Below are 57,671 nucleotides of genomic sequence, written 5' to 3'. Positions count from 1 at the left end.
CACAAATGGATGCCCTAGCCAAGCTTAAAACAATCGTTAACCTGAGTCTCATTAAGTACGAAAAAGTTGAATTTAAGCATAGCTGCCTAATCGCGACCATATCGGCTGACATTGACGAAGGGAATGACCTTTGCAAACAAGCACTAAATCTTTCTGTCGATGAATGCTTAAGGATTTTCACCACCTTGCTAGAGATAGCTCAAGCAGAGGGGAGTATTCGTACAGATATCAGAGCTGCGAAAATGGCAAAGCTTTATTGGTCTACTTGGCAAGGGGTGTTACTGAGGATGCGAGTCACTCGGGATAAGCAAGAAGCCCAAGAAAATATGTTTCTATTACTAGAGACGTTATTAATAAAATAAACAAAAGCCCGCGGGGCTTTTTATTTGCATAGTTAAAAGACGACCGGTCTAATAATATTGGAGAAGTAAATGCAAAACACACAAACGAAAGAGCAAGGGCTAAATGGACTTGGCGACAGCTTCACCTTAGCAGGCGGTCAGACAATCAAAAATCGTTTTTTCAAGTCAGCCATGAGTGAACAACTTGGTGATAAACACCATAACCCTATCCCAGGCTTAGCCAAACTTTATAGCCGTTGGGCACAAGGGGGCATTGGCTTATCTATGACAGGCAATATCATGATAGATAGAAATGCCCTAGGTGAGCCTAAAAACGTTGTCTTAGATGAAAAATCAGATCTTGTTCAGTTCAAAGCCTGGGCGAAAGCCGGAAGAGAAAATGACTCTCACCTTTGGGTTCAACTTAATCACCCAGGTAAACAGATTCCTAAATTTATCTGTGAAGAGCCGGTGGCACCTTCTGCAATTGCCTTAGAAGGGGGTTTAGAAAAAGGGTTTAACAAACCCCGTGAACTAAGTGAAATTGAAATAGAAGGCATTATCAAAAAGTTTGCGAGCAGTGCAGAGCTTGCTAAAAACGCAGGTTTTAGTGGTGTACAAATTCACGGTGCGCACGGTTATCTGGTGAGCCAATTCTTGTCCCCAAGACACAATCAAAGACAAGATCAATGGGGTGGCAGTATCGAAAACCGTATGCGTTTTGTTTTGGCTGTTTATCATGCCATTAGACGTAAAGTTGGCATTAACTTCCCAATTGGTATCAAGCTAAACTCTGCCGATTTTATGAAAGGTGGCTTTACTGAAGAAGACTCAATGCAAGTGGTTAAAACCTTAGCCCAAGCGGGTATCGACTTGATCGAAGTGTCAGGTGGTACCTATGAAAGTCCGTCAATGATGGGACATAAAGCCAAAGAATCAACTGTAAAGCGTGAAGCGTACTTCTTAGATTATATCGAAAAAGTCCGTGAGCTGGTGGATACACCGCTTGTGCTAACGGGTGGCTTTCGTTCTGCTCAAGGTATGCAAGCAGCGCTAGATACAGGTGCGACAGACTTTATTGGTATTGCTCGTACAACAGCAGTAGACCCAGATTTTCCTAACAAGCTATTAGCCGATGTTAACCATAAGCAAGAACTTAAAGCGCTAACAACGGGTGTCAGGTCGCTCGATAAAATGGCCATGTTAGACATAACTTGGTACGAACAGCAGCTTGCCAGAATGGCGAAAGGTAAAGCACCAAAGCCCAACTTGAGTGAGGTGAAAACCTTTATCAAGGTGTTTATGGGAGCAGGCTTTTACGCTTTTAAGAAGAGACGAGCTTAAAAAGAGACAGGCTTAGTTGTTTTAACAGAATACAAGAATTTCAAGCCTTTTGAACATAGTAGGCTTAGGGCGTCTTTTTATGAAGACGCTTTTTTTTGCCTGTTATTTTTACTTACTTTCCTCTTTCTACTATTTATAAAGGTCGTGCATCTTAATCGCGAAGCGACTGGTTTTTAAACCATACAACTTTTCAAGCTCTATGAGATAACCGCTAGCATGCCAATCAATAACAATGTCTTTTAAGTAGGCTTTAAACTCGTCTTCACCTCGTTTAACGGTAAGACCCCAAGGAGTATTTTTAATCGAGTCTAAAGGCATTTCAAAACGATTTTGCCAGCGTTCATCATGGAGTTGGTGGTTAATAAAAGAATCATCATATACAAAGGCAAGACATCTGCCTTTTCTTAGGGCTAACAAAGCATCATCAGTCTTATCAAAAGCGATAATAATCGCCCCATAATCCATCTTGGTTGTATGATTATAAAAAGCGCCTCGAATACCACATACTTTTTGTCTATGTAATTGCTCCCAAGAGTGTAATTTGGCGTTTTTCCAAGCTAAAACATTCGTGCCTGAAGAGTAATAGGCGGGCTCCACAAAGCTTACAACTCTATGTCTTTCAAAATGGTTGCTGACAGTTGCGATAAGCAAATCGGCCTGATCTTCAATTAGATACCGCATTCTATTGCTGCTTTTTACCGTAACAAGCTTAAGCTCAACCCCAAGTTTTTGTGCAACGTCTTTTGCTAAATCCACTTCAATGCCCGTCAGGGTACCGTCTGCTAATTTAAAGCCATAGGGTTGATAGTCTGCTTTGACACCAACCGTGATATAGCCTTTTTCTTTAATGTTCTCTAAGGCTTGAGCATGGGAGAATTGCGAAGAGAAAAACAACAAAATCAAGGCGCTGACAAGTGAAGTATGCCAAGTAAATTGGATAAAGGCTTTATAAATACACGTGCAGAAACAAGACAAAGCATTCATCTGTTTGTCCCCTTAATTCAATATTTAATGATGAGAAAATCACTCATCCATATGCAACAATATCGCTACCTAGCTCTCAGCATGAGGCATTGCAGAAAGGTTAATAGTCACTTATTAAAGTTAGTAACTCGATCACTCTTGTCAAATTTAAGGGCATTCTTATGATAATAAATTTTTATATGGCAAGTGATAAAATGCATATTTATGTTTCAATTTTTAAGAAAATGAACTTTGTGTGGAGATAGTGTGTTTTGGCCTTCGAAAAGTGGCATTGTATTAATCCCGTGCCTTATGATTGGGTTTTGATAAATCGCATTCTTCGACATCTCATTTTTTATTCAATAGGTAAGTTTTATGGGACATGAGCACCATCACGATCAAGGTTCAAATAGCCAGTTAATTATGGCCGTGGCGGTTAACGTACTTCTTACCATTGCTCAGGTGGTAGGTGGTGTTTTATCAGGAAGCTTATCCCTTATTGCCGATGCGCTGCATAATTTAAGTGATGCCGGAGCCATTCTAGTGGCGCTGATTGCCAGAAATATAGGCCAACGGTCAGCCACATCCAGCATGACATACGGCTATAAAAGAGCCGAGATTATCGGTGTTCTTATCAATAGTACCAGCTTGATCCTAGTGGGTATTTATCTAATATTTGAAGCCATAGACACCTACTTTAATCCAACGCCAATCAATGGTTGGATCGTATTTTGGGTAGCAGGCATCGCGCTTGTTATCGATATCATCACTGCACTGCTTACTTACAGTGCTGGCGCGAAAGACAACATGAATATCAAAGCGGCATTTATTCATAATGTGTCAGATGCACTGGCCTCAATTGTGGTCATTATTGCTGCCATACTCATCATAAATTACGAACTTTATATTTTTGATGTGATCGCTACTATTGGCATTTCAGCTTATGTCATTTTCCATGGCATTCTTTTATTGAAAAAGAGCGTGCTGATTATCATGCAAGCCGTACCAGATAATATCGACCTTTCAGAGCTTAAACTCACCATTAACACCATAGAGGGTGTGGCGAATATCGAGCATGTACATGTATGGCAACTAGACGATAAAAAAGTCTTCTTAGAAGGGCATCTTGTTTTAGACGAAGGTAATGCCGAACAGATTAAACAGCGTGTACGTAATGTTCTTGAAAGCCAATTTAGTATTGGTCATAGCACCTTAGAAACCAGTTACGATATTAAGCGTGCTATCTTGGATGATCCTATCTAGGGAGCCTGCGAATAAGTCCTCCCGCCTTAGCGAATTCTTTGAAGCGAGTTTGATAAAACCCACTATGATAAGAACCTAAGGTCATTCATTTTATTTAAACAAAAAGAGCGGGAGTTTTTTTATGTTAGGCGAAAACCATTTACTTACAACAGACTTTCCTGAATTCACAGATACGATCAAAACTTTGTGTGAGCAGGACAGTCAATTTCAACAAGAGAACAGCCGTTACACCTTGTTAGATAAAGAAATACGTGAGCTTGAGCTAAGCAATACACCGATTAGCGATGACGAAATGCACAAACTAAAGCATGATAGAAGCACACTTAAAGATGCCCTCTATGCACGCCTTAAACAGATGCCTGCTTAATAAACCGATATTTAAATCAGAGCATGTTTGAAAAGCGTAAAAAGCAAAAAGAAGAGCATTGGCTCTTCTTTTTGTTTAAGCACTTTAAAGATAGAAAACTTACGGTTTAGGAATAAAGCCAGCATCCTGTAGATGTTTGGTCATTTTATCGAACATAAGCTGTAGGCCATTCATAGGGCGCAGCATGACTTCAAAGTGAACGATCTGACCTTGTTCATTCCAACGGATTAAATCTATGCCTTTAATCTTCTTATCATCAACTCGAGCGCTAAACTCAAGTGCAAGGTTTTGATCATCTACCCATTGTCTTTGATATTCGAAATCTTCAAAGATATCCATCACCATTTTCAGAATGTACTGAGTAATATCTCGGCCTTTTTTAGGCGCCCAAAGGGTAGGGGAATGGAACTCAACATCCTCGGCTAATAGTTCTCTTAATAGAGCCATATCCTTGTTATAAACAACCTGATGCCAACGTTCTAAATTTTCCTGACTCATGTTTTATCCTTATTATTTTTATCGTTTAAAACTTATATTTTTAGTCTATGCTAGGGTTTTCTTTACACCGTATTCTTTATGCCTTCTTTTTTAAGAAAGTAGCCTTATTCTAATGGGGCTTTAACTGGGCAAAGTTCGGCAAAATTCGTATCACGCTTTTGGGTTTTGGCCATAAAGGCTTCCATCATGTCGGTTTCAGGTTGGAACATACCCGCCTGCCAAAGTGCCATTTGTTTAAGGCTTTCATCCACACTGTGATCACGGCTAAAGTTGATCATCTCTTTACAGCCAGTTACCGCAAGAGGAGAACGTTGGGCAATCTCTGCGGCAATCTCTAATACGCCTGCCACCATGCTTTCTTGATCATCAAAGACACGGTTTACCAAACCTGCTTCTTTGGCTTCATCCCCATACATACGACGGCCGGTAAAGGCTAATTCTCGTACTAATCCTAATGGCATCAGACTAGGTAATCTTTGTAGGCTACCCACATCGGCTGTCATACCCAATTTGGTTTCTTCAATGCTAAAGAAAGCATCTTTGGTGCTATAACGACAATCTGCCGCTGCGGCTAAATCGAGTGCACCGCCAATACAGCCACCTTGTACCGCAACCAATACGGGTAAACGAATTTCTTCTAAGACACTTAAGCAAGCTTGAAGCTGTTGCACAGTACGTCGCAGGTTTTCGTGCTTTCGACCAAGTTCCATCTTTTTACGCTTCATACCGGTAAAGACAGAGAGGTCCATACCCGCGCTAAAGTGTTTACCAGTAGAGGAGATGACAACAACACGGGCTAATACTTCGTCATTTATCTTGTGCATTAGCTCAGGTAGCTCACGCCAGAAATCAAGATTCATGGTGTTTAACTCATCAGGTCGAGTAAATTGCACATGGGCAACTTGGTTCTGAATCTCAACCTTCATTGTTTTATAAATAAGGGTGTTATCGTCTTGATCACTCATGGTAATTCCTTAAGGCAAATGGCTCTGGCCAGAAAAATGGATAACAAAAGAGCCAGAATCTAAGGCTCATTTTGTTTAGCTTGCTTTAAACTATAGATGTATTTTGACACTGTCAAGATTCAAAATACAAATGTGATTTACCAAGAGTTATAAACAGTGGTGATTTCTTGTGAGAGAAAAATTAGCCTTATTAGACGCTATTTCAGCTTGTTTCAGCCCAATTTTAAACTTTTCTTAGCCAAAGCCGTTGCATTTTTACAGGCCATACCATAAATCGATAATTGCGGGTTCGCGCCAATACTGGTGGGGAATACAGAGCCATCAAACACATAAAGATTATCTAAATAATGGTATTTACCTTGGCTATCAACCAAGCATTTTTCTTTGTCTTCTCCCATAGCCAATCCACCCATAACATGGGCGCTGCCCACAAGAGGTCGACAAGAAATATAAGCGAAGTTTTCGATCGCGGTTTTGCAATCAGACCAAGAGGTGTACCACTCACTATCAATATGGGCCAGCTTGACGGCCTTAGCGCCAGCGGCAAATTGTAGCTCTGCCATTTTAAAATGAGCATCTTGTATGCCTTGCCAAAGATAATCATTGATAGGGTAATCAATAATCGGGCTGCCATCCTCAGCAAGCTCAATAGAACCACCGATACTATCTTCATTAAAACCATCACGCATTAGGGCTATCATGGCATTGAGATGCGGCAGTGACTGCATATCTTTCACATGTTCTGGTCCATGGCCTAACAAAAGGGCCGAGGTTAAACTGGGGTGAAGTGGCGGCACTTCAAGTTTATAGCCCACTTTGCCTGTCACACTTTGCCATTGGTAATGGTCCGAATAAACCGATTGTGGTGCGCCATAATAAGGGGCAATTTCCTCATCAAACTTAGCAAACGAAAAGGCCACAGGGTGTAAAAAAGTACGTTTGCCAATCAGGTTTTCTGGGTCTGGCGCATCAGATCTCAGCATCAAAGCTGGGCTATTAATGCCGCCTGCTGCCATCACAAAAGTATCAGCCTTTATTTCAAGTTCGCCTGCTTTTGTTTTGATTTTAACGCCAAGCACTTTCTGCTTTTTATCATCAAATATAAGTTGCTCAGCAGGGGCGTTATAAATGAGTTGCGTATCTTTTTCTAACGCCGCAGGAATCGTTGTTACCAACATGGATTGCTTCGCATTCGTCGGACAACCCGTACCGCAATAACCAAGGTTCCAACAACCTAAGACATTACGCGGAATCGTCTTCCAAGGGATGCCAAGTGCTTCTGCTCCTCGGCTCAATACCGCATTGTTTTCGTTAGGAGGAACAGGCCAAGGGCTGATATTTAATCGTGTCTCCATTTTCTCAAACCAAGGTGCCATCTCGCTTTCAGAGCAGTTTTTTAGCTGGAACTCATCCTGCCAATGTTGCAAGGTTTGTTTGGGCGTACGAAAACTAGAAGTCCAGTTGATCACTGTCGAACCACCGACACAGCGACCTTGTAAAATCGACATACTGCCGTCTTTGTTCATACGGCCAGCATGCTCTTGGTAGAGGTTTTTATAGGCGCGGGTTTCGTCCATATCAAAGTCATTGGTGGTTTTAAGTGGGCCCGCTTCTAATATGATGACCTTCAACCCAGCTTGCGCCAATATCTCGGCACTGGTGCCACCGCCAGCCCCAGAACCTATGATGACAACATCGGCTTTGAGTGTTTGGCTTTGGCTAATTTGGCTGCCATCTAAGGTGCGCCAACCTTGGTTAATACCCTTTAAAACGGGGTCTGGAATACCACGGATTTCTGCCAAGTTACGTTCTGCCATAGTGCTAACCTAATCTAAAAAGGGTTATAAAGAATTGGAAACCGAAGTGGGGATTTTGACAGGTGGCCCTGGATAGCCTGTTTGAGCAAAGCTCTCTTTTCTGGCGTACCAACACAAATTAATCAGCTTACATACTGAGAGATAACCCATACGTTTTAATTCGAAGCGGCTATCACGCCAACCCACCAAAAAAGACTCAATATCTTCATGGCTGGCTTCTGGCCAATTTGCCCAAGGTGCCCCCGCTACAAAGCGTACAGGTGCATAAGCCATCACATCAAAAAGCTGCTGCATCTGTTTTTGGTTAAAGGCATTAAAATGGAAAATCATCTTATCTAGTGCCATCAGTAAGGCGTTATTCTCATCCTGATTGAGGGAGGTTTTCGCTAGCACAACCGGGAAGAGGGCCGCTAAAAACTCAGCAGAGCTGGGGGTTAAAAAACGGTATTCAAGCTTTTCAGTACTACTACTCTCACTCGCCTCAGCCTTCACGGGAACAAGAGCAGGCACAAGACCTGACGCCAAGCTTAAGCCGATTGAAGAGGTGAGACTCAATTGCAAAAAGCCACGACGGCTCGTGCTTAATCGCGTTTGAGGCTTGTCTGCATTTGCCTGTGTATGCTCAGAATGAGGCATGAATTCACCTTTATTATTTTTGTGGTGATGCACTGGCAAATACAGCCAGTGCGAATGATATATGGAAATTAGGTTTTGAAAGGCAATAACGCTAACGAATAAAAAACTTATAAATGAGCTTATGAATAGGGCTTTTATATGGTGCGTAGGCAAACTTCGCGCTGTTGAAATGCCCTTTGGTATGTACCGCTTTCGCTTTAGAAAAGGTTAAAAAGCCTTCATAACCATGGTATTGGCCCATGCCAGAGTCACCTATGCCACCAAATGGCATATCTTCTTGAGCAAGGTGTACCAGTGTGTCATTCACACATACACCGCCAGCATGGCTATGTTGCAACACATGTTCACGCTCTTGTTTGTTGTAACCAAAATAATAAAGGGCAAGAGGGCGCGCTCTATCATTCACATAATCAAGGGCTTCATCTATGTTTTGGTAACTAATAATCGGCATGATAGGCCCGAATATCTCATCTTGCATGAGAGTGGATTCTGCATTCGCATCTTCTACAATAACAGGTGCCATTTTACGGCCTGAGCTTAAATCTTCGTTTTTAGGGTTAATCTCATGGAGAATCGCACCTTGCTCTTTGGCTTCATCTAACCAGCTATTTAGCCTTTGGTGTTGCGCCTCGTTAATGATGGCACTGTAATCATCATTGTCTTTAATGCTTGGGTACATCTTGGTAAAGACTTGCTGATAAGTTTGGATAAACTCTTGTTCGCAGCCTTTAGGCAATAAAATATAGTCAGGGGCTACACAAGTTTGCCCTGAGTTAAGCGACTTACCAAAGCACAAACGCTCGCAAGCTTCTACCATGGGTGCATCTTGGCTAATAATCGCAGGGGATTTACCACCCAATTCTAGAGTCACTGGCGTTAAGTTTTTCGCCGCTGCAGCCATCACATGGCGTCCAACCGAGGTAGAGCCAGTAAATAAAAGGTGGTCAAAGGCTTGTTCTGTAAAGGCAATCGCGGTTGGTGCATCCCCTTCGATAATCGCTACCTTATCTAGCTTATAAATACTGGCTAGTAATTTAGTCAGTACTTTATTTAGGTTGGGGGTAAATTCCGACATCTTGATCATGGCACGGTTACCCGCGCTTAATGCGCCAACCAAAGGGCCTAGCGCCAAAAAGATAGGGTAATTCCAAGGCACGATAATACCCACAACCCCAACAGGCTGAAAATGCACCTTATTGCTTGCTGGCATAAAGAGTAAACCCACTTTGCGTTTGCTGGGCTTCATCCATTGTTTGAGATGTTTAATCGCATAGTTAATAGACTCTATCGTCGGCATAAACTCAGCTAGCAAGGTTTCATCACGAGAGCGCACACTAAAGTCTTGGTTAATCGCCTCAATCAGTGGCTCTTTAAATTCAAGCAAAGCTTGTTTTAACTGCTTAAGCTGGTGGATACGTTCTTGATAAGTCGGAAGCGGGTTTTTACGATAGGCCGTTTTTTGAGAAGCGAGCAAGTTACTAATATGCAAACTTGGATTAAGTTCGGTGAGTTTCGAGCATGATTCTACGATTCTAGGTTGCATGTAACGCTCCACATAAAACTGGCGATTATTATTGTTGATAATTTATACACTGAAAGTCAGTTTAGAGTAAATACTCTAATTTGCAATACGTATGACTTGATAATGTGATATAACTTAAACTGATTTTGTTTCGATGGCTTTTGTGATTAATCGCTTTTACGCTTATGGTTGTTTCGGTAAAAACCATTTCTTTCAATAGTGAATCAGACTAATGCCTAAATAGATTTATAAAGAGCAAATACTATTTATGAAAACCCGTGACCGTATTTTAAATGCCGCCTTAACCTTGTTTAACGAGCAGGGCGAACGCAAGGTGAGCACCAATCATCTGGCTGCCCATTTAGGTATGTCGCCGGGGAATCTCTATTATCATTTCAAAAACAAACAAGACATCATCTACGACTTGTTCTTACAGCACGAAGCCCAGATAGAATCAGCTCTAAGCCTGCCTAAAGGTGCTCAAAGCATGATGACATTAGAAGACAAATTCAACGTCATGTTAGGCGTATTCGAAAGCCTTTGGCAGTATCGATTCATTCACCTCAATTTAAGCCAATTACTGAGTGATAACCCAAAACTCAAGCAGCGTTATCGTGAGTTTTATCAGGCTTGTTTAGGCAAGTTAGATGCGGTGTATCTCGGGCTGAATGAGGCGGGCATTATCAGCATCAGCCAAGAACAAAGAAAAGGCCTAGTCACCAATACTTGGATAAACGTCACAGGCTGGTTCGCCTTTTTACAATCTTGCGTATTAGAAGAAGGGCAAAGCATCAGTAAAAACATGGTAGAAGGGGGTATGTATCAAGTGTTACAACTGGAAAGCCCCTATATCAACCCAGACTACCTGGCTGATATAGATGCTCTCAAACAGGCTTATCAATTAGCCTTGGTTTAAGATTCTTTATTCAATATCCCTTTTACATCACCTTTGTTAAATAGCTAGCATTAAACTGCTCTCGTTAAAAAGCTACCAAGAAACCTGCACATTCATTTGTTGATCCGTTTTAGACACATCCAACGTCCAATTCTGCTTCTTCGTCACTTTATTCACCAGATGCAAGCCCAAGCCAAAGCCTTGATGCTGCTCATGAGTGGGTTTTTGTTTATAAATAGGGTTAGAGATAGAAATACCAGTACTCGTGTGATGCAAGATGATTTTACCGCCAGAACTGTTCTCAAAGGCGTTACGAATCAAATTGCTAATTACCACATCGACCAAAGCACGGGCTTGATCCACCTGAATATTCTCACGATTAAACACCACCTCAATCGCCTTATTTGAAATGAGATGATCAAGCTGATGTAGGTGTAATTCAATCAATTCAGACAAATTAAACTCACAGGTTTTAAAGGTTTTCTCCTCTTTAGAAAGCCACAACAGGGCTTGCGTGAGTTGTGTCATCTGGTGATAGCAGCGTTTAATTTGCAACAACTTATCATCAAAGCCTAAACCCTTTGTTTGGCGTAGATTAATCACATGTAGAGCACTGCCAATGGTCGCAAGTGGGCTGCGTAACTCATGGCTAGCATTTTGAAGGAATTGCTTTTCTCTGTCTTGTTGTTGGCGAATATTATGTAAAGAGTGATTCAGCGCTCTGGCAACATCGCCAATTTCGTCTTCTCTTTCTGCCAAAGTACTGGGGATCTCAATCGCAGCCGTTTCATTTTTCTTCGCGAACTCAGCCAACAAATTGAGTGGCTGCATAATATTCTTAGCCAGCAAATACGCCATTAAAAACATCAGAAAAATCGTGGCAAGAATATAAAGCAAAATGCCCGTATTAACGCCATTCATGTGCTCAGGGAGGTCATTTTTATCAAGCTCTAATAAGTAATAGATCACCTTATTATCACTGTTACGGTAAGGCAAAATAGCGTTAACCTTATTGCCAAACTGTTCAAGGCTGAGTCTATTTTCCGTTAATTTATTAACATTAAATTGAGCCCGAATCCCACTGGGAGTCGCAGACCAATTTTTATAATGAGTTAAACGGCCTAAATACGCTTCTTGAATAACACCACCTGTTTCCTTGTCTTGTTTTTCAGCTAACGACCTAAGGCTTATCTCTAACGTATTGATCACAGAGTTTTTCTGTACCGAATCATGTACCAAGGCGCCAAACACTAGAATGATAATAAAAGAAGATAAGAGGTAGATGGTGCACAGAGATCGTAACTTAAACATTGGCTTCAACATGACGTTTCCCTAATACCACTCCCCGGCCACGCACCGTATGTAAAAGTGGTTTATCAAAAGATTTATCAATCGCTTGGCGCAGGCGATAGAGGTGAACCTTGGTGACATCCGTTTCAGGGGTCGCATTATGCTTCCATAAGTGTTGCTCGATTTGTTCCTTACTGACAAGGCTAGGGCTCTTACGCATTAAAAAGACCAACAGTTCCCAGCAAATAGGCGATAAAAATATCGGCTTACCTGCACGGGTAACACTGTAGGTTTTAAGGTCTACTTGAAGGTCCTCAACAACTAAGCGCGAAGGGTTGATCCGTTTCTTTTCCGAGAGAGAGCGAATTCTGGCAATCAGCTCCAACATCTCAAAAGGTTTTACCAGATAGTCATCCGCGCCCACACTAAAACCTGTGACCTTATCCTCAATATGATCGAGTGCTGTTAACAGAAGAATGGGCGTAGTGATATCTAAAGCGCGTAACTTTTTGCAAATGGTAATGCCATCCATAGCCGGCATTAAGATATCAGATACGATGACATCAAAATGGTATAGCTGAGCGAGACTAAGGGCTTGAACGCCATTTTTTGCATAGTCACACTCAATGTTAAATTCCTTTAAACTTTCAATAATATTGGCAGCTAAAGCAGTGTTGTCTTCAACAATTAAGACGAGTAACGGCGTTTGTTTGAATTGTTCTAACATTTATCATCATATCCATATCGAGTTACCTGGGAAGGCGAAATAGCTCACCGCTTCTCAGTCTTATTAGTGAAAAACTCAAACAAGGCGCATTTCGACGCAATGTAGGTACCTTACGAGAAGAGGCAAGACCAGCTGAGGTTCTCTCTTAAAGACCCGAAAGGCATGCTCTAAAGCGCGTTTAAATCGATTCAAAGTCACCGTCACACACCTGTGATTAGGTTTCACTTCACATCTGTTACTCAAGACGCTTTAGCCCCATGCAGAGGCGGGAAGACTTGTTTACGCCTTCCTTCGCACTCTATCAATATGAAAGTAAATGCTAGGTAAACGTGGGTTTGGGAAGTAGTCTAATTAATTAATCTTAAAAGATAAAAACCGTTTGTAGATCAATAAGTAACCAGCAATAGGGTGTGTATAGAAAAGGGCGGGTAAAAGTAAGGTTAACGAGAACAATTCCTATTAATATTTTAGAAAAAGCGCATATATAAGTGAAAAAAATAAGATTTAACTTAATGCTTTAAGTTAAACAAAAGTTAGCTAAAACAACAAAATACGAGCTAAAATCACTAAAAATGAAGACTAATTCACTTATTAAGATGAATCGCTCTTAATGAAACGGAAAGTGAAAAACTTTGAAGAGATTTGAGAAAAAATGAATATTTTTTATTACAAATAATTACAATAACGGGTTTATTTATTGATCAAAATCATGACAAAAGTGAGCCTACCTATAAAAACTGCAATAAAAAATTAATTTTAAAATAAAGTTTCTTGAATGAACTCGACTTCTTCCTTAGGGTTTTCCAAATCAAGCAAACGCTTCTTTAACGGTAAACCGCCTGCATAACCCGTTAATTCACCGTTCGAACCGATAATACGATGGCAAGGTACAATGATAGAAATCGCATTAGCGCCATTGGCACTGGCGACCGCACGAATGGCTTTCTCATTATTTAACCGTTTGGATAAATCCAAGTAACTCGCCGTCTCCCCGTAGGGTACTTCTAACAAAGCACGCCACACACCTTGCTGGAATTCACTACCAACCAATAGCAGCGGTATATCAAACTCAGAACGCTCACCTAAAAAATACTCATCAAGCTGAGCCTTAGTTTGCTCAAACACTGGCACCTCAGTCGAGCCTTCTTCAACTACAAGATAGTCCGCCTTTAACAAACGCTGCAATCTCGCATCCACCGCATCGCGAGATTTACGATAGCGATAATCCAACATACACAACTCACCCTCATAAGCCCCCAAGATAAACTCAGCATATTTGGTTTTGTAATATTGGATGAGAATAGAAGGGTTGGATTGAGACATTGAACGTCCTTTAGTTGGCGTTATCTAAAAACGAGAAATTGGGGTGTTGGTAAAGTAACAAATAAAAGACTGTTTGAACATACAGTGGTTTGTTAAGGGAAATGCCTGTGAAATTCAAAAAGGTTAAAAATGTAGCTGAATCAACACATGTCAATTAGCTAAAAAAGGAAGGATTGAGGCTTATTGTTAGCTTATCTGTCTCTTTTTTTACAATGCACTCAGCAAACAAAAGCGACAAATGAAGCCTCTTATTATTTCGTTAAATAAATCTTTTAAGACAGCAACTTAGTGTAATTGAAATGTGGAGAAGAGGGGCGTATAAAGAGAGGTTCACTTAAAAAGTACGAAAAACTGAAGCTGGTTTGGTACTAGCAAACCAGATGTTCAAGGATAGATAGTATGGATAAGCTAGAAGAGCTTAAATCAAAACTGCAAGATTTTGCAGATGCGCGAGATTGGGATCAATTCCATTCTCCCAAAAACCTTTCTATTGCATTGAGTGTCGAAGCATCAGAGTTGGTTGAATGTTTTCAATGGCTCACTGAAGAGCAATCTCAAAACCTTAGCCCAGAACAAAAGCAAGCCGTTGTTGATGAAATCGCTGATGTTCAAGTGTATCTATTACGCCTTGCCACCAAACTCGATGTGAATATCCTTGACGCTGTTGAACAGAAGATGCTTAAAAATGAAGCTAAGTATCCGGCTGAGTTAGTGAAAGGCAGTGCTAAGAAATACACTGCCTATCAAGGTAATAACAGCGCTCAAAACAAAGAATCAGAGTAAAGAGTAAAAATCGCAAGAATGCGAGTAGCAGGAAGACGAACAAAAAGCTCAAGCTGAGCGATTAAGGATAAAGTAGTAGCAGTATGATTGTTTATTCAGCAACGAAACAGCAATTTGTAGATGATGTTAGAGCAAATGCCATTGCCGATATTATTGAAAGTGAAGTAGCGAGAAAGCTAAATCGTAACTCCCCAAAAAATGAATTCATCTCGTGGCAGAACTCACTGCAATACATGTTTAATGTATTACACGATGATGAGATTCCTGCCTCAGCGGGTGTTTCCATTGAATACAACATTCCGCTAACTAATCGTCGAGCCCCCCCAAATCTTACTGGCAAAGATGCCATCGTAAAAAATCGTGACAGCATGGTGGAAAAGAAACCAGTTTCTCATCGTATTTCGAAAAATTAGCATGATAGGTAATTTAAATATGAACCATAATCGACAAGATATTGTTGAGTACTTGAATCGCCAGCTTGTTGGCCCATCAACTGAAAATGAACTGATAAATGACAAGCCCCATAAGCGTTATCTTATGGGAATACTCTTTCCAATAGAGGCCGTTGAAGATGAGGTTGATGAAGAAACTCCTGAAGAACTTGATAACTCAGTTTCTTTAGCATCAGAGTTTAAACCGTCTTCTATGGCACTCTCATTTTCTGTTTCAGCTGGAGCTAAAGTAAAAATATCTTTATCGTCAGGTGTATATTCTTGTGGCCAAGACAAGCAGTGGAGAAGGGAAGGATTAAAGGAAGTAATAGTATTTAATTGTTCTGAGGAAAGCCCTAAGCCCAAAAAAATCTTTGATAAAAGAGGCAAGGTCACCATTATTAAAAGACCATGGAAAAATGGTTATATCGTTACCGTAGCACTAACTAATGACAAATCTAGTGGTGCACGATTAGATCCTTCGGATTGCCTATATCAAGCAAAAATACACTGCCAATCAGATGGAGGTTGCTTTAAAGAATACCCTGGCTCCGAGCGTTTTAAATTTGATAATGAACAGCAGGAATTAGCACTACTTTATAGCAAACGGATTAATTGGTCCGTTGGCCACGGTTGCGCTAGCATTTGGGATGATGAAGGAGATGAGCCTACTTGGATTAGTAGCTCTTCAATACCAGAGAAGGAAGTGTTTGGATTTAGTACAACTATTGATTTTGACGAATATCCAGACGTCCCTAAAAATATATTAAATTTACAGGATATAGCCGCTCTTAATAGTGATAAAGATCTAGTAGTCGGCCTAAAACTATTCGTGGCGGCATATAAAGCCTGGATTACGTCAGTTGAAATGACACAAGTAGCAGAGCAGCATGGAGAAGCTAGAGGTCGAATAATTGAAAGGCTACACGTAACAGCAAAGAGAATGGTTGACGGTATTAATTCATTAGGGCGTTCAAAGAATGCAATGAAATCTTTCCGTCTTGCTAACCAAGCCATGTTAATTCAAATGGTCCATAGTGATAATAAATATGGTGGTGAATCTCGTGCGAAAAATGAGAAATCTTTTGTCCAGCCAGATTATTTTAGTAGTACATATGAAAAATATGAGTGGCGTCCGTTCCAGTTAGCATTTCAACTTTTAGTTATAGAATCATTGGTTCATGATGAAGCTGGTGATTTCGCAGAAAGTAGAGATGTTGTCGACCTTTTGTGGTTCCCAACAGGTGGTGGTAAGACTGAAGCATATTTGGCTGTTGCTGCTTGGGAGATCTTCTATCGCAGATTAGAAGATGGCCTCAAAGGTGCCGGTACGGCTGTTATTAAAAGATACACACTTCGTTTACTGACCTCACAACAGTTTCAACGAGCAGGCACGCTTATTTGCGCTATGGAAAATATGCGTCGTGAATTACATATAGAAATGGGGGATCAGCCTTTTACTTTAGGTTTATGGGTCGGTCAGGATAGTGCTCCAAATAAATTTACTTCAGGTGATAGGGATAAGCCTGCAGCCCTAGAGAAATACCTAAATCTAAGAGACGAGGATAAGCCAGAAAATCCTTTCCAGTTGCAACGCTGCCCTTGGTGCGGAACTTCTATTGTACCGAAAGAAATAACTAATGATAAAAGTGATTATGGTATTAGGGCTTCTGAAACAAAATTTTCATTTTACTGCCCTACAGATAGCTGCAGTTTCAATCATCACTTACCCATTCAGGTGGTTGATGAAGGGCTTTACCAGTCACCACCTAGCATGTTAATCGGTACGGTAGATAAATTTGCACGTTTAGCGTGGATGGACAAAACAAAAGCTTTTTTTGGTGAAGGTAAATTTAATCCACCAAGCTTAATTATTCAAGATGAACTGCATCTGATTTCAGGGCCTTTAGGTACTGTTGCTGGTATTTATGAAGCTGGTATAGATGCACTAATTTGGCAGTTAGGGGGACGAGCAAAAGTAATTGCAGCAACAGCAACAATTCGAGCCGCAGAGCAACAGAGTAGACGCTTATTTGGAAGAGAGGTAAAAATCTTTCCACCAACGGGTATAGACGAAAGTGATTCGTTCTTCTCGAAAGAAGATAAGAGTGCACCTGGACGACTGTATTTGGGGATTATGCCCACTGGACATACGGGACAAACATCTTTGGTGCAAACTGCAGCTGCAATGTTACAAGCACCAGTAGAGACTAAGCAGACAGATGCTGAGTTAGATACTTGGTGGACGTTACCTATTTATCACAATAGTCGGCGTGAACTGGGTAAAACAATGACGCTTGCACGAGATGATATTCCTTCACGTATTGCAGTAATAGCTGAAAAAACGGGTAATAAACGAGAATGTAATATTGTCGAAGAGCTTTCTGCAAACGTTAAAGGTGCTCGTATACCTGAAATATTAGATAAGCTAGATATTGATGCTGCTAACCATGGCGTTATTGATGTATTACCTTGCACGAATATGATTTCTGTTGGTGTTGATATTAGCCGTTTAGGTATTATGTTAGTCAATGGTCAACCCAAGACAACTGCTGAATACATCCAAGCATCTAGCCGAGTGGGGCGTGATAAGAAAAGACCGCCAGCAGTGGTTGTAACACTTTATTCGCCATCAAAACCTCGTGACCGTTCGCACTACGAAACTTTTTCAAGCTATCACCAAGCACTGTATCGCCATGTAGAGCCTACAAGCATTACCCCATGGGCAAAGCCTGCGAGAGAAAGAGCCTTGCATGCTGCATTAATCACTTTAGTTCGATTAAGTGGATACCTGCCTGGAAATGATATGGCCAGTAGCTTTGATAAAGATAATAAACAATTTCTGGCATTATATTCAGGGTTTAAACAGCGAATCAGAGAGTCAGCATCAGATCTCGACGATGCCGAAGTAGAAAAAATATTATCACACCTAGATGCACTCGTTTCCGAATGGCATTACTCAGCAAAAGATGGAAATGTTAATCGATATGACTCTAGTAAACAATTTAAACCGCTTATGAAAACTTTTGGTCAAACCAAAAAAGCTGGCGTTTGGCCAACGCTAAACTCCATGCGTAACGTAGATACAGAAACAACGATATTTGTGAAGGGTGAAGACCAATGAGTAATGATAGAAGCGTAAGAAGTTCTCAGTTAATAACCCCATTTGGTCCTGGCGCAATTATTGATATTGGTGATGAGTCTTTATTATTAACAGACTTAAATGATTGGCCTAAAAATTTACCACCGATTGAAATGAAACGTCTTACTAATGAACTTGGTGTAAGGATGCTGAAAGCGCCGCCTACAAATCCTGATTTTGGTAAAGCAGATGGGCGGCATGCAATTAAAACTATTCGCTTTCCGCGCTGGATGTTTTGCCCTAGCTGCAGAAAAATGGGTGAATGGAAAAATGATGTCGGTGACTCTGAAAATGGAAAGCCAGTTTGTAAAAAACATAGCTGCAATAAAAGACAGTTAGTTCCTATGCGATTTGTAGCCGCTTGTGAAAGCGGTCATCTAAGTGATGTGGCTTGGAGTTTTTGGGCTCATTCTGGTCCGGGTAGAAAAGAATGTGGTGAAAGAGGTAGTCGGTTATATTTCCATAATGATAGCAGTAAAGGAAGTGGTCTAGATGCACTATTTGTAGCGTGCGATGAGTGTGGAAGTAAAAGAAACCTAGGTGATATTACCTCTCCAGGTGCTTTAGATTCACTAAAGCTTAAATGCACAGGAAGCCAGCCGTGGGAGAAGTGGAATCGAGATTCATGTGAAAGCTCGCTAGTGGTGCTGCAACGTGGAGCTAGTAACTTATATTATCCAACAGTACGTTCAGCATTAGATATACCAAATGAAGAGCAAGTTGTAAATTTAGATGATTTAAGAGAACAGGCTAAAAGTCATGGCTACTATAGTGCAATAAGTGACTTAATCGATGGGGGGAATATTGATAATGCTCAACCCTTATTGTCAATGATGGCAATTGATTTTGATGTTGAAGTTGAAGTTATTACGGAATTATTCAGCGATGAAGGTGATCAGCCAAAGCAAGAAAAAATAGAAATCCCTAAAGCTGAAGAATTACAGTTAGCTGAATGGCGAGTACTTTCTTCACCACAAGTGACAGAATTAGAAAGTAATAACTTTGTAGCTAGGATTGAACCTAAAGTAGGCAGCAATAGAACTTGGGGGCTTGATAAGTTACTAGAGCGCGTTGTGCTGCTAGATAAGTTACGTGAAGTTCGGGCTTTTTGTGGTTTTGAACGAGTAAAACCTGGTGTTGCAGTCATACCTCCTGCAGGAAGGCATGAAAATATTAATTGGTTGCCTGCAATGGAAGTATTTGGCGAGGGGATCTTCATACAGTTTGATCAGAAAGCACTGATGGAGTGGGAAAGAAAGTCGGGTCCCTTTATTCAGACGCGCATCAAAAATATGCAAGAGAAGTATGAAGAAGGAAAAGTAACTTACTTACCAGAGCCCACACCAAGATTAGTTGCAATGCATACGTTCGCCCATCTACTTATTAGACAACTAAGTTTTGAATGTGGTTACTCTAGCGGATCAATTCGTGAAAGGATTTATGCAGAAACAGACCAAGCAGGTATTCTATTATATACCGCAGATTCAGATTCTGAAGGAAGCTTAGGTGGCTTAGTGCAACAAGGTGAAGCTAATAGACTTTATCCTATGATTGCGGCTGCATTAGAGCAAGCTGGCTGGTGTTCTAATGATCCAGTATGTAGCGAAATGGAAACACAAGGTGTTATGGGGTTAAACAAGGCCGCTTGTCATTCATGCACTCTAGTCTCTGAAACAAGTTGTACTATGAATAACTTATTACTTGATCGAAAATTATTGCTTGGTAATGATGTTGGTGATGGTTTCTTTACTGCTGTCGTAGAAAATATTAAGCAAGAGTTTTGAGAATTAACTTATGAGAATGCCAAACTCACGCCAAATTAGTGATGAACAAGAAGAAATCTATACAGAAGCACCAATGAACGGAAGCGTAATGATTATTGGGCCACCGGGCACCGGTAAGACTGTGATTGCGTTTTTAAGAGCACAGACACTTCAGCGTAGAAACAAGTTGGCTCAAGTGCTGATGTACAATAATGTTCTCCGGAAGTACACCGAAAATGTAGCTGATACCGAAGAAAACTCCGTTAAACCTGCGACTTTAGTGAGCTGGGTAAATAATTGGTGGCGCAGTAATAAGATAACAACAGCAAGTGAAGCCAAAGACAGTAGATATTTAGATTGTCCTTACGCAGAAAAAGACCAAGCTAAAGCTCTTGGTGCGCGATGGGATAGGAAAAAAAGTAAGTGGTATGTCACAGCAGAAGTGCTTAAAGAGGCAAATGGAGGTTTTGATCAGTGGCTCTGTGAAGTCGAGACGAGTAAGCAGGACTTTGCCCCACCAAAGATAAAAGATTTTCATTATGATTGGAACGCAATGTTAGTTGCTGCGGTTATGAAACCAAACTTAAATGACTGGGGGCATTTGATCATCGATGAAGCGCAAGATTTCCCTGAGGAAATGTTCAGCTTTCTAAGACTTGCATCGGATAAGGTTGAAGATGGCTCCTTAACAATAATGGCTGATGAAAATCAACGCTTAAGTGAAGATGAAAACTCAACAATTGATCAAATACAAAAAGCATTAGCAATTCCTAATAACCGCTTTTATTCCTTAAAAGAGAATTTTCGTAACACACTCCAAATTGCTAAAGTTGCAAGCTCATTCTATGTTGGCCTAGCCTCAGGCAAGCCCGGGCTTCCAAAAAAGCAGGGCGATGTACCGCAACTCATTAAGGCATCAGACTTAGATCAGCAAATAGAGTATATCGTTCGGATTCTTTCGGCGAGAGCACCAGGGGAAGTCGGTGTCTTTGTGCAGAATGATTATATGCGAAAGCTAGTATTTGAAAAGCTACAGCATAAGCTCAGAGAGCAATATCGTGTGCAAACCTGGGGCTCAAAAGATAAAAGAAATAACCCAGTTGACGATCTTGTATTCGATACTTCTGGCACTTTAACAGTTTTGAATCGCCATAGCTGCAAGGGCCTAGAGTTTGATTTTGTGTTTATTCCAGAGCTCCAGTCAATCAATATTGATGGAAGTAGCTTAGATACCTTCAAAATGAATATGTACGTAATGTGCTCTAGAGCGAGAGAGGCACTATTTATGCTATATTCTTCTTCGGGTGAAGACGTAGAAGTTGTTCAATATTTACCCAGCAAAGACAGTAATCTTTTGGAATATAAAAATGTCTGAACCGATGAATAACGAATTATTTGCAAGTCAAAATGAGCCATCAAGTATCAATTATGTCTTAACAAGTAAAAGATATTTGTTAAGAATTTTAGATATTGGCTTGATAACACCAGAGCTAGTTGTTTGTAATGAAAATGGTGAGATTCAAGTTGTAAAATCTGAAGAACTACCTGGAATACTGACAATAGAAGAGGGTCCTATGGTACCCGTTTTATTGGAGCTTAAGACTAGTGGTAATATGCATGGAGCTGTTATACCTGCTGCTGCAATAGCAGTGATTCACTTTCCTAGTAACGATGATTGTGAAGATTACTTATCGCGCGCATTCGAAAATGTTCCAAATGAGTTGTTTAAACTAGAAGCAACTCCTGAGTTGTTTTTACCAGGCAGTTGCTTATCTTCTAATCTGATATTCCCTAAATTAGATAAACAGGCCCTAAGTGAAAAATATCGTAAAGCTGATGTGTTCGCTGGAGTATTGTTGCATTACCTTGCTCAGGGCAAGAATGCTGATAGCTTAAAGTCTAATATTGAGAAATTAGCGGGAAAACCCACAACTAATTTGTTTTCTGCTGACACAATTCAGTTATTAATGACACAGTCATTAGATATAACTATTGAAGAAAGTATAAGTACTGTTTTAGAACATTATCTTAAAGTGCTTTCCAGTCACCCGGTTGATACTGGATGGAATGCAAAAGAAGTACTGCAAGCATTAGATAGTTTACAGGGTAAGAAATCACCAGAAGATTTATTCAAAAAATGGATAGATTTTTCATATGAGATCATTAGCAATGATCGTGATTTGATTCCATTGACAGATGAAAAACAGATTGTATTACGAGCTATTCTTTTACACTTACTAAATCCAGATCAAGATTCGATTAACCGAATGGCTGTCAGAGAGCCGTTACTGGGTGGAAAGGTTATTTCAATAGCTCGATATTTGGCGACTGCTCGCGAAGGTTTTTCTACCATTTCTTCTGAGAAGAAACGGGAAGTGTCTGGGGTATATTTTTTAATATCTAGTTTGATTTCTGCTGGAATAAATAATCCACAGCTTTCGCTTGAAGAATTGAAAGTAGTGGACGAAAGTGAGACCGAATTATTGCTGTCATGGGGGAATGAGATAGCAGATAGAAATACTGAAAATAAAGCAGTAAATAATAAAACTAACATAGAAGAATCTAGTGCGCCAGAATATGGGGCTGATTCCAAGCAGGATGATGCACAGTTTATAGAAACGAATATAGAAGAGTCTATTAACGATATCGATAGTGAAAATGTAATTGATCGTGAAAAACTTTCAGATTTATCTAATGAAATTAAAACCGTAATCGGTGTTACTGTCGAAGATGAAGTTCTAGCACTAGATTTAGATAAAAAGCTACTTAAGCTTAAAACAATTTCTATACCTAAACATGCAAACTTTACCTTACAGATTGAAGGTGACAACCTAATATTTGAAACTCGTTTATTAGATCTAACGATAGTTTCACATACTAAAAAACTAACCGGGCCAAAAATGAGAGCCATGTTGGAATATCAGACTGAAATGGGCAGAGACTTTAATTTTAACTTAGTGCCTGATGAAAGCTTAAGAGCCACAATTCGCTTTTCTAGTACAAATTTGGACAGTCTGCGAGTAGAAAAAATATTAAACCAGTTAATAGATGTACAGATCTGGATGAAGTCTTAGCTGTAGTCGTAAATAATGACAATCTTTACCATAGATAAATCAATAAAGTGAGTACATTACTATTAGATTACATGGTGCGTAGGAATAGAAGAATATTTCTATTTCTTAAATAAAGCCTGTACAGTTTTAATCTACATTCTGGAATCGATTTATTAGTATGTTGTCTTAAGCATAAGGAGAATAATTTGTGGCTGATTTAATGCTACACCAGGATGTATTTGATCGCTTTTCAAGACTTCCTTCAAAGGTTCAAAAGAAACTCACGGAGCTTTTCAAGAAATTCAGAATAGATAGCAAGCAGACTAGTATCAATTTAGAACAGTTACAGCCAATGGTACGTGATAAGAAAGTTAGAAGTGCGCGCCTAGGCGATGATTATAGGGCAATTATTATTGCACCCGAGAAAGGAGACACTTTTGTTTTAATACATGTTGATCACCATGATAAAGCGTATCGCTGGTGTGAGAATAAATTATTTGAAGCTCATCAAGAACTAGGTTCATTTCAAATAATTAATGTTGAAGAAGTCGAACGTATTGCTGAAGAAGTTAAAGCAGAGATTAATCATGTTCAGGTACCTGAATATAGATTGAATCAGTTATCAGATGATGACTTATTTCATGCTGGTACACCTTGGGCGTTAATACCGTCAGTGCGAGCGGTACAGAATGATGACGATTTTGGAAAAATGGCTGAATATTTACCACCAGAAGCCAAACAAGTTTTGTATGGTTTTGTATGCGGCTTAGATCTAGATCAAGCTATCGAAGAGATGCTGGGTAATGAAGACGCCGCTAAACCTATTGGTCCAGGTGATTTCTCTCACCTTGCAGAACGTGCCAATATCAACCTTGTACTTGTAGAAGGTGAAGAGCATTTACAAGAAATTCTATCAGAAGATATTGAAGCATGGCGCATCTTTTTACACCCCTATCAACGTAAATTAGTTGAATGGGATGTAAAAGGGCCAATGAAAATAAATGGGGCTGCAGGAACCGGAAAGACTGTTGCTTTGATGCATAGGGCCATTTGGCTAGCTTCTCAAATGAGCGGCAATGAAAAAGCCATTATTACCACTTATACAACTAATCTAGCAGTAACCATCAAGTCATTAATTGAGGATATGTCACCTGAACTAAGTAAAAAAATAGATGTGATCAATTTGCACAAATTAGCTAGGACTATTTGTTTAAATAGTGGATGGAAAGGAAGCATAGCGGAAGTTAAAGATTTTGAAACTGTTTGGTCTTTAGTTTTTGATGCTTTAGGTAATGATACAGCGTTTTCTCAAAATGATATTCAAGAAGAATATAATCAGATCATTGATAAAATGGGCGTTGTAAACGAAGAAAATTATTTAATGGCATTACGTACAGGTCGTCCTCGTATGATGCGTAAACAAAGAAAATTGTTGTGGCCTTATTTTTCAGCATTTCTGTGTGAATTAGAAAAACGTAATCTGACTACATTTGAAGGACTTATTCACCAAGCAAGATTGTTTACCGAAAAAGGGGAGGGGGATAAGTACCGTCATGTCTTAGTTGACGAACTTCAGGATTTTGGTTTGGAAGCTCTTAAGCTGGTAAAAGCTATTAGCCCTGTTGATGAGGAGCGTAGTAACCCATTATGTGTAGTAGGAGATGGTCACCAACGTTTATATAGTCGCGTTGCAATGCCATTGAGCCGTGCTGGTATTAATGTACGTGGTCGCTCAAGAAGATTAAAAATTAACTATAGAACCACAGAGCAAATACGAGTGTGGGCACAAAGTTTATTAAATGGCGTAAATGTTGATGATCTAGATGGTGAAGCTGTAAAAACTGTGGGTGATCGATCTGTAATGTCAGGTAATGAACCACAAGTGATAACAGTTGCATCTATGGTCAAGGCGGCAGACGCTATTGCGGCATGGTGTCAAGGTTTATTAAATGGTGGACAATATAAGTCTCATGAAATTTGCATTACACCAGTGTCTCAAGTTGTAATGGGAAAACTAAAAGCCGGTGGTACACGTACGGTAGAGCTAATTGCTAAGAAGCGTGATCTTGGGCAAGATCACGCTGGTATTCGATTTGGAACAAAGCGCCGTATTAAAGGACTGGAGTTCAAAGCTGTGGCCGTTATTTTGAATGATGAAGGATCTACAGATAATGTGGATCGTTTTGAAGATTATGTAGCAGTCACAAGAGCCCGAGAGCAATTGTTAATTGTTAAAATTAAAACTAGTTAAATAATATTCAGCACTTTACTTGCTATTTGTATTGCTAGATAAGGAGGGACAGCGTTTCCTACTTGGACGTACTGTTCGGTTCTATTACCTACAAAAAAATAGTTATCAGGAAATGTTTGAATTCGAGCAGCCTCTCTTACTGTGAGGCTGCGGCATTGTTTTGGATCTGGATGAATGTAATAGTGCCCATCTTTTGATATATGGCTTGTGATTGTAGTGGCAGGGATGCTATTAGCCTGAACTCTAAATCTATCTGCAAATTTACCAGATTTGAAATTTGTATGATTAGGAACTAATTCATCGATGTAATCTTTTGACTTGGGTGTTTTAGTTTCCCAGTTTTCTTTTTCTGCGCATGCAGCCCAAGCACTGCAGAACAAATACCTATTTAGATCTTTCTCAATATGCCCACGCGTTTCATGATTGGTTATGAATCCTTCAAGTTTCTTATCATGAAACCATTCATTTAAGGGGGTTGAGGGTGTGTTTACTTTGGTTGATTGTTGACCAAAAATACTACCTTGACCATTTGTTGGGACTTTAAAATTTGTAATTGTTTTATTAATTTCCACTGCAATTGAGCGGTGTTTTATTTCATTAGACTTTTCTAGCGCTGGTACCACATCATTTTTAATGCTTGCTACTGCATTGACCCAATCTTTATCTGTGTGTTTTTTTACTTTAGATAATCCACTACGTAATTTTGGCATACCGTTAAGTACATCGCTGACGGTTGTTTTATCTTCTACTACCTTCAGTAGCATTGAGTTGTCCCACTTATGAGCAAGATCTTCTCTAATACCCAATATGATAACTCTATGACGATTCTGGGGTACGGAATAGTTTTCAGCTTTTATTATAAAATCTCTTGGATCACGAACTAAATCGTCTTCATATAAATTAGGCGTCACTAATGAAAATAGTTTGTAACTATTTTCATATTTACCAGTTGAAGGTGCTGTTGATGAAGCTGTGCATGGACTTTTTAAGTCACGATAAATGCTATCGAAAATTGGTTTTCCATCAATTTTAGCTGAGAGCATACCTTTTACATTTTCCATAACAAAAAGCTGAGGTTGGAAACGAGCAATCACTTTTAAGTATTCTAAATATAAGAAATTACGATGATCATCTTTAGCATCATATCCTTCAATACCCATGTTTCTAGAGCGTCCTGCAAGTGAATATGCTTGACAAGGTGGGCCGCCAATCAGAATGCAATCGTCATCCTGAATCGCATCAGAAATTGCTTTATTAATTTTATCGTTATCTTTACCAAGCTCTAAACACAAAGCTTCTTTTTGGGCTGCTTCATATATTTCCGGATACATAGAGTAAAGTTTATCGCTTGGCTTATTACCTAACTTTCCTTTCATGAAGTCAAAGTAAGCAGCTTTTTGGTCTTCGTTTAAAAGTCGATAAAATGCTCTTAATAAAAGAGTAGAGTGCGCACTTTTCTCTTTTTCTATAGAAACTGCAATTTCAAAAGCCTTTGATCCATCAGCATTTTTACAAGCTGAAAAACCTTCACCTAAGCCACCAGGGCCGGAGAATAGATCGATAATTTTAACTGGCTTATTCATATTACATACTACTTTCGAAAAGTGAGAATAATACAATGATTTTTAAGCTATTCCAGGTTTCTTGAGGGAAATTGATAAAAAAAACTTATTGAGTGTTTATTGAACAGTTTTTTGTGGGTTTTAGGAGGTTTGAGTTAAGTATTGCTATAGACACCCACGAAATTTTACTTACAAGTCTTAATGCTCGTGATACCTATTCGCTCTCTCATCCCTGCTTTTACAAATAGGATTTTCTAGAAAAACGTGTTTATGGAGTCAGTACCCAGTTAACTCCATATAGCCCGTTCCAGAGTGTGTCCCTTCTATTAGGATTGGCCCTTCCCAATACGGAACTGACAGTGGCATTTTGGCCTTTGGATTCAATGCCGTGACGGTCACTTCGATTTGCTGAGTTGGAATGGATACTTGCCACGCTATTGGGTAATCACGTCCGTCGATTTCTGTTTGTTTGACGGCAGTTAGGCTGATGTCTTGTTGTGAAATGGCAATGCCTAAACCCTCTTGCTGCATTAACCTTGCGTGAGAGTAACTGGCTTTACCTGTTGTTGCGTTTCGAAGTTGGAACACGACTAAGCTGGTTTCATTATCGAGTCTGAGTGCAAACCAATCCCAGCCTTGTTGCGAGTCGAGTAAAAACTGAGAACTCCACTCTCTGTCTATCCAACCTTTGCCAGAAACCTGATGCGTCACGCCATCAATCGTTATTTTGCCTGAGACATCGATAAATGGTTGGCTGTAGTAATAAGAAGCCACTTTGCCGTCGCTGCTTTTAGTGCTGTAGCCTTGCTCACCTTGTTTTTGATAGGGTGCGTCGCTCGTGAGTGTTAATGAGTAGCCAAACTGATCTGAATTGGCATTCAATGTGGCAGGGAATAGGTCATCGGTGGAAGATGTCCATTGCCAATCATCTAGATAAACACGAAATGGTGAAGCGCTTATGCCTGCCAGTTCTGCTTGTTCACGGGACCACTTTTCATCGGCGTAGTGTTTGTCTTTGGTGGTGATGGCACTGTGTGCCATGTAGATCTGCTGGCTTTGCCACGGGGTTTGCTTAGGCTGTTTGGCTTGCTTGTCGGTTTTTTGAGGGGCAGCCGCGAAACGAAATTGTGTCCATTGCACGCCCAGTGCATTGCCATTTTCATCCATGAGGTTGGCGGTTAAATACCACCATTCATGGCGAAAGCTTGGGTGAGCTTGGTGGTCTGTCGGGAAGGTGATTTCTACGCCTTTAGTAACTGGCGTAAATTGTTCATGCTGCTCTTTCTTGTTAATAGCACCGAGAATTGATCCCATGTTTTGAGCTGATTTTTGCTCGGTTTTCTCACAACCCCATAAAAATAACAGACTAAGCAAGACGGCGGACATTTTGATTCGCTTACTCTTCAAACCAAGCTCCATTACAACACCTCACTTTGCAAGCTAGATACCACGGGCTTACTGATTAAGCGCCATAGGGGGATGAGCGTCGCAATCACAGCCACAAGAATCGTGATGGTGGAAATGCTGAGGGCATCGCTCCAATTCCATTGGTAGTTTAAGCTCCAACCAAAGGCGCGTAGGGTGACGATGTCGGTTAGCACATAACCCACCATAGCCCCAAGTGGAATGGCAATAACCAAAGTGAAAGCCACCAAAACGACAATTTGCCCGAGTACCATCGCCATTAACTTGTTACGGCTTACGCCAAGCGCATACAGCCTTGCAATTGCGGCTTTTCGTGCATCAAGCAACATGAAACACGCACAGAACAAGCCAATGACGGCAACCATTAAGGTGACGCCATTCAGTGCACGAGTGATGGCAAAGGTTTGTGAAAAGATATCCAACGCGATGGATTTGATATGCGCTTGATCGTAAAGCTGGCTTGGGTGCAAATTCAGTTTTTGGCGTAGCTGTTCGTAGATTCGTTGTTGGTCGCCAGACACTTTAATCCCTAGGCTAGTGGGTAAGTCGGTAAAGCCACTTTCACGCCATAAATTAGGGGCAAGCAGCACTTCGCCATTGGGGGAGCCGTAATCATGGAAGATCGCGCCAACCACCAGTAATTTGTCGGGAATGGAATCGAGCTTAAATTCACTATTCAGTGATAGTCCTAGTTTCACCGCGGTAGGTTCACTGATGGCAACCAATCCACCTTGGTAGAAGCGCTGCCAAAAGTTATCCAGCTTTGATTGGAACACCATGGTTTGCTCTAAGCTATCTTTGTCTTTGGTGCCGAGTAACGTGGGTAGGCCTTGCAGGTTATCGTCGACATAATATTGCTTATAAACGGTCTCAACCTTCTCAAAATGTTCTAATACGCGCTCGACATTAGCGATTTCACCTTGAGCAGGGCTAACGTAAATGTCGGCATGCAGCCGCTGCTCTAACCATTGTTTTAGGGTGGATTCAAAGCTGCCGACTAACGTATTCATTCCCATATTGGCAGTTACCGCAAGCAGCAGTGCCATCATCGCAAGGGAGAGGGGAGATATCAGCTCTCGCAATTCTGCAAATAGATACTGTATCAACCCAGATTGAGTGCGTTGTTCGCTCCAATTGGCTAACGCGCTGAGTGTTTTGGGAAGATACAAAGGAATTGACACCACCAACACTCCAAGCCACGCCATGGTGAATCTATGATGCTCGCTGAGCCATAACCCTGCTAATGCGATACAGGTTAAGGTTAAACTAATGATGAACAACTGGTTTTCGTTTGAAGTCTCTGGTGCTTGATAAAATCCGCCATGTGAAGAGAGGGGTTGTCGAACCCTTTGTTTAAAGTGCTGCCAGCATGCAACAAGCGTGGCTGCTAGTGTCAGCAATAGGGCTTGGGCTAACCATGACCACTGCCATGTACCGGGAAGCAGCGTCGCACCATAAAGTTGTTCCAGTGTTATCGCAACAGTCGGATGGAGCCAGTGGCTTAATTGAATCCCCAAAATGAAACCGAGTGATGCCCCTAGTGTGACTAAAACAGTCAGCTCGATTAACAGCGCAGAGAACACGATGCTCGATGAAACGCCGGCTTGCTGAATTTGTACTAATAGCCGATTACGTTTGAGCAAGCTGTACTTCACGCCGTTGTAAGCGATGAACAAACCAACCAAGAACGCCAGTAAGCTCATGGCCGTCAGGTTGAGGTGAAAGCTATCGGTAATAGAGCCAAGATCGGTACTTTGATTATTGGTGATCCATTGCCCTTGTTTGGCGATGAGATCTTGCCACTTCTCTTGTGCTTGATGCTTGGCATCAAAAACAGCGATGTAACTCAGTTGACCTTGCTTGTTGAGTAGTTGTTGGGCGAATCCGATGTCCATCAACATTCGACTACCCAGCTGCCATTCGTCGGGCAATACGACAACTTGAGTGACTATTTCATCTAGAGTGAGTGTCTCTACCTCGCCTAAGCTTTGGTGTTGCGATTGGCTCATCATGACGATGGGTTTGCCTGCCAAGAGCTGTGGTAGAGGCAGTGCGCTATCGAACAGGGATATGCCTTGTGGCGTTTTATCCTTCTCGACTGTCTTGTCAGTAGAATAGCGGGATCGTGAGGTGAGAGCAGCGATTAACTCACTGCCTTGTACTGACCAACGGCGACCTTGCTCGTCTCTCACTTTCCCTTCAATTACTGGCAGTATTGCGCTGAGTCCATTTTGTCTTAGCTTGAAGTAGAGCGATTCTGGTAAGTAGTTTTGCCCCGCTGCTGGGATGATGAGGTTGTTCGCTTGTGCACTGAGTTGTTCACTAGATTCAACGTAGCTTCGTTTGGCATTCAGGTTAATGGCTTGCACGGCAACAAATAAGGTGACTGCCAATACAATGCCAATCAGGATCGCCGCAGCTTGCAAGGGCGATTGTTTATAGTGCGCAGCGAACAGCTTTAGAGAGAGCCAGGTGTGATTTAACCTAGAGCGATTTAACTTAGAGTGAGATAAGTTAGCTTGCTGCATGAGACATCTCATCAGCTTGATTTTGGTTTAAGTCTACTTGCTTTAGATCTCCCTCATCCAATACCCATTGTGCCTGCATAAATTGGGCGCATTCAGGGCTGTGTGTCACCAGTAACACGGCGGTGTTGCCTTGTGTGGTGATTTCGTTCAGCAGCCTCATGACTTCTAATCCGGCTTTGTGGTCGAGGTTGCCGGTGGGTTCATCGGCAAGCAGCAGTTTCGGCTTATGAGCCAATGCTCGTGCGATCGCGACTCGTTGTTGTTGTCCCCCAGAGAGCGCTGATACATGCCTATCCAGTAGTGCTCTGATGCCTAACGCTTCTACCAAGTAATCACACCAGTCATCCCATTTTTGTTGATTCAAGTGCAATGGGAATGCGATGTTTTGCTTAACGTTGAGCGGAGTTAATAAGTTGAATTGCTGAAAGATGACGCCCAGTTTTTGGTGGCGGAAGCGGCTCCATTGTGGATCTTTCCAAATCGATGTGTTGTCGCCATCGAGCCAGAGTTCGCCATCAGAAAGTGGTTCAAAACCCGCGATGAGGTTGAGTAGCGTACTTTTCCCACTGCCACTTGCACCTGTCAACGCCACGCTTGCTCCTACCGCCAAAGTGAAGTCGACGCCGTTCAGCACCTTATGGGTGTCTTTGCCGTCAACAAAGCTTTTGCTGGCTTGTTTCAGTGTGACAACTGGGCTTTCCATTTTCTCTCCCTAGACGATAGCTTCTATAAAACTGTAGATAATAATTCGAAAAGTTAACGATTTACATCGACTTATTAATAACCTGTACTTTGAACTGGTGAAAATAGATCAGTTTAAACCTGCATATCATTGAGCTGTGCTCAATGAACAGACAAAACGGCAGCAAAGCTACCTAGTATCAGTTACCACGGAGGACTATGAGAACTAGAAGAATTAATTGCCCTCAAACTCCAAAATAAAACCTATAAATTAAATTTATTTCACCTTTTCTTGAGCTGGATTATGAAAAAGTGAATGTTTGCTCATTTCACTTTATGAGTTAGCTAGAATTTATTTATCAGCCTTTTTAGGCAAAAAAGTGATGGGTTATCTCAATCTCTTTTTGGCCAAGCAATTCGTTTTTTTTAAGGTTAAGTAAGGTTAAGGAGTCAACTTGGTATGCTACAAACTCATTATGATGTGGTGATAATTGGGGGCGGGCCTGCTGGGCTTGCCACAGCTATAGGTATTGCTTCTGAACTTCTTACTTCTAATACGAAGGCGAAAATACTCCTTATCGATCAGCGCTCAAAAGATCATCAACGAATAGGGGAGAATGTCCCTTCTGATATTTCAGTGTTATTACAAAGGTTAGGGGTTGAGTCTGAGTTCTCAAAAGGCGGTCACGAGCCTTGCCCTGATTTTGCTTCTGTCTGGGGTGGTAAAGAGCTCCTTTATAATTATGCGATTGTTAACCCTTATGGCCACTCTTGGCGACTTAATCGTCACTCATTTGACTTAACTTTAGTGAATAAGGCTAAGGCATTGGGTGTTGAAATCGTTTGGGAAACCCGTTTTATCGAGGCGAGTAAGCGACAGCAAGATGGGCATATTACCTACGAGCTTTTCCTACAAACAGACTCTCAAGAAACTAGTTCAGTTGAAGCTGGTTTTGTTGTTGATGCCACAGGTAGCAAGGCAAGTTTTGCTAAAGGCTTAAATGTTAAAAAAACGCTAGATGATAAGTTAATTGCTATCGTGCATTTTGCACAGCTTGAGCAACCTCATAAAGGTAAACAAGTGCGGATTGATGCTAGTTGCAGTAGTTGGTGTTATCACACTTTAATGCCCCATCAAAAAGTAATGAGCATGCTGATTACAGACCCGTCTGAGCGAAAGGCGCTCGAAAAAGATAACTATCATGCGTTTAAAGCCCATTTAACCAAGCCGCTTTGGGTAGGCGATAAGGCCCAAGAGATAGAAGTAAGCAACGAGAGTTATCACACCTATATGATTAATTCTGGTTTGTTAGAGCAGGTTGAAGGTGAAAACTGGATTGCTGTTGGAGATGCGGCGTCTAGCTTTGATCCCATAGCAGCACAAGGGATCTATAAAGGCATAAAACATGGCATATTCGCCGCTGAGGTCGTGCTAGCCAAACTAAAAGGCACCGCACCTCAAATGAATTATGGTGACATGATTAAGCAGGATTACCGACAATACTTGAGGAATAGAGCCCATATTTACCAGCTAGAGCAACGCTGGCCTGACAGTGAGTTTTGGCAAAAGCGGTCGAAGTAGGGGATATAGGGTTAGACATCCATGATGCTTTTTAAGCAAAGAATGGATGTCTTTAATAGATATCTTTAGTAAATAGAAATATTAATGATCACTGCACTTGTGCAATAAGGCGAACTTTGGGTTTTAACTCTTTTATCAAGTCTTTGCTCTTATGTAAGTGGATACTAAAAACATTATCATCAACATTCATTAAATCATTTTGTTCAGATTTTCCTGTTAATTGTCCATTTTTTGGAGCACCCCCTTCACCTCCTCCGTTAACCTTAGAGTAATCTATTAGCTCTAATGCGCTTTTAAAGAACTTAAACTCGACAAGAACATCATCTTTGTTGTCTTTTTGGGATTTATAAAAATAGTGCATTGCCTGGCCAAGTGAGCCTCCATGACCATACAAAATATCTTTTAGATCTCCACTTTCTTTATAATTAACCCAATCTGCCTTGGGCATAGTACGGTATATGACTAAATTTTTGTTACGACCACTCGCCGAGCCACCGAAGTTATCGTCTGTTTTTTTAAATTGACCGTCATGGTGCGGAATGCCTGCAATATTATTAAATTTTAATAGCTTGAGCTTTATATCCTGTGCTATCTGCCTATAAAGATCATTCTTGTCAGCGAAGCTGTTCTGGCTGTTATGCTTGCGGAGAGAGGCTAGAATATCTGATTCAAATTGTGTCACTTCCACATCTGGTAACTTTAACTCGTAATAATCTTTAATAGCAGAATTCGTAGCTGCATTTGTATTCTTTTTGAAAACTTTATCTTTTAATTCTCGCCAGTGATTAAGTCGGGGTTTAACACCTGCTTCAATATCTTCTAAAAAACTGTCTTCTGTATGATTTAACCATTCATTACCAACCAGTATCTTTCTTTGTATTAGAAGCTCTTGAGAGAAATTACTCTTTGTATTAAATCGCTCTTTTCTTTTAACAATATTAACTTTTTTATCTAATAACTTATGCATTGCTGAGGCCTCTCCTATAAAGTCAGTATTGAGTAAAAAGCAAATATGCTTCTTAACTTCACCCATAGTTCACTTTAATAAACCTCACTCACCATTACGCCGTCATAACAACGGGAAATACTTGGAGATAAGTGTTTTTAGAAACAATTAATCCATGATGCTTGTTTACCTAGCTGTCACTTAATCTCATTTACAATGCATTACTTTTTTATTCCTAATACCCCAGTTTATGAGGGTGAATGGTCCTATAGTTTAAAGAGTGATTCGTATTAAGGATATCGTCAATGAGAGCTACCTCTCTTCTGAGTGCTGTTAAATCTGCTGTATTTTCTGTGTCTCTAGTTATGTCTTTCCCGCTTATGTCTCAGTGTATTGGGGTGGTTACCGCAGGTGGTGGCGATGGTTTTTGGGGTGAGGTAAAAAAAGGGGCTGAAGCCGCCGGGAAAGAGCTTTCATTGAAGGTTTTGGTAAGAGGTGCTGCGGATGAAGTAGATAGTAAATCTCAAGCTAAAATCATTCACTCTATGATGGAAATGGGTTGTGAGGCTTTGGTGTTAGCGCCTAATAATGCCGATCGAAATAAAGATGTGAAAGCGTTAAAAGAGAAAGGTATTTCCACTGTGTTTATTGATAGAGACACAGGGGGCGAGCGGGTGAGTGTGATTAAAACGGATAACTTTAAAGCAGGTTATCTTGCAGGCTTAGAAATGGCTAATGCGCTTGCAGACTCTACTCAAAAGAGAGTTGTGTTACTGAGGATGGATCAAAAGGTTATCAGTACACGATTACGTGAAGAGGGCTTTATTAAAGCGGCTAAAGAGAAAGGTTTGAACCTCATCTTTGAAGGCTATTTAGGCACAACCATAGGCCAAGCAAGAGTTAATTCAATCAGGTTTCTTAAAGGGTTAGACGAATTTGAAGGGGTGTTTACACCAAACGAATCGACCAGTGTCAGTGTGTTGGCGAGTTTAAAACAATTAGGTTTAGAACAGGATGTTAAGTTTATTGGCTTTGATAGCCATGCCCTTATGATCAAAGCGGTTCAAGAAAAAAGTATGCAAGGCTTTATCATTCAAAACCCCTTCTTGATGGGCTATCAAGGTATTAAAACGGCCCATGCCGCGAGGCTAGGTAAAACCATAGATGCATCTGTAGAAGCAGAGGTTATCTTTGTGGATGCGAGTAATATCAAGCAAAAGAAAATCCAAGAAATGCTGGGTTTGAAGGATTAATTATCCTGATCCAATATTTTGGCTTTTCTTCAAGTCAGACTCTTTCTGGTTAGTGTTTATTTCCATCTGTTATTTAAAAACAATATGCTCACAGATGTAATCCAAGAAACAACGCATTCTTGGGTTAACCTCGTTATCAGAGTAAAAAACAGCATATATTGGAATGGATTCAGCTTGAATATCTCTTTCTAAAATAGGGCGTAAGTGTCCCGCCTGAACATCTGCGTTTACTGTAAACCTTGATAAACTGGCTATTCCACAACCTTGTATTGCTAATTGGCGTAAGGTTTCTCCATTGTCCGCATAAGTTCTAGGGACTATATGTATCGCATTTTTGTTTTTATCCTGAAGCGGCCATACATTGAGTCTATCGGGCTTAACAAACCCTAAACAATTATGCTGTTTTAAGTCGTTCGGGGACTTAGGCAATCCGTGTTCATCAATATAACTAGGAGAGGCATAAAGTTGTCTGCTGGTTTCACCTAGCTTGCGTGCTTTAAGGGTTGAGTCTGTTAAATGGCCAATGCGAATGGCAATATCCACTTTACGTTCAATTAGATCAATATTGGATTCGGTCGAAGTCATGATCACAGTGACATCTGGGTATTTCTGGTTAAAGCCAGCGATAAGTGGAGCAATAGCATGCAGCGAAAAAGGCGTGGCTGCATCAACCACTAATCGCCCCGCAGGTGCAGCTGTACGTTCGCCAAGTTGGGACTCGACTCTCTGACCTTGGGCAATCATGGCACTTGCTTCATTAAACAGCCATTGGCCTTCTTGTGTTAATTGTGTCTTGCGAGTAGTTCGATTGAAGAGGGTCGTATTGAGCTTGTTTTCCAGTTTCTTGATTGTGCGGCTGACTACTGAGGCGGTTACCCCAAGCTCTTCGGCAGCCTTACTAAAGTTGCCGCAATTGACTGTTGCTACCAACATTTCTAATTCTTCAATCTGAATCTTAAGCATTTAGATGTTCCATTCTATTTATGCGATTTACGAATAACTCTTGTTCTTTTGAGGCTATTCTAGCATTAATCACTTTTGGTTAAAGTGAGCACAAGTTAACAATTTGTCCATTCACTTTTGAGGTAACACTATGACTCGTGTAAATATTCAATCTCTTGAACCAAATGCATATAAAGCCATGTTTGAACTAGAGCAGTTTATTGGCCAATCCACTCTCCCTAAAGAGACTCAAGAGCTGGTAAGGCTTAGAGCCTCTTTGATTAATCAATGTCATTTTTGTATCGAGATGCATACTTCTGCTGCAGAAAAGCTCGGCATTGAAAAGGGGAAGCTTGAAGCACTGAAGGCTTGGCCAGAAAGTGCATTGTTTAATGGAAAAGAAAAAGCCATTTTAGCCATGACAGATCATGTGACTGAGTTATCGCGTAGACATGTCCCTGATGATATTTATGAGCCTTTAAAGCAATACCTTTCAAACTCAGAAATTGCCCAGCTCATTATGCTGATAGTGACGATTAATGCATGGAATCGTATTGGTGTGGCAACGGCTATGGCCTAAATTAGGAGAAAGTTATGGGTCTGTTAATTAATGATACGAGAGTTATGAAGGCTTATATAAAAGAAATGAGAGCTATGAAGGTTTGGAGAAAAGTAGCGCGCCTCTTTAGTCTCATTGCGATGTTAAGCCTGTCTAATCATGGGTTAACACACGAAGGTGATGCCCATGATGTAAACCGACAAATGCTAAATATTCTGGCATTACCTGAGTTTGAGAAAGCTTATCTCACGACCTTAACGGTTGAATTACAGCCAGAGGTGCGTGTTGGCTCACATACACATGAGGGCATGCTCTATGTTTATGTGCTGCAAGGAAGGGTGAGATCAAAATTAAAAGGCAGTCAAGCTAAGGATTATAAGCAAGGTGAAGTATGGGTAGAGCCTTTAGGTTCAGTACATGAGCTAACTGAAAACCTTAGTCACAGTGAAGTTGCTAAAATACTTGTCGTGTCGATAGGTGAGAAAGGTGCATCCCTGAGTACTTCTATCAAATAGCTCATTTTAAATAGTTCTTTTTGGCGCATTTTAGAGTGAATTTTAGAGCATTTTAGAGAAATTCCCATGATAAGTGTCTTATTTATCATGGGTGTAAACTTGCTCTAGTCCATTATCCAAAAACCACTTTGGATAGGTTAATAGGGTATCAAAACAGCCTATACAGGAGGCTCTGTAAAATCATATACACAGTCTTAGAAGCTGACGCAGCCTTTGTGGATGAGATCAATATAAAGCAAAAAAATCAAATAATGTTGAGGTTGAAGGGGGAGTGAATTCGCCTGTGCTAAAACCACTTATTTAACTATTAATAAGTGGTTTTTGAGTTTTTGTTGTTGATTACTTATTAATGCTTGTTTCCTTATATATTGCTGGCTTTATATCAAGTAATTGAGTGCTGTTAAGGCAATCTAAGCCTTTTATTGTCAGTCCCGTTTCTTCTAAGTCCTCTATAGGTAAAACCGCGACTCCAATTGGGTTGGGGCGATGGGGAGTTCGCAGAGAGAATGTCCCTAAGTCGCTTTTTCCACTTTTATAAGCAGTACTTGTGTTTTCTCTATGACTATTGCCAAGCTAATATAAAATCATAATATCCTGACCTTGCACTAAGCCTTTAATACCATCTAAATATTCAGGGTAAAGCACTATGTGACATAAAGGGCCATCTTGTTGGATATTATTCGGGCACTCTTCTAAGGCGTGATATGGCGTTGTTATGCTTCCAATAAAATTTAACTCTGCTTTCATTTTTCATTCCTCAAATGTAATAAGTGAACTATCTATTGATCATTTTTTATTGAAATTAGTGTGTATATAAGAATACTGATTAGGATAATTACGCCACCCATGACACTAGTAACGGGTGGCGTTTCATGAAAGAAGATAAAGGCCCAGATAGGTGCAAGCACGGTTTCTAGCATCAAGGTCATAGAAACTTCCGGGGCAGTAATATGGCGTGTTGCAACCATAGATAACACTCGGCCAACTGGTGCTGTAAATAGCCCCATTGCTCCCATAATTATCCAGGTTTCTGTCGTATAGCTTGACGGTGTTGCGAAAAAAAACATGACTATCGCGAGTAATAACCCTCCGAACCCGACACTGGCTAAGCGGCTTACTTCCTGATACTTACGTAACAAAGTGAACATAAGTGACAGGCAGATTACAGAAAATAGTGCTAGTACATCTCCAACCCAGTTACCTGATCCAAACGACCCAGATACCACAATGGTAATCCCCACAACGACAAAAGCGATGGCAACCAGAGTAGAGCGACTTGTTTTTTCTCGTAGAATTAGCCAGCTAAAGATAGCGGCTACAGCTGGAGTGGCACTAAGAATAATAAATGTATTTGCTATCGAAGTTGTCTTTATACTGAAAACTAAACCAGAAGCACTACCTAGCATTAATACACCGGATAAGAGCAATGGCCAGCCACTTGTTATGACGGCTTTTTTTATACCTCTTTCATCACTACATTTGAGTATTATTGGCATTGATATCGCACTAAACAAACCAAATAAAAAAGCGGTATCAAACCCACTAACGCCTGCAAAACGAATAAATATAGGGTCTAAACTCATCAAAAATGCCCCAAGTAGGGCGATTGTAAAACCTGTAATACGTGTGCTATTTCTTCTCATGGTTAACGAATTATTCATTGTGAAAATACCTTTTATTTAAAAATCATACTCATAAGTATGATTTTAAGGGTTTGTTGCGTCAAGATAAATCATACTGTAAAGTATGATTTGTTATTTTAGGTTTAAATAATTATGAAAAAAATACAACAAAACAAAGAGTTAAAAAGGTTAGCGATTTTAGGTGCTGCGAGGGTAGTCTTTTTATCTGAAGGTTATGTTTTGGCTAATATGGATAAAATTGCACTAGAAGCTCAAATAACAAAGCAAACGTTATATCGCTACTTCCCTTCTAAAGTCGATTTATTTAAGGCGACTTTGAAATGGATGGGAGAAAGAATTAACAGCCAATTTAGTGATCATTTAACTCATCCTGATATCAAGCAAGCTCTGTTAAGCTTTGCTACCGATTTTATTTACTTCCATTTATCAGATGAGCACATTGCAACGATGAGATTATTAATTGCAGAAAGTCCTAAAGATGCTGATATTACAAGTTGTTTTATGTCTGTAGGTCCTGACGAAACAGATCTTGCTTTGACTCACTTCTTCACTGAGCGGTTTGGTATTGAGGATACTGAAAGTATCATTTCTATATGGACTGGGATGTTACTTTCACTCAGGTCTGGGGTGTTAGTTGGTATGCCTAAACCAGATGACAAATTGATCAAAAAACATGTGATTGATTCGACAGCGTTTTTATTAGCAGCCTTATCAAAATAGTGGGCAATCTGTTTTATAAATCTAAAAATTGAGAAAACAAGTTCGATTTAAGCTGTTTGATCAATACAGCTTACGGTCTCCAACGGGCACTTCCATTTCGTTGGTGGCTTTAAGTGGGCCGCCTATCATTTCATCATAAGCACTGGTGTGTCTTATTACATGCTTAGCCGCTTTAACCTTACGGAGCTGTTTTTGTAAGCTGAGCACGTTGTTACCCTTTAAATTTATTTCAGATTCATCTGTAATCATGTGCTCTTCAGCATCATCTCCCCCTGAAATAAGGGCGCTAACCGTATATAAAGAAGGGTCCAAGCTATTGAAGATAAGCTTTTCTATCTCTGCGTATTGCTCTAATTGACTAAGTTTCATCATGACTCCAAAGCTAAAGGGTTCGCGGTCGTCGTTAGAATTTTAGTATAGGTGTGAATCTTTAATTCTATTACTCATAAGCTTCTAAATTGTATCTTTTAGATGTTTTTTAAACGTGTTTTCTATTATGCTGGCCTCAATAAAATATCGCTTAACAGCCACAGTTAATAAAACATAAGGAAACGTTTTATATGGGTCGTCCTTTTCTAAGAAATACTTTCTCCTTCCTTTTAGTCTCTTCACTATTACCCTTTATTTCTAGCACTTCTTATGCCGCTAATTATGTAGAAGGCTCTTTTGGTATTGCTTGGCTGGCGTCGGATAACTCTGAGTTGGATTCAAATACTTATTCGCCATATCGTATTCATTATGGACATCAAATTAGTCATTCTCGCTTTTTAGAAACAGGCTATTTAGGGGGGGATAATTATGAAGATGAATCAAAAGATGATTTAGAAATGGATATGATTTATATAAAGCTTAAACACTTTTATAAAATCAATGATAGTTACGCTATCTATGCGAAAGTGGGCGCTGGCGCTTATCGTTATGATATAGAAAATGAGGATAAAAGCATCTCAAAAAAGAACGGCCTAGGATTGAGTTTGTCGGTAGGGTATGAATTTACTTTGGAGAATGACATTTCAGTAGGCTTCGAGTATGAGCATTTTAACACAGCTCGCTTTCGCTCTAACACTCTTAACGGCAATGTAAAATATCATTTTATGTAGAGATAACTTTGTCTACAACAAAGCCATTTAAATGCTAAACACTGGGCTACTCTATCAATTAGAGTATTTTGCCTGTATCAACCCAGTGTTTATCTCTTTCAAAGTGAGAAAATTTAAAGGTTTAAAGAGTCATTCCCACCTCTTGGTCTGACGATAATACGGGTTCGTTCTCTTCGTCTATTCCATTCTGAATCTGTGGTCCAGTCAACGCCATAAGTACGTTTATAATTGCGATTATCAATTTGAGAAAAGAGTCTCGGGATTTGATACCAAAGAGATAGATAAAGGCCAGTGTTACCTATCTCTTTGGTTGGTTTAGTAGATAAAAATCGCTATTTTTGCCGCTTGTTTCTGTTAGGCAACTTGATTTTCTGCCGTAACCTCTGTTTAAAGGTCAAAAGAGGCGGCAATGAGTTTTTGGGTATAGCGACTTTTCGGGTTCTTGAAAACCTCTTCAGCTGAACCTTCTTCCATCACTTCCCCTTTTTGCATCACCATTACTCGATCAGACAAGGCTTTCACCACGCTTAAGTCGTGGCTGATAAACAAGAAGCCAATATTGTGCTGCTTTTGAATACTCTTCAGTAAGTCGATGACTGTTAGTTGGACTGAGCGATCAAGGGCTGAGGTGGGTTCATCTAACAAGATAAAAGAAGGCTCTAGAATCAAAGCACGAGCAATGGCGATACGCTGCCTTTGCCCACCCGAAAACTCATGGGGGTAACGGTTGATAGAGTGAGCCTCTAAGCGAACTTCCTCTAACGCTTTACGGGCTTTTTGCATGCGTTCTGCTTTAGATAATTCAGGACGATGAACCGTAAGCCCTTCGGTGATAATTTCGCCTACAGTCATGCGTGGCGAAAGAGAGCCGTAAGGGTCCTGGAAGACGACTTGAATATCTTTTTTAAGGTCGAATCTGTCTTTTTTGCTAAGTTTGCTAACATCTTGGCCTTTAAATTCTATTTGGCCACTTGATGGTAATAAGCCGATTAAGGCTCTGCCTAGGGTGGATTTACCTGAGCCAGATTCGCCCACTATGCCTAAGGTTTCACCCTGTTTTAAATTTAGTGAGAGGCCTTTAACGGCTTCAAAGTATTCTTTCTTACGGCTAATGAGCTGGGTGCCGATATGGTATTTCACCTTAATGTCGTTGGCTTTAAGTAACTCGGTTGCATTTTTAGGTGGCTCATCCTTTTGGCCTCTTGGTGTCGAGTCGATTAGCATCTTGGTATAGGGAAGCTGCGGGTTTTCAAACAGGCTTGTTGTTTCCCCTTGCTCCACTAGTTCGCCCTTACACATTACTAAGACTCTATCGGCAAGGTGCTTGACCACACCTAAATCATGGGTGATAAAGAGCACAGCCATGCCCATTTTAGCCTGAACTTCTTTAATCAGGTTTAAGACTTCTGCCTGTACTGTCACATCCAACGCTGTGGTGGGTTCGTCTGCTATCAAGATGTCCGGCTCGTTGATAAGCGCCATGGCGATCATGATGCGTTGTAATTGCCCGCCGGAAAACTCATGTGGGTATTTACCATAAGCTTGTTCAGGAAAGGGGAGATGTACCAGGTTAAAGAGTTCTAATACTTTAGCTCTTGCTACTTTTCTCGAAACGGAGCGATGGCATAACATGGCCTCAGCGACTTGAGTACCCACCTTTAAATAAGGGTTAAGTGAGGTCATTGGCTCTTGGAAGATCATGCCGATTTTATCTCCGCGAATCTGACGCATGTCTTTTTCTGACTTGACTAAGATCTCTTCACCTTCAAAGACGATACTCGATTCTGTCTTGATGCTAGCGTTCTTAGGCAATAGTTGCATCAAGGCATTACTAGAAACGGACTTACCACTGCCGGATTCTCCAACAATCGCTAGGGTTTCTCCTTTGTAGAGCTCAAAGCTTAAATTTTTAACCGCATCCAATGTGCCTTGGGTTAAGGCAAAACTAATAGAGAGGCTTTTGACCTCAAGAATAGGGGCGTGTGACATGTGATTTCCTTATCAGTTAAGCGCTGCTGATTGCACGCTCATAATCCTGTGTTGGGTGAGGTTCCTAAAATGATGGTGGCTTTCTTGTACTTGTTGGAGCTCACGAGCCCAATGGGATTCATTATGGGCAGCACAAAACGCCGTCATATGTTTGAGCAAATCATCACTGTGTGTTTCTAATGATTGAGTTGAGTGTTTTACCAATAAATTCGGCTCAAGGTAGATAAACTGCAAAAACGCGTAAGACTGATTAAGCAGGTCAAAGGCGGCATCGTGCTCACCCATATGATTCAGAATTTCTGATTGGGAAATGCTTGCATCTTTTAAGCCTTTTAATAGACAAGCAAACTGACAAGGTCTTGTATCTTCATCAGTTAAGGCCGTCTGAATATGTTGAGGGAGATGTTGAAGCACCTTTTCAAACACTTGTTGAGCAGCGGACCAGTGTCCATCTTCAAGTAATTGCTCTGCCGTTAAGTAGTTAGTCCAGCAGTCTTGTAAGTTCATCTAAACACACCTTTAGCTAAATGATACATCTATTTAAATGGAAATAAGATTTAAATGCAAATGGTTATCATTTATTGATTTCAATTTTGTCAATGTTTCCATGAGAGCCTGATTGCTTTAATGAATAGGTTTAGGTAGTAGAGTAAATATATTATTATCTAAAATTATTAGATAAAGATTCATTTATTGCCCTGTTTAAAGGGTTTTAATCCGCTATTAATATGGCGTCTATCGAAGGGGCAGTCATTGTTTCCTTCCATTTTGATTAAATTATTTAAACGGGAGTTCACATGAAAAACGTTAAATTATCTGCAACTTTATTGAACCTATCTATTATGGGTGCCACTTTATCGATGGGAGCTTCTGCGGCTTCAAACGGTCAAGCTCATACAGCACACAATCTTAAAATTGGTGTGTTAGAAGCGGTAACTCAGTTTGAAGACTATCGTGGAGGCGGTATTACAATTACGCCAGAAGGTCGTATCATTATTAGTATGGACCCACTTGATGGCCCTAAGGTGAAAGTTGTCGAGGTGATGGCAAATGGGGCTAAGCGACCATTTCCTACTCAAGATTGGGCGGATGGTCCAGAGATAGGCAAGGTAGGTTTGTCTGCAGTTATTGGTGTGCATTCAGATAGTAAAGGGGTGGTATGGATGCTAGACATGGGCAGCGAAGCGTCTCCTGCTAAATTGGTCGCTTGGGATACTGTGCTTAATAAGCTATCTCATAATATTGAACTGCCTGCTTCTGCCCTTGCAGCAAACTCTTTTTTACAAGATTTTGTGATAGATGAAAAACACGGAAAAATCATCATTGCTGATATGACATTTGGAAACTTTGCTGGAGCAACTAAACCTGCCTTTGTTGTGGTCGATATTGCCTCTGGCCAAGCTAAACGTGTCCTTGAAAATGCGGATACCTTGATGCCAGAAGACAGAGACATTGTGATAGAAGCGTCTCTATTAGCATCAAAATCAGCTGAGGGTAAAACGACTAAACTGCGTTTTGGCTTAAACCCCATTGCCATGGATGAGGAGAGTGAGTGGATCTATTTTGGTGCTTTTACTGGCTCTAAGATTTATCGTGTACCAGCTATGGCACTAGTGAATAATTCATTGTCTGATTCTCAAATCGAAAGCAAGATCGAAGTCTTCGGGCCGAAGAATCCAAGTGATGGTATCGCTTATTCTAAGCAGGGCATTATAGTGTCAGATCTTGAAAACAGCGCGGTTGGCTTAACTACCAAAGGTGAGTATCAAGTCTTAGTACAAGATAAGCGTTTGTCTTGGCCTGATAGTTTTGCCTTAAGTAATGGTTATGTTTATGTGACACAAGATCAGTTGCATCAGCATCCTGCGTTTAGCCAAGGGTTAGGGAATGCGAAAGCGCCTTACACCTTGTATCGTTTCTCTTATCAAGCAAACTAGTATTTGCAAAAACACAGAGACGATTATGTCTCTGTGTTTTTGAGTTTTAACTTTTCTGTTTAGACTATTAACTTACTTGTGCTTCCCCTTGAGCCGAGTATTTTTCCTTCCTTAGATAGAAAAGAACCAAGATAGATACAATAAGCGCCATTCCTGTTAACGCGATATTAGTCGTAATAAAAGCGCTGTTATAGATGCTGGACATGGTTTCAAAAATGCTTGCTTGTTCAGCTTGCCCTTGCGGTAACATGCTCATAAAGTTGCCTGATGAGATCGCATTAACCCAGCTGTCTGTGTTCAAAACGATGTGATCTTTAAGCTGCATAGGGACCATATTGCTAACAATTGAGCTTAGTAGTGAACCATAAAGAGCAACACCAATTGCCTCGCTACCGAGTCTGAAGGTATTAAGTAAACCAGCAGCCATACCGACGTCGTTTTCGTTGACGCTGCTTAGGGCTTGGCCATCTACAAGGCCAGCGGACATTCCCATACCGATACCAATAAGTATCAAAGCAATTGCAATTGCCATGATAGAAATATGATTTTCTACCACAAAGATAAGTGCAGCCGCACCGACTAGCATGCTGACAATGCTTAAATACATAAGCAAATTCGTGCTGACCCCTTTTGCTGATAACTTACCTGCAATAAGTGGGAAAACCAAAACGGGTGCGGTTAAAAACAACATAATCAAACCGGCTTTTGACGCTGAAAGCTGCATAGAGCCAGTGAGAAAGGTTGGGAAGTAGGTTAACAGAGTAACAAAGGTAAAGCTTGCCACCACAGGCACCAAAATTAAGCCTAAGAATTTATGATTTTTAATGAGATCAAGGCTGAGCACAGGGAACTTTGCGACTCTAATGCGTAAGATAAAGCCTAAGAAACAGACAAAACTACCCGCAAAACTTAAGATAATCGCTTCACTTTTCCAGCCCCAGTCATAACCTTTTGAAAGCGCTAGCATCAGCATAAACATACTAGTGATAAAAAAGAAGGAACCCACCAAATCTATTTGTGCAATAGAGCCTCCTTGAGCCTGATCTGCCGGTATTTTGACACTGACAATTAAGACTAAGAAGAGGGCGGCTGCATGCATGAAGAAGATTGCCTGCCAACCAATCGAATCAAGTAAAATACCTGAAATAGTGGGGCCTAAGGTAATTCCAAGACCCGCCGTTGTGCCAAATAAGGCAAAGGCTTTGGTTCTTGCATCGCCTTCAAACGCATGAATGAATATGGCGCTACCACATGCAAAAATGGCGGCACCACCGACACCTGCAAGTGCTCTAAAAATATCAAGCACTAGTGCATTCGTTGAAAGTGCTGAGCCTGCAGACGCTAAGGTATAAATGAAAGCACCAATAAAGAATGAGCGTTTCTTGCCCCAAATATCGGATATTTTGCCCCAAATAAGCGTAAAACACGCGAATGTAAGATTAAAGGCATTGACCACCCATTGTAAGCTGGCGAGGTCTGACTGAATGTCGGTACTGATATAAGGTAATGCGATTGCCGTGCCTGAAATCGAGCTAGGCACTACAAAGACAGCCAATAATACTGCGAACAGTATAATGAAGTTATTTTTTGGTTGTGTTTCGTTCATTTTAAAACTGCTCGTGTTTAGAGTTAATGCTAATAGGTAGGTTATCTGGTCTTCTTAAAATGATGCCTTCAGACCAGTTAATCTGTTTGTCACCTTTGATAAGTTTCATTTTGGGAAGTCTTTGAGCCAATACATCCAGAACAACACCGACTTCCATTTTGGCAAGCTCTCTTCCCATGCATTGATGCATGCCATACCCAAACTGTAAGTGAGCGGGTCCTGTTCGATTTGGATTTATGCTTAATGGATCTTTAAATACATTTGGATCTCTGTTTGCGGTAAAGACATCAGCATAAATAACACTACCAGCAGGAATTATGCCGGATGATATTTCAACATCTTCAGTGGCTATGCGAGGGAAAGTAGAGCTGTTACCCAAGTTAGTGAGCCTTAAAAGTTCTTCAATATAAGGTTCCCTAAGTTCAGGATGTTTTACGATGTCATCCCAAATATTTGGTAATGACAGAGCGGCATATAAAATCTTCGTCATTAGGGTCAAGGTGTTTTGATCACCTCCAAGTAATGAACCCAAAAGAATCGAGACGAGTTCATCATCGTTTAAAGGAGGTGTGCTTTTATCGCGATTATTTAAGAACTTTTGAATCAAGCCTTCATCATCGTGTGAACGAACACCTGTTACATGCTCCATCAAATATTCATACAAAAGAGTGAATTGCTGAGTGAGGTTATCGACGTCATTTTTGTCTGAAATTTGAACTGTTTTAGCGAGACTGCGAAAATAGGCGATATCGTCTGTATCTATTCCTAATAGTTTGCAGTTGACAGTAACAGAGACTTTATCAAGGACATCTATAAACAAGTCTCTTTTGCCACTGGTTAGCATTTCGTCAACACAGATGTGAGTCATTTCTTCAATGTAGAGTTTTAACCAGCTAAGGCCGCTACGACTATAGTCTCTCGTAATGAACTGCTTCATCCGAGAATGGTCAGGGAAATCCAGATTGAGTAAGAGGTCTTTTGGCGTTAATGTCGGAAGAATGCTTGGACCACCTTCTGTGTTAGATGGGCCTCGGACACAGGTTTTGTCGACTAGTATCTTTTTGACATCTTTAAAATTAATGACATGATGTGTTTCATGACCACTTAAAATACGAATTAAGCCATGATCTGTGTAAGTTGCTTTATTGATAACTGAATAAGCTGGTCTAGCATCATAGTTTGGTATTTCATCAATGCTACTTAGCTTATTATGCAATGCGATACTCATTGTTCTTCCCTGAATTTAGCTGGTTTCTTAAGCTTAATAGTGCTTGTTCTGTTTCCTTGAAATGCACTGTTCCCCATCCTCTCGATGCCGCAGCATCGCAATTGACTTTGAGATCATCAATTAACAGCATTTCAGGTGGTGCAAAGCCCGATTGTTTTTCTGCTAAATAGAAAAACTCTGGTTCAGGTTTACGTCGTCTTTCTTTGCAGGAATCAATAATAAAGTCTGCTGTATCTGTTAGTTTCAACATGGCTTTCCAATAAGGTTCCCACTCAACAACATTGTTGGTAAGAATACCGACTTGAAAGCCTTCATTTTTTAATCGAATAAACTCATTGACCATATCTTGATTAGGGCTAACACCTGTAAACCATTGTTCGCCGAAATTTTCTAATCTGGCTTTTGAGGTATCAATTTCAGGGTAATGAGTGTGCAAGCTTTTTCTTAAGGCTGCTCCCCAATCTGCCTCGCTAATCAATGCGTTCTCAATAGGTGAAAGCATTTCTAAGTCCATATCTTCAGCGACTTTGATCATCACATCTTTTAACGCAGAAGAGGGGATGCCTGTTCTCGTTTCATATATATTGAACAGCTCGTTTATGGGAGGGGATAACACCCCTCCGAAATCGAACCAGATCATTTTAAACTTCATGGTTATATCCTTATTTACGTGCGATTCTGATATGGCATTTAGCCGTGATAGCCTTGTTTTGTGATGTAGATAATAAGAGAGAGATTTCATTTGACTCTTCATCTACAGAGATATTGTCTAGGCTGCAGGAGGAATCAATTTTTAGTTCAGTGAACTTGGTAAATTCGATATCACAGTCTTTCATATAGATATCATTGTGATCTAAACCAAACTTTTTATTGATACAGTAAAGAGACATTTGTCTAAATGCTTCAATCAAAAGCATGCCAGGAACATGATCAAGAGGGTGATCAAACATAGCGGGATGGGTGTCGTTTACATAAAGCTTAGCCGTGTATTTATCATTTACTATTTCAACCGGGTGCAATACAACGTTATCAGCATTAGTTCTGCCAATGATGTCTTTATTTTGAAGTTGTGAAAGACTTGTTGAATATTTAATTTCAGAAAAACCTTCGACAAACTTCAAACCTTTGCTTCGGATTTTGTTCCAAATTGGTACTGGCATCCAAGAGATATCCATCAGTTTGGTTGCAGCAAGGCAACCATCTACATAGATTCTCATTTCATAAGTTAAGCCACATAAAATGTCATTTCTAAATTCTTTGGAAATGACATCGACTTCTGTTATCACAAAAGAAGGCGTTGCTTTGATTGATAAGGCTTTATTATTTTTGATATGAAATTTTGCTTCATTGAAAATGAATTTCGCATTGAGTGGCACCTCATAAAAATTATGAGCAATGATGATTGAAGACTGTCTACAAACTTCTAACAGAGCAATATTCTCATAATGCGTTTTGCCAGGAACATCATTGTAGTAAGAGTGTGTTCTTGGAAGGTGCGCGCCAGTATAGAATTTATCGTCAGCTGTACTCTTTACATCCGTAAGGAATACTTCACTTACTGCTGCTCTGTGAACAAGCTTTTTGTTTACTGTATGGCCGAAAGAACATTCAGAGTGGTTTAGCTCCTTAAGAATGGCGTTTACTTCGATCTGACCTAGTTTTGAACAAATTGCATTGCTCTGAATTTCCATTTTAGTTCCCTCTTATTAGTTGTAATCCATGACAGGAAGAAATTTTCTCACTAGAATGGTAAGAAAATAATAATACGTTTATAAAAAATGAATACGTATCAATAAAATTAAACGTTCGATTTTTGTCGAACCTTATATTAGCAAAGACTTTATGTCAATGCTTCGATGCGTTAATAAAAAGGACCAAATCATGCCAAACAACATAGCAAATACCAGTACTAAGCAAGAAGTTATGCTGAGAATACTTAAAGCATTAGCTCATCCAATGCGTTTAAAAATTATTGTGGATCTCATCAATGATGAAGATGGAGCAGAAAGACATTGCACCTCTTTTGGGTTAACCGTGGCTAAGGCCACACGTTCTCATCATTTTAAATTATTGAAGGATGTGGGTTTAATTTCTCATATCGACAGGGGAAATCATTCGCTTGCTAAGTTAAGACGAAAGGAGTTGGAAGAAGAGTTTCCTGGGCTAATTGGTTTACTCTCTAATCTTTGAATTTAGACAGTCATGTCAGTAAGTTTATGTGAAGAGATTGTCTTCTAGAACTTACTGACATGACTGATAAAGACCAAAGGCTAGACAAAAGTATTTATAATTAACGTGATAGGAAGTAGCTTAGGTAATGGGTTGGCTTCCTTAATCAACTTGATACCTAATTGAGTGATGTAAGCGAGGTGAACTAATCTAAAACCAACAAAAAATGCAGATAAGTATTGAATGTAATCCCCTAGATCGTTCACTTTGAAAATCACTTCCCCCAAAATTTGCAGGTATAAAAAGCAACTCAAAATAAACAGATTACGGCTTAATTTAGGTTCAGTCTTCCAAGTCAGTGCAGAAGTGATTAGTGGTAATAGTGCGCCGGCAATAAAAGCGCTGATAAAGATAAACATAGATTATTATTTTTTTTTGAATGATGTTCATTTCATCCTAGCGAAATAGTTTTGTGTGAAAAAGCGCAAAAACTGAAACAGACTTGTTTAGTTTTAATTCGAATATCTTTGTTAAGCCACTGTAGGACTTAATAAATACTGTGATTTTGATATCCTCTCGATTGGAGTGAAGAGATTAATGTTTCTTTGAAGTGTGTCTAATATGGATCATTTAATGACTAAGTTTTTATTATCAATTTGCCTTTTAGTGCTAAGTTTTCATACCTTGAGTTATGCCGCTCAATATCCCGTTTTAAATCAAACATGCGATGGCTTTTCACAGGTAGCGGTTGGCAGTTATCAAGGTACGTGTGTCGGTCTGGTGAGCCAATTTGAAGGATTTAAAAAGCCCCGTAAAGCGCTTCAATTAGATGATTTTCGGTTATTAGTAACGGATATGGGAGGCTGGTCGGCCAATCGAGGTGTCTTATGGTTAGTGACATCTAGTAAACCAAATTTAAAAGGAAAACTTGAGGTTGTGGCATTAATCGAACAACTGAACTTGCCTCATGATATTGAATTTGACGCTAAGAGGCGGGTGCTACTTGGTGAGGCTCATCAGATGCGTCGTCTCACATTAGAGTTAGGTCGCATAGTGTCTGATGAAGTTGTGCTTAGTGATTTCCCCTATAAGGATTCCTTACACCCTTTGAGTAACTTCGCACAATTACACGGGGGAAACCTGGTGATCAATGTGGGCTCAAAAACAGATCATTGTGAAGGCGGCATGATAGAAGGGGAGTGTGTAGAGCTTGCTGATAATGGTTTGTGGAATTACACCTATGATTCCGAACTAGACACTTATTCCAGTAATGCTACGCACTTGGCAAAAGGGTTAAGAAATTCAATGGCTTTGGCTGTTCATTCGTCTGGTACGCTATTACAGGCTGAAAATAGCAGTGATATTAAAAATGCAGAAGAACCCTACGAAGAGCTTAATGTGATTAAAACGGGTGGTTTTTATGGTTGGCCCTATTGTTTAAATGAAAATTTTGATCAGAATGTGATTGAAGATGGATGTGAACAAGCTAATTATCAAGCACCTTATGTTTTGTTGCCGCCCCATACTGCGCCACTAGATATGCTGTATGTAAATTCGTCGAGACTACCCGTACTAGATGGCAAGCTGTTAATGTCTTGGCATGGGTATCGTGTCGTGGGTAATCGTTTAGTCGCGTATAAGGTAGATAAAAAAGGGCTGCCAGTTTTGACTGACCAAGCTTGGTTTAAACGTGATCCTATTGCGCCCAAAACAGAATGGTCAACGCACGCCTTTGATGCTAAAGGGGGGATGACACGACAAGCGCAGCATGTTGAATTAATACATAGTTGGAATAAGGTTGAAGGCCTTCGCCCAGAAGGGGCTCCGGTTGGACTTGCTATGCTAAAAGACGAAACCTTGCTCATTGTAGATGATAAAAATAAAGCGTTATTGAGGTTAGCACCGGGGAATAGCTATTTAGCTGAACATACTGTTAGCGGTGAGGATCACGCTAAAACACGTACAATCGATCTCGACTTGCAGGAGAATGAAGCCCTTAAAAGAGTCTTGTTAGACCATTGTTCAGCTTGTCATCAGGCATTAACAAGTGCACCTGAAACCTTACTTAATACATCAGATGCTTGGTTAAGCAAGGAAGCTGGCATGACCCGGATAGAGCAAGCTCTCTTTAATGAGATGCGGCCCATGCCGCCTACTGCGAGTTTAAATCAGGATGAAAAGGTACAATTAATAAAACAGATTAAGCAAGCACTGGCTGTACCTCAGTCATAACGCAATGTGCTTCCTAGATATCAGCAATAAGAGGGAAGGTGACTGATTTTTGCTTTACACTCAATAATAGGGTGTGAGAGCCAAATGGGTTGGGGGACCTTTCACGATTAAATTACGCCGCCGAGGGGCCTTATTTGAATTTGAGTACGTTGTCTTCTCCAGTTATAAGACATGTCTGTGGTCCAATCTACGCCATAGATGCGTTTATGGTTATGCTTATTTATTTCATAAAGACAGTACTTATTTTTAAGACCAAGGTTTTCTAAAGGGCGATCTTTAACACTTGCTACATAATTCAGCTCTTATTTGAGCATGAGCCCATTTACTGAACTTGCAAACCCAATCACTCTTAACTTATTAAAGCCTGCCGCAGCTAAGCTTCTCGAAAAGCGTTTGGCAAAGGGCTCTGTTTTGCCTCTTTTGTAGGTCTTTTTAACCGAAGTGGCTGTCCAGCAAGCAAACAGATAGATATTGATTGATTGTTGTGTCGGGGGTTTTGGTTAAATGACTGGTTATAAGTGCTTGGGTAAATTTATTTACTTTAATTTGTGACAGAGACTCTTTCTCAAAAACTTTATAAAAAAGTTTTCAAAAATTAACCTGGGTTAATTCCTTCTCTCTCTGACTCCCATATTCTGTCTTCATTGAATGACATGAATTAAAAGGAATAGAGCATGACCTTATCTACCGGTTTACAGAACTACCTAGACGACTTAGCACTAACCCATGAGAGTGAGCTTTCTTTAGACTTTGTTTCAGCCTTGCAAAACAAACATATTGCGAAATACAGCTTTAATAGCTTGGCAGTCGTATTGGGTGAAGACCTACCTTTAGACACAGAGAACTTGAGCCATAAGATAGTCAGCCAAGGTCTGGGTGGCTATTGCTTTGAGCATAACAAACTCACTTATGAGCTATTAAGTTCATTGGGTTATGACGTGCAGCTAAAGCTTGCTCGTGTGCTTTATAACCAAGAGAAAAAAGCACCCAGAACCCACAGAGTAAGTTTGGTTAAACTGAAAGGAGAGACTTATCTGGTTGATACTGGCTTTGGAGCTTATGGCCCAAGTTTGCCGCTATCTCTTGAGTTAGATAAAGAGCAAAGCATAGGAGGAGAGACCTACCGTATTATTTCACTGTCTGAGCAAAAGCAGCTGGATACGCTAGAGTATGATGTTCAAATCTTTAAAGGCGGTGAGTTCTTCACTTTATACCGTTTTGATTTAGCGGACTATTCAGATGCAGATTGCCAATTAAGTCATTTCTTCTCTCATAAATACCCAGAGGCGGGTTTTGTTAATAATTTGGTGGTGAGTTTAAAAAATGATGAGGTGATTATCGCCTTAAAAAACCATGAATTGTTAACTCGTTTCACCGATGAAACAGGCCAACGTACTGAACTAACTGAGCAGGTTAACTCAGCTGATGCATTGCACAACATCTTAACAGAAAGCTTTGGTTTAGCTCTGGATCAGGTGATTACGACTCATCTGTTTGAGCGCTTCCTTGTACCTAAACTAGGTCATTAACAATGATGAAAGGGATTTCTAGCTTATTGGTTTGGGCATGGTTGATGGCGTCTTCTTTCATTGTATCAGGCAATATGGATGCCTTCGCTAGCCCAATCGCAACCACCGCTTTTCGTTTTGTTTTGGCCCTCGTACTGATTTTAGGTTTGTTACTTGTTAATTGGCAGCGGGCGGGAATAAATCGGGGCCAAGCTTTATCTGATTTATTTTCTTCGAAAATACAGTGCTTGCAGTATGTGGTGATAAGCGGCGCCTTAGTCGGCTTCTTTATCGGACTGTTTGTGGCGCTTAAATACACGACTCCCCTTAAAACTTCAGTACTTTATACTCTGGTGCCTTTAGTCGGCGTCTTCATTGCGAGGGTATGGCTAAGTGAAAGGTTAAATGGCATTAAATTATTAGGTTTTATAATAGGGTCGATCGCGGCTTGTTTAGTTTTATTTAATAGCCAAAATGACATCAATCCAAATGAGGCTGGGCTAGGTCTACTGAGTTGGAATAGAGGGGATCTCATCTTTCTCTTCGCCAGTGTGTTATTAGCCATACATGTGGTGAGTGTGCAAAAGTGGGGACGCAAGCTTGCACCCTTATCAGGTGCTTTTATAATAATGCTGTTTGGTACGCTTTGGCTTATTCCGGTTGCCCTCATCTGGGGAGAGCTTGATAAAGTTCATTGGCTAGCCAAAGGTTTTTGGTTTAACGGCCTTTATCTCACTGTGTTTGCGACCTTGTTTACCTTTATTTTGCAGCAGCGTTTGGTGGCAAGTGTTGGTGCGAACCGATTATTAGCCTTTTCATACAGTATTCCTGTTTGGGTGGCGTTCTACACTGCTTTTGCGAATAAAGCATTAGATGACCTATTTAATCTCGGCTTTATGTTAGGTTTGGGTTTATTATGGCTGGCGTTTGTTTTGATTGAGATGAGGTCTAGGTCTAATGATGAATGCCTCAATAAAGAAGACATGAATAAACAAGCAATGGAAAAAGCTTAATAAGTTAAAACGTAATCAGCTAAAGCGTATTTAGAAAAAGGAAGCCGAATGGATAAGGCACTGTTAGAAGCAAGCTTTAAACACTATTTTGATCAAATGGGTTATGGCATAGATTGGCAGTATTTTACTCAAGCCATGCAAATACAGCCGATACGCAAAGGCGAGTTCTTGTTTCAACAAGGCGAAAAAGTCGATCGTTTATATTTCTTACACACAGGACAAGTACGTTATGTCAGTGTGTCTGAAACTGGCAAAGAATATACCCAGTCTTTTGCCAAATCACCTCGAATCATAGGGTCTACAAGGGCGACAATAAAAGGCACAAAAGCTTTATTTGGTATCCAAGCTCTTGAAGATTGCATGATCATTTCCTACCCTTGGCACAGCTTCTTTGGTGAGATGCGACAAGATAAGGGTTTTTTAGAATGTTATTGTCACTTTATGGAGCAGATCTTTATTCTCAAAGAAGAGAAAGAAAGCAGCTTTGTGAAAGATTCAGCAGAAAAGCGCTATCTTGATTTCTGTGTCGATTATCCAGAGTTGAAAGACAAGATACCCCAGCAACAAATTGCTTCTTATTTGAGTATCACCCCAGTGGCGTTAAGTCGCATAAGACAAAGGCTCAAGCGTATATAATAGGCAGCTATTTAGCTTCGGTTGTGCATTTATTATTAGCTCTCCCAATAGGGCTCATCGCCAAAATAATCAATAAATGCCCTGACTTTAGGGGCTAATAACCTCGAACTTGGGTAAACCGCCCAGATTGCTGTTTCTGATATGAGAGGGTGCTCTGGCATGATATGTACCAGTTCACCGGATTGAATCTGTTTGTAGATGCTCCATTTAGAGCCAATTGTAATACCAATGCCACTCACACTAGCAGCTCTTACTGCTTCACCTAAGCAGCAGAACTACTTGGTTGAACTTGATCGTTAAGTTTGAATTGACGGTTTTCGCTATAGGTTTTGAGTTCTTTGAGAATGTCTTGAAAGCTCTTACCAAGACCGAGCTTAAGTAGAGGGCTTAGAATTAGACCAAAACTCTTAATTTCTGGGGCAGATGTCCATTGCACTTCAGATCTATTTTGCTTAATTTCCTTAACATGAATTCTGACCTTATTAGTACGAATAGGCAGGATAGCAGGCATATTTTTAGGGATGACATTGAATTCGATGGTGCGAGTTGCTGGGTCATAAACGGTGATTTCTTCTTCAGCGTAACCACCATTTTCTTTATCGTTAAAACGACAAACACGGCCCGCAACTGGGGCTGATGATGGCGCTGATACATCTGCTTTTTTGTTCTCTAGAGCAAACGAATGAGCCACGAAGCTCATCCAAATATGGGCGTGTTCGAACTCTTCACCAACGATTTTCCATACCTGAGATGCAGGTTGGTTAATGGTGATCGATTTATAAATTATCATCGCTTAATCCTCATTCATATTTTCACTGCTATGGCTTTCGTTGGCCAAAACAAATAACGTAAATGAAGTTTAAGTGGATTTAATATGTTTCAAAATAGCATTATTCGTGACGTGGTGGTGCGTAAATGAACCGAATGAGGCTTTGCTATCGACTAATTAGTCGAACGTGTTATGAATGATAGTAAAATTAAATAAGCAGCATTTTAGGACTAAATGCTGCTATAAAAAGAAGGTGAGTGTTTATAAAACGCGTTTAACCTTGGTATATTCCCCTGTAAAATTGATTGTTAAACTCACTTGTTTGCCAGAGCGGTTACGCCAAAACCAACCATGATAGCCATTGAATGCTGCTTGAATTCTGCCTTCATCTTGCATTACACCTTTGCCTTTTGTATAAGGGTGATAACGGATATTGTCCGAATCACCATGGTTATCAAAATTTACTTTAGCATTGGTTTTCCATTCAAAATCTACGTACTGACCTTTTGCTAAGGCGACTTTTAATTCGGCTGCTTCACCATTTTCCAACACCAGAGTACGAGAGTCTGTCATTAGTTTTGGTAACGCATCATTGCTTATCAATATAGTTTTAGCCTGAGCTGATACTTTTACTAAAGTGGGCGCTTGCACAGAGGTTTCTTGTGTGGCAAATACCTTTGCCTCCTGCTCAGCAAGCATCTTCGTTTCTGGGCTAGGACTTAACGCTTTGTTAGTTAGCACCTTCTGATCGAGTTCCGCTTGTTCCAGAGCAAGAGACTGCTTAATTTTCCCCATGGTTTGTAAACCAAGGAGCTTACCGGTTCCGGTAATATCAATGGCAAATTCAGCTGGTAAAACAATGCAGATTAAAATGATAATTGCCGATATAAATGCGGCGATAGTCGCTTTTATCAAGGATAAACTTGAAGCGATTTCGCCTGTTTTTGTTGCCTGTGAGTGTGTCATTTTTCCTCCTAATTTAAGGTATAAGCGGTAAGTTGATAGCCCATAAGGACAAAGCCTGATGTCATCAGAAGTGTGTTGCTAACAAAGGCCTGTTGCATGAATTTAGGGTGTTTTCGCCAGAAGCCCATAAAGATGAGAATGACTGAAAGTGCCATTAACTGACCAATTTCAACGCCAACATTGAAGGCGATCAGATTGGCTAAAAGCCCTTCATCAGCAAGCTCAAACTCTTGAATTTTTGTGGCCAGACCAAAGCCATGGAAGAAGCCAAATACTAAAGTGGCAAGCTTGGTATTTGGCTGAAAGCCAAACCATCGTTGAAAAGCATTTAAGTTATCCAGAGCTTTATAAACGACAGAAAGACCAATAATGGCATCAATCAAATAGGCATTGGCTGAGATGTCAAAAAAGACCCCTATTAAGAGAGTAGAAGAGTGCCCTATGGCAAAGAGACTGACATATAAACCCACATCTTTAAGTTTGAAGAGAAAGAAAATAATGCCAAATAAGAATAAGAGATGATCATAGCCTGTCACCATGTGTTTGGCGCCAAGGTAAATAAAAGGAATCAAGTTGATGCCTGATATTTCTTGGATATAGCCTTGATCTCCAAGGGTGACACCATGTGCATTTACTGTTTGAGCTATGCTGCAAAAAAACAGAATGGCCAAAATTGAGGGAATGAAGGTTAAATAACGGAACAAGGGGATGGGTGTTAACCAACTGCCCCTTATGTTGGGTAATGGGTTCAAGGTGTTACTCCTGTCGCAAGCTAATTTAGTTGCTCA

General features: G+C 40.3%; 52 protein-coding genes and 2 pseudogenes (1 of these 54 running past the window's edge). 24 read left to right on the top strand and 30 right to left on the bottom strand.

The annotated features are described in order from the left end of the window. Both Q0A08_RS07070 and Q0A08_RS07065 read left to right on the top strand, forming a co-directional pair. Positions 1-362, top strand: the 3' portion of a protein-coding gene (locus Q0A08_RS07070; RefSeq protein WP_438465768.1) for a TetR/AcrR family transcriptional regulator. Its footprint begins 241 nt before the window's first position; only the last 362 of its 603 coding nucleotides appear in the window; the start codon falls outside the window, past its left edge; it ends in the stop codon at positions 360-362. Between the two features lie 69 nt (positions 363-431). Next, positions 432-1,685 (top strand): NADH:flavin oxidoreductase/NADH oxidase family protein, encoded by a 1,254-nt coding sequence (locus tag Q0A08_RS07065; protein WP_438465767.1) that lies wholly within the window; start codon positions 432-434, stop codon positions 1,683-1,685. A 129-nt stretch (positions 1,686-1,814) separates the two neighbouring features. Here the strand turns inward: Q0A08_RS07065 and Q0A08_RS07060 are convergent, their stop codons facing one another. Then, positions 1,815-2,669, bottom strand: a complete 855-nt coding sequence (locus tag Q0A08_RS07060) for a transporter substrate-binding domain-containing protein (protein WP_438465766.1) — start codon at positions 2,667-2,669, stop codon at positions 1,815-1,817. Positions 2,670-3,023: 354 nt separating this feature from the next. Here Q0A08_RS07060 and Q0A08_RS07055 point away from each other — a divergent pair, with 354 nt between their 5' ends. After that, complete coding sequence (locus Q0A08_RS07055) at positions 3,024-3,911, top strand: cation diffusion facilitator family transporter (RefSeq protein WP_438465765.1); 888 nt, start codon at positions 3,024-3,026, stop codon at positions 3,909-3,911. Positions 3,912-4,032: 121 nt separating this feature from the next. Further along, a complete protein-coding gene (locus tag Q0A08_RS07050; protein ID WP_438465764.1) occupies positions 4,033-4,278 on the top strand; it encodes a YdcH family protein in 246 nt (81 codons plus the stop codon). Between the two features lie 99 nt (positions 4,279-4,377). Here the strand turns inward: Q0A08_RS07050 and Q0A08_RS07045 are convergent, their stop codons facing one another. The 5 genes from Q0A08_RS07045 to Q0A08_RS07025 all read right to left on the bottom strand — a co-directional run bounded on the left by Q0A08_RS07045 (position 4,378) and on the right by Q0A08_RS07025 (position 9,737). Next, positions 4,378-4,776 carry a nuclear transport factor 2 family protein gene (locus Q0A08_RS07045; RefSeq protein WP_046019413.1) on the bottom strand — a complete coding sequence of 133 codons (399 nt, stop codon included), beginning with the start codon at positions 4,774-4,776 and terminating at the stop codon, positions 4,378-4,380. 104 nt (positions 4,777-4,880) lie between these two features. Then, positions 4,881-5,741 (bottom strand): crotonase/enoyl-CoA hydratase family protein, encoded by an 861-nt coding sequence (locus Q0A08_RS07040; protein ID WP_438465763.1) that lies wholly within the window; start codon positions 5,739-5,741, stop codon positions 4,881-4,883. Between the two features lie 212 nt (positions 5,742-5,953). Further along, entirely contained in the window at positions 5,954-7,558 is a 1,605-nt protein-coding gene (locus tag Q0A08_RS07035) for a GMC family oxidoreductase N-terminal domain-containing protein (protein ID WP_438465762.1), read from the bottom strand. A gap of 24 nt (positions 7,559-7,582) precedes the next feature. Further along, positions 7,583-8,194, bottom strand: coding sequence for a hypothetical protein (locus Q0A08_RS07030; protein WP_438465761.1), 612 nt, complete (start codon positions 8,192-8,194; stop codon positions 7,583-7,585). 91 nt (positions 8,195-8,285) lie between these two features. Beyond that, on the bottom strand, positions 8,286-9,737 hold the full coding sequence (locus Q0A08_RS07025) for a coniferyl aldehyde dehydrogenase (RefSeq protein ID WP_438465760.1): 1,452 nt from the start codon (positions 9,735-9,737) through the stop codon (positions 8,286-8,288). Positions 9,738-9,984: 247 nt separating this feature from the next. On the opposite strand from Q0A08_RS07025, the gene Q0A08_RS07020 reads away from it, so the two are divergent. Further along, complete coding sequence (locus Q0A08_RS07020; protein WP_438465759.1) at positions 9,985-10,632, top strand: TetR/AcrR family transcriptional regulator; 648 nt, start codon at positions 9,985-9,987, stop codon at positions 10,630-10,632. A 72-nt stretch (positions 10,633-10,704) separates the two neighbouring features. On the opposite strand, the gene Q0A08_RS07015 is transcribed toward Q0A08_RS07020, so the two are convergent. The 3 genes from Q0A08_RS07015 to Q0A08_RS07005 form a co-directional block, all read right to left on the bottom strand. Continuing rightward, positions 10,705-11,934, bottom strand: a complete 1,230-nt coding sequence (locus Q0A08_RS07015) for a histidine kinase dimerization/phospho-acceptor domain-containing protein (RefSeq protein ID WP_438465758.1) — start codon at positions 11,932-11,934, stop codon at positions 10,705-10,707. Next, positions 11,915-12,628 (bottom strand): response regulator transcription factor, encoded by a 714-nt coding sequence (locus tag Q0A08_RS07010; protein ID WP_063337847.1) that lies wholly within the window; start codon positions 12,626-12,628, stop codon positions 11,915-11,917. Before Q0A08_RS07010 ends, Q0A08_RS07015 begins: the two co-directional genes overlap by 20 nt. 756 nt (positions 12,629-13,384) lie before the next feature. Then, the gene (locus Q0A08_RS07005; RefSeq protein WP_438465757.1) at positions 13,385-13,951 is read right to left on the bottom strand and encodes a methylated-DNA--[protein]-cysteine S-methyltransferase; all 567 of its coding nucleotides are present in this window, start codon (positions 13,949-13,951) and stop codon (positions 13,385-13,387) included. Between the two features lie 399 nt (positions 13,952-14,350). Between Q0A08_RS07005 and Q0A08_RS07000 the strand changes: the two genes are divergently transcribed. From Q0A08_RS07000 to Q0A08_RS06970, 7 genes are all read left to right on the top strand, one after another. After that, positions 14,351-14,734, top strand: coding sequence for a nucleotide pyrophosphohydrolase (locus Q0A08_RS07000; protein ID WP_438465756.1), 384 nt, complete (start codon positions 14,351-14,353; stop codon positions 14,732-14,734). Positions 14,735-14,817: 83 nt separating this feature from the next. Then, positions 14,818-15,147 (top strand): hypothetical protein, encoded by a 330-nt coding sequence (locus Q0A08_RS06995; RefSeq protein ID WP_438465755.1) that lies wholly within the window; start codon positions 14,818-14,820, stop codon positions 15,145-15,147. Then, positions 15,095-18,289 (top strand): helicase-related protein, encoded by a 3,195-nt coding sequence (locus tag Q0A08_RS06990; RefSeq protein WP_438465754.1) that lies wholly within the window; start codon positions 15,095-15,097, stop codon positions 18,287-18,289. The genes Q0A08_RS06995 and Q0A08_RS06990 overlap by 53 nt, the downstream gene beginning before the upstream one ends. After that, on the top strand, positions 18,286-20,091 hold the full coding sequence (gene drmB / locus Q0A08_RS06985; RefSeq protein ID WP_438465753.1) for a DrmB family protein: 1,806 nt from the start codon (positions 18,286-18,288) through the stop codon (positions 20,089-20,091). The genes Q0A08_RS06990 and drmB overlap by 4 nt, the downstream gene beginning before the upstream one ends. A 10-nt stretch (positions 20,092-20,101) precedes the next feature. Next, positions 20,102-21,445, top strand: a complete 1,344-nt coding sequence (locus Q0A08_RS06980) for a DUF5710 domain-containing protein (protein WP_438465752.1) — start codon at positions 20,102-20,104, stop codon at positions 21,443-21,445. Beyond that, positions 21,438-23,144, top strand: coding sequence for a hypothetical protein (locus Q0A08_RS06975; RefSeq protein WP_438465751.1), 1,707 nt, complete (start codon positions 21,438-21,440; stop codon positions 23,142-23,144). The genes Q0A08_RS06980 and Q0A08_RS06975 overlap by 8 nt, the downstream gene beginning before the upstream one ends. A 187-nt stretch (positions 23,145-23,331) precedes the next feature. Continuing rightward, positions 23,332-25,374 carry a UvrD-helicase domain-containing protein gene (locus tag Q0A08_RS06970; protein ID WP_438465750.1) on the top strand — a complete coding sequence of 681 codons (2,043 nt, stop codon included), beginning with the start codon at positions 23,332-23,334 and terminating at the stop codon, positions 25,372-25,374. On the opposite strand, the gene Q0A08_RS06965 is transcribed toward Q0A08_RS06970, so the two are convergent. From Q0A08_RS06965 to Q0A08_RS06950, 4 genes are all read right to left on the bottom strand, one after another. Beyond that, complete coding sequence (locus Q0A08_RS06965) at positions 25,371-26,957, bottom strand: DNA cytosine methyltransferase (RefSeq protein ID WP_438465749.1); 1,587 nt, start codon at positions 26,955-26,957, stop codon at positions 25,371-25,373. The two genes, Q0A08_RS06970 and Q0A08_RS06965, sit on opposite strands and share 4 nt — an antisense overlap. 255 nt (positions 26,958-27,212) lie before the next feature. Continuing rightward, positions 27,213-28,355 (bottom strand): lipocalin-like domain-containing protein, encoded by a 1,143-nt coding sequence (locus Q0A08_RS06960; RefSeq protein ID WP_438465748.1) that lies wholly within the window; start codon positions 28,353-28,355, stop codon positions 27,213-27,215. Further along, positions 28,355-30,901: an FtsX-like permease family protein gene (locus Q0A08_RS06955; protein ID WP_438465747.1), complete on the bottom strand. Its 2,547-nt coding sequence runs from the start codon at positions 30,899-30,901 to the stop codon at positions 28,355-28,357. Before Q0A08_RS06955 ends, Q0A08_RS06960 begins: the two co-directional genes overlap by 1 nt. Next, positions 30,876-31,592 (bottom strand): ABC transporter ATP-binding protein, encoded by a 717-nt coding sequence (locus Q0A08_RS06950; RefSeq protein ID WP_438465746.1) that lies wholly within the window; start codon positions 31,590-31,592, stop codon positions 30,876-30,878. The genes Q0A08_RS06955 and Q0A08_RS06950 overlap by 26 nt, the downstream gene beginning before the upstream one ends. A 438-nt stretch (positions 31,593-32,030) precedes the next feature. Here Q0A08_RS06950 and Q0A08_RS06945 point away from each other — a divergent pair, with 438 nt between their 5' ends. Then, positions 32,031-33,152, top strand: a complete 1,122-nt coding sequence (locus Q0A08_RS06945; protein ID WP_438465745.1) for an FAD-dependent monooxygenase — start codon at positions 32,031-32,033, stop codon at positions 33,150-33,152. Positions 33,153-33,240: 88 nt separating this feature from the next. Here the strand turns inward: Q0A08_RS06945 and Q0A08_RS06940 are convergent, their stop codons facing one another. Next, positions 33,241-34,185 (bottom strand): hypothetical protein, encoded by a 945-nt coding sequence (locus Q0A08_RS06940; RefSeq protein ID WP_438465744.1) that lies wholly within the window; start codon positions 34,183-34,185, stop codon positions 33,241-33,243. A 218-nt stretch (positions 34,186-34,403) separates the two neighbouring features. Between Q0A08_RS06940 and Q0A08_RS06935 the strand changes: the two genes are divergently transcribed. Beyond that, a complete protein-coding gene (locus Q0A08_RS06935; RefSeq protein ID WP_438465743.1) occupies positions 34,404-35,351 on the top strand; it encodes a substrate-binding domain-containing protein in 948 nt (315 codons plus the stop codon). 69 nt (positions 35,352-35,420) lie between these two features. Here the strand turns inward: Q0A08_RS06935 and Q0A08_RS06930 are convergent, their stop codons facing one another. After that, positions 35,421-36,314 carry a LysR family transcriptional regulator gene (locus tag Q0A08_RS06930; protein ID WP_438465742.1) on the bottom strand — a complete coding sequence of 298 codons (894 nt, stop codon included), beginning with the start codon at positions 36,312-36,314 and terminating at the stop codon, positions 35,421-35,423. A 130-nt stretch (positions 36,315-36,444) separates the two neighbouring features. Between Q0A08_RS06930 and Q0A08_RS06925 the strand changes: the two genes are divergently transcribed. Both Q0A08_RS06925 and Q0A08_RS06920 read left to right on the top strand, forming a co-directional pair. Beyond that, entirely contained in the window at positions 36,445-36,873 is a 429-nt protein-coding gene (locus Q0A08_RS06925; protein WP_438465741.1) for a carboxymuconolactone decarboxylase family protein, read from the top strand. 14 nt (positions 36,874-36,887) lie between these two features. Beyond that, on the top strand, positions 36,888-37,367 hold the full coding sequence (locus Q0A08_RS06920) for a cupin domain-containing protein (RefSeq protein WP_438465740.1): 480 nt from the start codon (positions 36,888-36,890) through the stop codon (positions 37,365-37,367). A gap of 339 nt (positions 37,368-37,706) precedes the next feature. Here Q0A08_RS06920 and Q0A08_RS06915 read toward each other — a convergent pair. The 3 genes and pseudogenes from Q0A08_RS06915 to Q0A08_RS06905 all read right to left on the bottom strand — a co-directional run. Further along, positions 37,707-37,913 (bottom strand): annotated as a pseudogene (locus Q0A08_RS06915) (TrmO family methyltransferase domain-containing protein); the annotation flags it as partial. Positions 37,914-37,940: 27 nt separating this feature from the next. Continuing rightward, a complete protein-coding gene (locus tag Q0A08_RS06910; RefSeq protein WP_438465739.1) occupies positions 37,941-38,114 on the bottom strand; it encodes a hypothetical protein in 174 nt (57 codons plus the stop codon). Between the two features lie 32 nt (positions 38,115-38,146). Then, positions 38,147-39,028 (bottom strand): DMT family transporter, encoded by an 882-nt coding sequence (locus Q0A08_RS06905; protein WP_438465738.1) that lies wholly within the window; start codon positions 39,026-39,028, stop codon positions 38,147-38,149. A 114-nt stretch (positions 39,029-39,142) separates the two neighbouring features. Here Q0A08_RS06905 and Q0A08_RS06900 point away from each other — a divergent pair, with 114 nt between their 5' ends. Continuing rightward, entirely contained in the window at positions 39,143-39,730 is a 588-nt protein-coding gene (locus Q0A08_RS06900; protein WP_438465737.1) for a TetR/AcrR family transcriptional regulator, read from the top strand. Between the two features lie 60 nt (positions 39,731-39,790). Here the strand turns inward: Q0A08_RS06900 and Q0A08_RS06895 are convergent, their stop codons facing one another. Then, positions 39,791-40,099 carry a DUF6482 family protein gene (locus tag Q0A08_RS06895; protein WP_438465736.1) on the bottom strand — a complete coding sequence of 103 codons (309 nt, stop codon included), beginning with the start codon at positions 40,097-40,099 and terminating at the stop codon, positions 39,791-39,793. A 191-nt stretch (positions 40,100-40,290) separates the two neighbouring features. Here Q0A08_RS06895 and Q0A08_RS06890 point away from each other — a divergent pair, with 191 nt between their 5' ends. Further along, the gene (locus tag Q0A08_RS06890; RefSeq protein ID WP_438465735.1) at positions 40,291-40,830 is read left to right on the top strand and encodes a porin family protein; all 540 of its coding nucleotides are present in this window, start codon (positions 40,291-40,293) and stop codon (positions 40,828-40,830) included. 387 nt (positions 40,831-41,217) lie between these two features. Here Q0A08_RS06890 and Q0A08_RS06885 read toward each other — a convergent pair whose 3' ends face one another. Together Q0A08_RS06885 and Q0A08_RS06880 are read right to left on the bottom strand one after the other, a co-directional pair. Further along, the gene (locus tag Q0A08_RS06885) at positions 41,218-42,819 is read right to left on the bottom strand and encodes an ABC transporter ATP-binding protein (protein WP_438465734.1); all 1,602 of its coding nucleotides are present in this window, start codon (positions 42,817-42,819) and stop codon (positions 41,218-41,220) included. 12 nt (positions 42,820-42,831) lie between these two features. Next, positions 42,832-43,326 carry a hypothetical protein gene (locus tag Q0A08_RS06880; protein WP_438465733.1) on the bottom strand — a complete coding sequence of 165 codons (495 nt, stop codon included), beginning with the start codon at positions 43,324-43,326 and terminating at the stop codon, positions 42,832-42,834. 290 nt (positions 43,327-43,616) lie between these two features. On the opposite strand from Q0A08_RS06880, the gene Q0A08_RS06875 reads away from it, so the two are divergent. After that, positions 43,617-44,756 carry an L-dopachrome tautomerase-related protein gene (locus Q0A08_RS06875; protein WP_438465732.1) on the top strand — a complete coding sequence of 380 codons (1,140 nt, stop codon included), beginning with the start codon at positions 43,617-43,619 and terminating at the stop codon, positions 44,754-44,756. Between the two features lie 67 nt (positions 44,757-44,823). On the opposite strand, the gene Q0A08_RS06870 is transcribed toward Q0A08_RS06875, so the two are convergent. Genes Q0A08_RS06870 through Q0A08_RS06855 form a run of 4 tightly spaced genes read right to left on the bottom strand, consistent with a single transcriptional unit; the run spans position 44,824 to position 49,281 of the window. Beyond that, on the bottom strand, positions 44,824-46,362 hold the full coding sequence (locus Q0A08_RS06870) for an MFS transporter (protein ID WP_438465731.1): 1,539 nt from the start codon (positions 46,360-46,362) through the stop codon (positions 44,824-44,826). 1 nt (position 46,363) lies between these two features. Beyond that, entirely contained in the window at positions 46,364-47,590 is a 1,227-nt protein-coding gene (locus Q0A08_RS06865) for a cytochrome P450 (RefSeq protein WP_438465730.1), read from the bottom strand. Then, positions 47,571-48,242 carry an HAD-IA family hydrolase gene (locus tag Q0A08_RS06860; RefSeq protein WP_438465729.1) on the bottom strand — a complete coding sequence of 224 codons (672 nt, stop codon included), beginning with the start codon at positions 48,240-48,242 and terminating at the stop codon, positions 47,571-47,573. The genes Q0A08_RS06865 and Q0A08_RS06860 overlap by 20 nt, the downstream gene beginning before the upstream one ends. Positions 48,243-48,252: 10 nt before the next feature. Continuing rightward, positions 48,253-49,281: an AfsA-related hotdog domain-containing protein gene (locus tag Q0A08_RS06855; RefSeq protein ID WP_438465728.1), complete on the bottom strand. Its 1,029-nt coding sequence runs from the start codon at positions 49,279-49,281 to the stop codon at positions 48,253-48,255. Between the two features lie 190 nt (positions 49,282-49,471). Between Q0A08_RS06855 and Q0A08_RS06850 the strand changes: the two genes are divergently transcribed. Beyond that, positions 49,472-49,780, top strand: a complete 309-nt coding sequence (locus Q0A08_RS06850; protein WP_438465727.1) for an ArsR/SmtB family transcription factor — start codon at positions 49,472-49,474, stop codon at positions 49,778-49,780. 80 nt (positions 49,781-49,860) lie between these two features. Here Q0A08_RS06850 and Q0A08_RS06845 read toward each other — a convergent pair whose 3' ends face one another. Further along, on the bottom strand, positions 49,861-50,178 hold the full coding sequence (locus Q0A08_RS06845; RefSeq protein WP_438465726.1) for a hypothetical protein: 318 nt from the start codon (positions 50,176-50,178) through the stop codon (positions 49,861-49,863). 214 nt (positions 50,179-50,392) lie between these two features. Here Q0A08_RS06845 and Q0A08_RS06840 point away from each other — a divergent pair, with 214 nt between their 5' ends. The 4 genes from Q0A08_RS06840 (at position 50,393) to Q0A08_RS06825 (ending at position 55,148) form a co-directional block, all read left to right on the top strand. After that, positions 50,393-51,991 (top strand): PQQ-dependent sugar dehydrogenase, encoded by a 1,599-nt coding sequence (locus tag Q0A08_RS06840; protein WP_438465725.1) that lies wholly within the window; start codon positions 50,393-50,395, stop codon positions 51,989-51,991. Positions 51,992-52,665: 674 nt separating this feature from the next. Further along, entirely contained in the window at positions 52,666-53,520 is an 855-nt protein-coding gene (locus Q0A08_RS06835) for an arylamine N-acetyltransferase family protein (protein ID WP_438465724.1), read from the top strand. Between the two features lie 2 nt (positions 53,521-53,522). Next, positions 53,523-54,512, top strand: coding sequence for a DMT family transporter (locus tag Q0A08_RS06830; protein WP_438465723.1), 990 nt, complete (start codon positions 53,523-53,525; stop codon positions 54,510-54,512). A gap of 48 nt (positions 54,513-54,560) precedes the next feature. After that, entirely contained in the window at positions 54,561-55,148 is a 588-nt protein-coding gene (locus tag Q0A08_RS06825) for a Crp/Fnr family transcriptional regulator (protein WP_438465722.1), read from the top strand. A gap of 35 nt (positions 55,149-55,183) precedes the next feature. On the opposite strand, the pseudogene Q0A08_RS06820 reads toward Q0A08_RS06825, so the two are convergent. From Q0A08_RS06820 to Q0A08_RS06805, 4 genes and pseudogenes are all read right to left on the bottom strand, one after another. Continuing rightward, a pseudogene (locus Q0A08_RS06820) lies at positions 55,184-55,396 on the bottom strand (LysR substrate-binding domain-containing protein); the annotation flags it as partial. Positions 55,397-55,410: 14 nt separating this feature from the next. Further along, complete coding sequence (locus Q0A08_RS06815) at positions 55,411-55,938, bottom strand: SRPBCC family protein (RefSeq protein WP_438465721.1); 528 nt, start codon at positions 55,936-55,938, stop codon at positions 55,411-55,413. 240 nt (positions 55,939-56,178) lie between these two features. Further along, entirely contained in the window at positions 56,179-56,883 is a 705-nt protein-coding gene (locus tag Q0A08_RS06810; protein WP_438465720.1) for a hypothetical protein, read from the bottom strand. A gap of 8 nt (positions 56,884-56,891) precedes the next feature. Continuing rightward, positions 56,892-57,635, bottom strand: a complete 744-nt coding sequence (locus tag Q0A08_RS06805) for a HupE/UreJ family protein (protein WP_438465719.1) — start codon at positions 57,633-57,635, stop codon at positions 56,892-56,894. Between the last annotated feature and the right edge of the window lie 36 nt (positions 57,636-57,671).

Source organism: Marinomonas sp. PE14-40 (assembly GCF_051623805.1).
Lineage (GTDB): Bacteria > Pseudomonadota > Gammaproteobacteria > Pseudomonadales > Marinomonadaceae > Marinomonas.
The sequence above is the reverse complement of the archived record's forward strand: the minus strand, read 5'-3'. Positions and strand labels throughout refer to the sequence as shown.

What these genes read in the sequence shown, in the direction of transcription:
- Q0A08_RS06885 (WP_438465734.1), bottom strand. Translation starts at nt 42,819, where the DNA reads ATGTCACACGCCCCTATTCTTGAGGTCAAAAGCCTCTCTATTAGTTTT.
- Q0A08_RS06835 (WP_438465724.1), top strand. Translation starts at nt 52,666, where the DNA reads ATGACCTTATCTACCGGTTTACAGAACTACCTAGACGACTTAGCACTA.
- Q0A08_RS06925 (WP_438465741.1), top strand. Translation starts at nt 36,445, where the DNA reads ATGACTCGTGTAAATATTCAATCTCTTGAACCAAATGCATATAAAGCC.
- Q0A08_RS06955 (WP_438465747.1), bottom strand. Translation starts at nt 30,901, where the DNA reads ATGAGATGTCTCATGCAGCAAGCTAACTTATCTCACTCTAAGTTAAAT.
- Q0A08_RS07065 (WP_438465767.1), top strand. Translation starts at nt 432, where the DNA reads ATGCAAAACACACAAACGAAAGAGCAAGGGCTAAATGGACTTGGCGAC.
- drmB (WP_438465753.1), top strand. Translation starts at nt 18,286, where the DNA reads ATGAGTAATGATAGAAGCGTAAGAAGTTCTCAGTTAATAACCCCATTT.
- Q0A08_RS07035 (WP_438465762.1), bottom strand. Translation starts at nt 7,558, where the DNA reads ATGGCAGAACGTAACTTGGCAGAAATCCGTGGTATTCCAGACCCCGTT.
- Q0A08_RS06895 (WP_438465736.1), bottom strand. Translation starts at nt 40,099, where the DNA reads ATGAAACTTAGTCAATTAGAGCAATACGCAGAGATAGAAAAGCTTATC.
- Q0A08_RS07000 (WP_438465756.1), top strand. Translation starts at nt 14,351, where the DNA reads ATGGATAAGCTAGAAGAGCTTAAATCAAAACTGCAAGATTTTGCAGAT.
- Q0A08_RS07030 (WP_438465761.1), bottom strand. Translation starts at nt 8,194, where the DNA reads ATGCCTCATTCTGAGCATACACAGGCAAATGCAGACAAGCCTCAAACG.
- Q0A08_RS06875 (WP_438465732.1), top strand. Translation starts at nt 43,617, where the DNA reads ATGAAAAACGTTAAATTATCTGCAACTTTATTGAACCTATCTATTATG.
- Q0A08_RS06855 (WP_438465728.1), bottom strand. Translation starts at nt 49,281, where the DNA reads ATGGAAATTCAGAGCAATGCAATTTGTTCAAAACTAGGTCAGATCGAA.
- Q0A08_RS06865 (WP_438465730.1), bottom strand. Translation starts at nt 47,590, where the DNA reads ATGAGTATCGCATTGCATAATAAGCTAAGTAGCATTGATGAAATACCA.
- Q0A08_RS06950 (WP_438465746.1), bottom strand. Translation starts at nt 31,592, where the DNA reads ATGGAAAGCCCAGTTGTCACACTGAAACAAGCCAGCAAAAGCTTTGTT.
- Q0A08_RS06860 (WP_438465729.1), bottom strand. Translation starts at nt 48,242, where the DNA reads ATGAAGTTTAAAATGATCTGGTTCGATTTCGGAGGGGTGTTATCCCCT.
- Q0A08_RS06830 (WP_438465723.1), top strand. Translation starts at nt 53,523, where the DNA reads ATGATGAAAGGGATTTCTAGCTTATTGGTTTGGGCATGGTTGATGGCG.
- Q0A08_RS06810 (WP_438465720.1), bottom strand. Translation starts at nt 56,883, where the DNA reads ATGACACACTCACAGGCAACAAAAACAGGCGAAATCGCTTCAAGTTTA.
- Q0A08_RS07050 (WP_438465764.1), top strand. Translation starts at nt 4,033, where the DNA reads ATGTTAGGCGAAAACCATTTACTTACAACAGACTTTCCTGAATTCACA.
- Q0A08_RS07040 (WP_438465763.1), bottom strand. Translation starts at nt 5,741, where the DNA reads ATGAGTGATCAAGACGATAACACCCTTATTTATAAAACAATGAAGGTT.
- Q0A08_RS06920 (WP_438465740.1), top strand. Translation starts at nt 36,888, where the DNA reads ATGGGTCTGTTAATTAATGATACGAGAGTTATGAAGGCTTATATAAAA.
- Q0A08_RS06945 (WP_438465745.1), top strand. Translation starts at nt 32,031, where the DNA reads ATGCTACAAACTCATTATGATGTGGTGATAATTGGGGGCGGGCCTGCT.
- Q0A08_RS06935 (WP_438465743.1), top strand. Translation starts at nt 34,404, where the DNA reads ATGAGAGCTACCTCTCTTCTGAGTGCTGTTAAATCTGCTGTATTTTCT.
- Q0A08_RS07015 (WP_438465758.1), bottom strand. Translation starts at nt 11,934, where the DNA reads ATGTTGAAGCCAATGTTTAAGTTACGATCTCTGTGCACCATCTACCTC.
- Q0A08_RS06850 (WP_438465727.1), top strand. Translation starts at nt 49,472, where the DNA reads ATGCCAAACAACATAGCAAATACCAGTACTAAGCAAGAAGTTATGCTG.
- Q0A08_RS06965 (WP_438465749.1), bottom strand. Translation starts at nt 26,957, where the DNA reads ATGAATAAGCCAGTTAAAATTATCGATCTATTCTCCGGCCCTGGTGGC.
- Q0A08_RS07025 (WP_438465760.1), bottom strand. Translation starts at nt 9,737, where the DNA reads ATGCAACCTAGAATCGTAGAATCATGCTCGAAACTCACCGAACTTAAT.
- Q0A08_RS06815 (WP_438465721.1), bottom strand. Translation starts at nt 55,938, where the DNA reads ATGATAATTTATAAATCGATCACCATTAACCAACCTGCATCTCAGGTA.
- Q0A08_RS06900 (WP_438465737.1), top strand. Translation starts at nt 39,143, where the DNA reads ATGAAAAAAATACAACAAAACAAAGAGTTAAAAAGGTTAGCGATTTTA.
- Q0A08_RS06930 (WP_438465742.1), bottom strand. Translation starts at nt 36,314, where the DNA reads ATGCTTAAGATTCAGATTGAAGAATTAGAAATGTTGGTAGCAACAGTC.
- Q0A08_RS06980 (WP_438465752.1), top strand. Translation starts at nt 20,102, where the DNA reads ATGAGAATGCCAAACTCACGCCAAATTAGTGATGAACAAGAAGAAATC.
- Q0A08_RS07055 (WP_438465765.1), top strand. Translation starts at nt 3,024, where the DNA reads ATGGGACATGAGCACCATCACGATCAAGGTTCAAATAGCCAGTTAATT.
- Q0A08_RS06975 (WP_438465751.1), top strand. Translation starts at nt 21,438, where the DNA reads ATGTCTGAACCGATGAATAACGAATTATTTGCAAGTCAAAATGAGCCA.
- Q0A08_RS06905 (WP_438465738.1), bottom strand. Translation starts at nt 39,028, where the DNA reads ATGAATAATTCGTTAACCATGAGAAGAAATAGCACACGTATTACAGGT.
- Q0A08_RS07045 (WP_046019413.1), bottom strand. Translation starts at nt 4,776, where the DNA reads ATGAGTCAGGAAAATTTAGAACGTTGGCATCAGGTTGTTTATAACAAG.
- Q0A08_RS06825 (WP_438465722.1), top strand. Translation starts at nt 54,561, where the DNA reads ATGGATAAGGCACTGTTAGAAGCAAGCTTTAAACACTATTTTGATCAA.
- Q0A08_RS06890 (WP_438465735.1), top strand. Translation starts at nt 40,291, where the DNA reads ATGGGTCGTCCTTTTCTAAGAAATACTTTCTCCTTCCTTTTAGTCTCT.
- Q0A08_RS07060 (WP_438465766.1), bottom strand. Translation starts at nt 2,669, where the DNA reads ATGAATGCTTTGTCTTGTTTCTGCACGTGTATTTATAAAGCCTTTATC.
- Q0A08_RS07010 (WP_063337847.1), bottom strand. Translation starts at nt 12,628, where the DNA reads ATGTTAGAACAATTCAAACAAACGCCGTTACTCGTCTTAATTGTTGAA.
- Q0A08_RS06845 (WP_438465726.1), bottom strand. Translation starts at nt 50,178, where the DNA reads ATGTTTATCTTTATCAGCGCTTTTATTGCCGGCGCACTATTACCACTA.
- Q0A08_RS06870 (WP_438465731.1), bottom strand. Translation starts at nt 46,362, where the DNA reads ATGAACGAAACACAACCAAAAAATAACTTCATTATACTGTTCGCAGTA.
- Q0A08_RS06995 (WP_438465755.1), top strand. Translation starts at nt 14,818, where the DNA reads ATGATTGTTTATTCAGCAACGAAACAGCAATTTGTAGATGATGTTAGA.
- Q0A08_RS06960 (WP_438465748.1), bottom strand. Translation starts at nt 28,355, where the DNA reads ATGGAGCTTGGTTTGAAGAGTAAGCGAATCAAAATGTCCGCCGTCTTG.
- Q0A08_RS06880 (WP_438465733.1), bottom strand. Translation starts at nt 43,326, where the DNA reads ATGAACTTACAAGACTGCTGGACTAACTACTTAACGGCAGAGCAATTA.
- Q0A08_RS07020 (WP_438465759.1), top strand. Translation starts at nt 9,985, where the DNA reads ATGAAAACCCGTGACCGTATTTTAAATGCCGCCTTAACCTTGTTTAAC.
- Q0A08_RS06940 (WP_438465744.1), bottom strand. Translation starts at nt 34,185, where the DNA reads ATGGGTGAAGTTAAGAAGCATATTTGCTTTTTACTCAATACTGACTTT.
- Q0A08_RS06840 (WP_438465725.1), top strand. Translation starts at nt 50,393, where the DNA reads ATGACTAAGTTTTTATTATCAATTTGCCTTTTAGTGCTAAGTTTTCAT.
- Q0A08_RS07005 (WP_438465757.1), bottom strand. Translation starts at nt 13,951, where the DNA reads ATGTCTCAATCCAACCCTTCTATTCTCATCCAATATTACAAAACCAAA.
- Q0A08_RS06910 (WP_438465739.1), bottom strand. Translation starts at nt 38,114, where the DNA reads ATGAAAGCAGAGTTAAATTTTATTGGAAGCATAACAACGCCATATCAC.